Annotated in this window: 52 protein-coding genes and 1 tRNA gene (1 of these 53 running past the window's edge); 9 read left to right on the top strand and 44 right to left on the bottom strand. The window is 38.9% G+C overall.

What is annotated here, in order from left to right:
* From AC5KOD_RS11730 to selD, 9 genes are all read right to left on the bottom strand, one after another.
* Window positions 1-472, bottom strand: partial view of a nicotinate-nucleotide adenylyltransferase gene (locus AC5KOD_RS11730; protein ID WP_496914752.1) — the 5' portion only. Its footprint begins 173 nt before the window's first position; the window shows 472 of its 645 coding nt (coding positions 1-472); the start codon lies at window positions 470-472; its stop codon lies off the left edge, out of view.
* 19 nt (window positions 473-491) lie between these two features.
* Complete coding sequence (yhbY, locus tag AC5KOD_RS11725; protein WP_496914751.1) at window positions 492-803, bottom strand: ribosome assembly RNA-binding protein YhbY; 312 nt, start codon at window positions 801-803, stop codon at window positions 492-494.
* A 49-nt stretch (window positions 804-852) separates the two neighbouring features.
* Entirely contained in the window at window positions 853-1962 is a 1110-nt protein-coding gene (yqeH, locus tag AC5KOD_RS11720; RefSeq protein ID WP_496914750.1) for a ribosome biogenesis GTPase YqeH, read from the bottom strand.
* Window positions 1959-2486 (bottom strand): YqeG family HAD IIIA-type phosphatase, encoded by a 528-nt coding sequence (locus tag AC5KOD_RS11715; RefSeq protein ID WP_496914749.1) that lies wholly within the window; start codon window positions 2484-2486, stop codon window positions 1959-1961. The genes yqeH and AC5KOD_RS11715 overlap by 4 nt, the downstream gene beginning before the upstream one ends.
* 184 nt (window positions 2487-2670) lie before the next feature.
* Window positions 2671-3831 carry a TraB/GumN family protein gene (locus AC5KOD_RS11710; RefSeq protein WP_496914748.1) on the bottom strand — a complete coding sequence of 387 codons (1161 nt, stop codon included), beginning with the start codon at window positions 3829-3831 and terminating at the stop codon, window positions 2671-2673.
* 167 nt (window positions 3832-3998) lie between these two features.
* On the bottom strand, window positions 3999-5384 hold the full coding sequence (selA, locus tag AC5KOD_RS11705) for an L-seryl-tRNA(Sec) selenium transferase (RefSeq protein ID WP_496914747.1): 1386 nt from the start codon (window positions 5382-5384) through the stop codon (window positions 3999-4001).
* The gene (locus tag AC5KOD_RS11700) at window positions 5377-5655 is read right to left on the bottom strand and encodes a putative Se/S carrier protein (protein WP_496914746.1); all 279 of its coding nucleotides are present in this window, start codon (window positions 5653-5655) and stop codon (window positions 5377-5379) included. The genes selA and AC5KOD_RS11700 overlap by 8 nt, the downstream gene beginning before the upstream one ends.
* A gap of 18 nt (window positions 5656-5673) precedes the next feature.
* Complete coding sequence (yedF, locus tag AC5KOD_RS11695; RefSeq protein WP_496914745.1) at window positions 5674-6267, bottom strand: sulfurtransferase-like selenium metabolism protein YedF; 594 nt, start codon at window positions 6265-6267, stop codon at window positions 5674-5676.
* 30 nt (window positions 6268-6297) lie between these two features.
* Entirely contained in the window at window positions 6298-7329 is a 1032-nt protein-coding gene (gene selD / locus AC5KOD_RS11690; RefSeq protein ID WP_496914744.1) for a selenide, water dikinase SelD, read from the bottom strand.
* A gap of 123 nt (window positions 7330-7452) precedes the next feature.
* Between selD and AC5KOD_RS11685 the strand changes: the two genes are divergently transcribed.
* Window positions 7453-7549, top strand: a tRNA-Sec gene (locus AC5KOD_RS11685).
* Between the two features lie 168 nt (window positions 7550-7717).
* Here AC5KOD_RS11685 and selB read toward each other — a convergent pair.
* The 10 genes from selB to prdC form a co-directional block, all read right to left on the bottom strand.
* On the bottom strand, window positions 7718-9616 hold the full coding sequence (selB, locus tag AC5KOD_RS11680) for a selenocysteine-specific translation elongation factor (RefSeq protein ID WP_496914743.1): 1899 nt from the start codon (window positions 9614-9616) through the stop codon (window positions 7718-7720).
* Between the two features lie 102 nt (window positions 9617-9718).
* Window positions 9719-10606 (bottom strand): TSUP family transporter, encoded by an 888-nt coding sequence (locus tag AC5KOD_RS11675; RefSeq protein WP_496914742.1) that lies wholly within the window; start codon window positions 10604-10606, stop codon window positions 9719-9721.
* A 27-nt stretch (window positions 10607-10633) separates the two neighbouring features.
* Complete coding sequence (locus AC5KOD_RS11670; RefSeq protein ID WP_496914741.1) at window positions 10634-11650, bottom strand: proline racemase family protein; 1017 nt, start codon at window positions 11648-11650, stop codon at window positions 10634-10636.
* A gap of 90 nt (window positions 11651-11740) precedes the next feature.
* Window positions 11741-12214: a glycine/sarcosine/betaine reductase component B subunit gene (locus AC5KOD_RS11665; protein WP_496914740.1), complete on the bottom strand. Its 474-nt coding sequence runs from the start codon at window positions 12212-12214 to the stop codon at window positions 11741-11743.
* Window positions 12215-12246: 32 nt separating this feature from the next.
* Window positions 12247-12984: a proline reductase cluster protein PrdD gene (gene prdD, locus AC5KOD_RS11660; RefSeq protein WP_496914739.1), complete on the bottom strand. Its 738-nt coding sequence runs from the start codon at window positions 12982-12984 to the stop codon at window positions 12247-12249.
* 126 nt (window positions 12985-13110) lie between these two features.
* Entirely contained in the window at window positions 13111-13356 is a 246-nt protein-coding gene (locus AC5KOD_RS11655) for a hypothetical protein (RefSeq protein WP_496914738.1), read from the bottom strand.
* A gap of 27 nt (window positions 13357-13383) precedes the next feature.
* A complete protein-coding gene (locus AC5KOD_RS11650) occupies window positions 13384-13836 on the bottom strand; it encodes a glycine/sarcosine/betaine reductase selenoprotein B family protein (RefSeq protein WP_496914737.1) in 453 nt (150 codons plus the stop codon).
* Between the two features lie 23 nt (window positions 13837-13859).
* Window positions 13860-14153: a CBO2463/CBO2479 domain-containing protein gene (locus AC5KOD_RS11645; protein ID WP_496914736.1), complete on the bottom strand. Its 294-nt coding sequence runs from the start codon at window positions 14151-14153 to the stop codon at window positions 13860-13862.
* Window positions 14154-14182: 29 nt separating this feature from the next.
* Entirely contained in the window at window positions 14183-16075 is a 1893-nt protein-coding gene (prdA, locus tag AC5KOD_RS11640; protein WP_496914735.1) for a D-proline reductase (dithiol) proprotein PrdA, read from the bottom strand.
* 27 nt (window positions 16076-16102) lie between these two features.
* Window positions 16103-17392 carry a proline reductase-associated electron transfer protein PrdC gene (gene prdC, locus AC5KOD_RS11635; RefSeq protein WP_496914734.1) on the bottom strand — a complete coding sequence of 430 codons (1290 nt, stop codon included), beginning with the start codon at window positions 17390-17392 and terminating at the stop codon, window positions 16103-16105.
* Window positions 17393-17838: 446 nt separating this feature from the next.
* Between prdC and AC5KOD_RS11630 the strand changes: the two genes are divergently transcribed.
* Window positions 17839-18801 carry a helix-turn-helix domain-containing protein gene (locus AC5KOD_RS11630; protein WP_496914733.1) on the top strand — a complete coding sequence of 321 codons (963 nt, stop codon included), beginning with the start codon at window positions 17839-17841 and terminating at the stop codon, window positions 18799-18801.
* Between the two features lie 349 nt (window positions 18802-19150).
* A complete protein-coding gene (gene proS, locus AC5KOD_RS11625) occupies window positions 19151-20593 on the top strand; it encodes a proline--tRNA ligase (protein ID WP_496914732.1) in 1443 nt (480 codons plus the stop codon).
* Between the two features lie 88 nt (window positions 20594-20681).
* Here proS and AC5KOD_RS11620 read toward each other — a convergent pair whose 3' ends face one another.
* Window positions 20682-21758 carry a M24 family metallopeptidase gene (locus AC5KOD_RS11620; protein WP_496914731.1) on the bottom strand — a complete coding sequence of 359 codons (1077 nt, stop codon included), beginning with the start codon at window positions 21756-21758 and terminating at the stop codon, window positions 20682-20684.
* 458 nt (window positions 21759-22216) lie between these two features.
* On the opposite strand from AC5KOD_RS11620, the gene AC5KOD_RS11615 reads away from it, so the two are divergent.
* From AC5KOD_RS11615 to AC5KOD_RS11605, 3 genes are all read left to right on the top strand, one after another.
* Window positions 22217-23374, top strand: coding sequence for an aminotransferase class V-fold PLP-dependent enzyme (locus tag AC5KOD_RS11615; RefSeq protein WP_496914730.1), 1158 nt, complete (start codon window positions 22217-22219; stop codon window positions 23372-23374).
* 611 nt (window positions 23375-23985) lie between these two features.
* Window positions 23986-25143: a double-cubane-cluster-containing anaerobic reductase gene (locus AC5KOD_RS11610; RefSeq protein WP_496914729.1), complete on the top strand. Its 1158-nt coding sequence runs from the start codon at window positions 23986-23988 to the stop codon at window positions 25141-25143.
* Window positions 25144-25145: 2 nt separating this feature from the next.
* Complete coding sequence (locus tag AC5KOD_RS11605) at window positions 25146-25904, top strand: acyl-CoA dehydratase activase (RefSeq protein WP_496914728.1); 759 nt, start codon at window positions 25146-25148, stop codon at window positions 25902-25904.
* 153 nt (window positions 25905-26057) lie between these two features.
* Here AC5KOD_RS11605 and AC5KOD_RS11600 read toward each other — a convergent pair whose 3' ends face one another.
* The 16 genes from AC5KOD_RS11600 to srlE all read right to left on the bottom strand — a co-directional run bounded on the left by AC5KOD_RS11600 (window position 26058) and on the right by srlE (window position 43042).
* Entirely contained in the window at window positions 26058-27338 is a 1281-nt protein-coding gene (locus AC5KOD_RS11600; RefSeq protein WP_496914727.1) for an ABC transporter permease, read from the bottom strand.
* The gene (locus AC5KOD_RS11595; protein WP_496914726.1) at window positions 27338-28018 is read right to left on the bottom strand and encodes an ABC transporter ATP-binding protein; all 681 of its coding nucleotides are present in this window, start codon (window positions 28016-28018) and stop codon (window positions 27338-27340) included. Before AC5KOD_RS11595 ends, AC5KOD_RS11600 begins: the two co-directional genes overlap by 1 nt.
* Before the next feature lie 220 nt (window positions 28019-28238).
* A complete protein-coding gene (locus AC5KOD_RS11590) occupies window positions 28239-29243 on the bottom strand; it encodes an ABC transporter ATP-binding protein (RefSeq protein WP_496914725.1) in 1005 nt (334 codons plus the stop codon).
* Entirely contained in the window at window positions 29243-30094 is an 852-nt protein-coding gene (locus AC5KOD_RS11585) for an ABC transporter permease (RefSeq protein ID WP_496914724.1), read from the bottom strand. Before AC5KOD_RS11585 ends, AC5KOD_RS11590 begins: the two co-directional genes overlap by 1 nt.
* Window positions 30095-30096: 2 nt before the next feature.
* Window positions 30097-30924, bottom strand: a complete 828-nt coding sequence (locus AC5KOD_RS11580; protein WP_496914723.1) for an ABC transporter permease — start codon at window positions 30922-30924, stop codon at window positions 30097-30099.
* Window positions 30921-31703 (bottom strand): alkaline phosphatase family protein, encoded by a 783-nt coding sequence (locus tag AC5KOD_RS11575; RefSeq protein ID WP_496914722.1) that lies wholly within the window; start codon window positions 31701-31703, stop codon window positions 30921-30923. Before AC5KOD_RS11575 ends, AC5KOD_RS11580 begins: the two co-directional genes overlap by 4 nt.
* Complete coding sequence (locus AC5KOD_RS11570) at window positions 31690-32793, bottom strand: ABC transporter substrate-binding protein (RefSeq protein WP_496914721.1); 1104 nt, start codon at window positions 32791-32793, stop codon at window positions 31690-31692. Before AC5KOD_RS11570 ends, AC5KOD_RS11575 begins: the two co-directional genes overlap by 14 nt.
* Window positions 32794-32944: 151 nt before the next feature.
* Window positions 32945-34096: a mannitol-1-phosphate 5-dehydrogenase gene (locus tag AC5KOD_RS11565; protein WP_496914720.1), complete on the bottom strand. Its 1152-nt coding sequence runs from the start codon at window positions 34094-34096 to the stop codon at window positions 32945-32947.
* Window positions 34089-34526: a PTS mannitol transporter subunit IIA gene (locus tag AC5KOD_RS11560; protein WP_496914719.1), complete on the bottom strand. Its 438-nt coding sequence runs from the start codon at window positions 34524-34526 to the stop codon at window positions 34089-34091. Before AC5KOD_RS11560 ends, AC5KOD_RS11565 begins: the two co-directional genes overlap by 8 nt.
* 93 nt (window positions 34527-34619) lie before the next feature.
* Complete coding sequence (locus AC5KOD_RS11555; protein WP_496914718.1) at window positions 34620-36689, bottom strand: BglG family transcription antiterminator; 2070 nt, start codon at window positions 36687-36689, stop codon at window positions 34620-34622.
* A gap of 30 nt (window positions 36690-36719) precedes the next feature.
* On the bottom strand, window positions 36720-38138 hold the full coding sequence (locus tag AC5KOD_RS11550; protein ID WP_496914717.1) for a PTS mannitol transporter subunit IIBC: 1419 nt from the start codon (window positions 38136-38138) through the stop codon (window positions 36720-36722).
* Window positions 38139-38522: 384 nt separating this feature from the next.
* Window positions 38523-39380 carry a VOC family protein gene (locus AC5KOD_RS11545; protein ID WP_496914716.1) on the bottom strand — a complete coding sequence of 286 codons (858 nt, stop codon included), beginning with the start codon at window positions 39378-39380 and terminating at the stop codon, window positions 38523-38525.
* A 32-nt stretch (window positions 39381-39412) separates the two neighbouring features.
* Complete coding sequence (locus tag AC5KOD_RS11540; protein WP_496914715.1) at window positions 39413-39823, bottom strand: VOC family protein; 411 nt, start codon at window positions 39821-39823, stop codon at window positions 39413-39415.
* A gap of 971 nt (window positions 39824-40794) precedes the next feature.
* A complete protein-coding gene (locus tag AC5KOD_RS11535) occupies window positions 40795-41454 on the bottom strand; it encodes an HAD family hydrolase (protein WP_496914714.1) in 660 nt (219 codons plus the stop codon).
* A 188-nt stretch (window positions 41455-41642) separates the two neighbouring features.
* Window positions 41643-42014 (bottom strand): PTS glucitol/sorbitol transporter subunit IIA, encoded by a 372-nt coding sequence (locus tag AC5KOD_RS11530; RefSeq protein WP_496914713.1) that lies wholly within the window; start codon window positions 42012-42014, stop codon window positions 41643-41645.
* Between the two features lie 29 nt (window positions 42015-42043).
* A complete protein-coding gene (gene srlE / locus AC5KOD_RS11525; RefSeq protein ID WP_496914712.1) occupies window positions 42044-43042 on the bottom strand; it encodes a PTS glucitol/sorbitol transporter subunit IIB in 999 nt (332 codons plus the stop codon).
* Window positions 43043-43361: 319 nt separating this feature from the next.
* Between srlE and AC5KOD_RS11520 the strand changes: the two genes are divergently transcribed.
* Window positions 43362-44546 carry an IS110 family RNA-guided transposase gene (locus AC5KOD_RS11520; RefSeq protein WP_496914711.1) on the top strand — a complete coding sequence of 395 codons (1185 nt, stop codon included), beginning with the start codon at window positions 43362-43364 and terminating at the stop codon, window positions 44544-44546.
* Window positions 44547-44685: 139 nt separating this feature from the next.
* Here AC5KOD_RS11520 and srlA read toward each other — a convergent pair whose 3' ends face one another.
* Genes srlA through AC5KOD_RS11500 form a run of 4 tightly spaced genes read right to left on the bottom strand, consistent with a single transcriptional unit; the run spans window position 44686 to window position 48517 of the window.
* Window positions 44686-45237 (bottom strand): PTS glucitol/sorbitol transporter subunit IIC, encoded by a 552-nt coding sequence (gene srlA / locus AC5KOD_RS11515; RefSeq protein ID WP_496914710.1) that lies wholly within the window; start codon window positions 45235-45237, stop codon window positions 44686-44688.
* Window positions 45238-45289: 52 nt separating this feature from the next.
* Entirely contained in the window at window positions 45290-45802 is a 513-nt protein-coding gene (locus AC5KOD_RS11510; protein ID WP_496914709.1) for a transcriptional regulator GutM, read from the bottom strand.
* Between the two features lie 24 nt (window positions 45803-45826).
* Window positions 45827-47689, bottom strand: a complete 1863-nt coding sequence (locus AC5KOD_RS11505; RefSeq protein WP_496914708.1) for a BglG family transcription antiterminator — start codon at window positions 47687-47689, stop codon at window positions 45827-45829.
* Between the two features lie 24 nt (window positions 47690-47713).
* Entirely contained in the window at window positions 47714-48517 is an 804-nt protein-coding gene (locus AC5KOD_RS11500) for an SDR family oxidoreductase (protein WP_496914707.1), read from the bottom strand.
* Between the two features lie 198 nt (window positions 48518-48715).
* Here AC5KOD_RS11500 and AC5KOD_RS11495 point away from each other — a divergent pair, with 198 nt between their 5' ends.
* Both AC5KOD_RS11495 and AC5KOD_RS11490 read left to right on the top strand, forming a co-directional pair.
* A complete protein-coding gene (locus AC5KOD_RS11495) occupies window positions 48716-49420 on the top strand; it encodes a TetR/AcrR family transcriptional regulator (protein ID WP_496914706.1) in 705 nt (234 codons plus the stop codon).
* Complete coding sequence (locus AC5KOD_RS11490; protein ID WP_496914705.1) at window positions 49417-50493, top strand: alpha/beta fold hydrolase; 1077 nt, start codon at window positions 49417-49419, stop codon at window positions 50491-50493. Before AC5KOD_RS11495 ends, AC5KOD_RS11490 begins: the two co-directional genes overlap by 4 nt.
* A gap of 249 nt (window positions 50494-50742) precedes the next feature.
* Here AC5KOD_RS11490 and AC5KOD_RS11485 read toward each other — a convergent pair whose 3' ends face one another.
* The 4 genes from AC5KOD_RS11485 to AC5KOD_RS11470 form a co-directional block, all read right to left on the bottom strand.
* On the bottom strand, window positions 50743-51144 hold the full coding sequence (locus AC5KOD_RS11485) for a GNAT family N-acetyltransferase (protein WP_496914704.1): 402 nt from the start codon (window positions 51142-51144) through the stop codon (window positions 50743-50745).
* Between the two features lie 10 nt (window positions 51145-51154).
* Window positions 51155-51922 carry an alpha/beta fold hydrolase gene (locus AC5KOD_RS11480; RefSeq protein WP_496914703.1) on the bottom strand — a complete coding sequence of 256 codons (768 nt, stop codon included), beginning with the start codon at window positions 51920-51922 and terminating at the stop codon, window positions 51155-51157.
* A 772-nt stretch (window positions 51923-52694) separates the two neighbouring features.
* The gene (locus AC5KOD_RS11475; protein ID WP_496914702.1) at window positions 52695-54053 is read right to left on the bottom strand and encodes a C40 family peptidase; all 1359 of its coding nucleotides are present in this window, start codon (window positions 54051-54053) and stop codon (window positions 52695-52697) included.
* 673 nt (window positions 54054-54726) lie between these two features.
* Window positions 54727-57195 carry an immunoglobulin-like domain-containing protein gene (locus tag AC5KOD_RS11470; RefSeq protein ID WP_496914701.1) on the bottom strand — a complete coding sequence of 823 codons (2469 nt, stop codon included), beginning with the start codon at window positions 57193-57195 and terminating at the stop codon, window positions 54727-54729.
* Window positions 57196-57671 lie beyond the last annotated feature (476 nt).

Here is a 57671-nt window from a genome sequence, read left to right as displayed (position 1 = left end):
TTGGTCGGCGAACTCCTACTAACTGGACCAAGTCCAACAATTCTTCTAATCGATGCCACTTTGGTAGATAATCCACCATATCACCACCAATAATAAAATAATAATCCGTATCAGGATTTTTATCGGTCAGTTCCTTCATCGTATCATAAGTAAAGCTCTTGCCTGTTCGCTTGATTTCTACTTCCTCAATTTCCAAGTGCTTCGCATCTTCTACCGCCAAAGCCAACATTTCCAAGCGCAAATCTGCCGCAATGGTCTTTTTTTCATCCACATGTGGTGGTTCATACGAGGGCATCAAATAGATTTTATCCAAACCCAGCTGATGATAGACCTGATCCGCGATGATTAAATGCGCGTTATGAACAGGATTAAAATTCCCACCTAGAATCCCCACTTGCCTTCGTTTCGGCAATGTCTCCAGAATCTCTACTTTGGGCTGAGTGACGATGTTAGACTTTCTCTTATGTACCATTGATACTCACCCCACACTCTTATAATTTGCGAACGTCAATTGAGATTTTTTGATTAGCTTCCTTTGATGACGGTTTAAATAGCACTAGTACCCGCCCAATAATTTGTACGACATCACATCTTATTTCTTTTTCAAGGACTGCTCCAACCTCTTCAGCAACCTCATCAGTGTTTTGTAATAAATTAATTTTAATCAACTCTCTTTTATCTAACGCTTCTTCTATTTGAGTAATCATCGCATCATTTAATCCGCCCTTACCAACTTGAAAAAGTGGCGTCAAATGATGTGCCTGACTACGTAAAAATCGTTTCTGCTTACCTCTTAATTCCATATTCTTCCTCTTTTCTCAACAGTCAACCAAAACCACGTTGCTTTACTCGTTATACTAATGCTTTACGGCGAATCACATCAACACCTTTTGGTGCCCAACCAGCTACAACGCAAGGCTCGCTAATAGTAATCCAACCTAACCCCGCGAAGACAATGTCTGTATTTTCTTTAACTGAAAACTCAAAACTCACTAACTCAGGAAACTCTGCTACTTCATCTGGACGAGGCGGCTGTAATAACCCACCCACATGCTTTTTGTAAAACTCATCAGCTTTTTCCAATTTAGTTCGGTGAATCTCAACATCATTAGAGACATATGCCACAAAGGAGCTCCGCTTACCTTGAATAAAGTCAAAACGAGCCAAACCTCCTAAGAATAACGTTTGTTCAGGATTCAATTGATAGACTTTTGGCTTAATTTCTTTTGTTGGCGCGATAATCCGCAAATCCTTCTTACCTAAGTAATGAGCCATTTGGAATTTATGAATAATTCCAGGCGTATCAATTAAAAACTTGCCATCTTCTAAAGGAATTTCAATTTTATCCAACGTCGTTCCCGGAAACTGTGAAGTCGTTATCAATTCTTGTACCCCGGCAGTCGATTTAATAATTGCATTTATTAGCGTTGATTTACCAACATTAGTAACTCCCACCACATAAACATCACGTCCTTGGCGATACTTCTCAATCGTCTCAAGTAGTGATTCCATCTCTAAAGGTTTTTTAGCACTCGTTAACAAGACATCGACAGGGCGTAGGCCAGCTTCATGAGCTCGTTCTTTCATCCATTGAGTCAACTTACCTCGTTTTAATGATTTTGGCAAAATATCAACTTTATTTCCTACTAATAGGACTGGATTACTTCCAATAAAACGATGTAGTCCTGGAATTAAACTTCCATTAAAATCAAAAATATCAACGACATTAACAATCAAAGCCTCTTCTTGACCAATTCCATTTAGCAAGCGCAAAAAGTCATCATCTGTTAATGAAACATCTTGAATGTCATTATAATGACGCAGACGGAAACATCTTTGGCAGTAAACCTCTCCTGTCTCTAAACCTTTTTCAAGTGCTGATTTAGGTGTAAATCCCAAGCCATCTTTATGCTCAGTTTGAATAATTGAGCCACAGCCTATACAACGAATTTCTTCGCTCATTTTAATTCACTTCTCCATTCCATATCTGAATGATTTTTTTTCAAGCTTTTCATGACTACTTTTTCCATCGCTCTATTTGGTTTCGTATTCCACGCATCTGATTGAACGATAGGTTGTACCAAAATCGACCGAATCCCGGCACCGTTTGACGCCCGAATATCAGTCATCACTTGATCTCCCACCATTACAATCTCATTTTTGGGTAAGCCAAGCTTAGCTGTAGCCTCGTTCATCCCTTTAGACAGTGGCTTTAATGCCCGCGCTACATAGTCTAACCCTAAATGGGAAATAGCCCGATCTACTCGTTCAGCTTTATTATTTGAAACCACTATCACTGGAATGTTCGCCTCTTTCATCGTCTCAATCCAATGCAATAATTCTTTTGTCCCATCCGGATTATTCCAAGCAATTAGAGTATTATCCAAGTCCGTCAAGACCGCTTTAATATTGTGTTTCGCCAATTGCTCTGGTGTCAATTGATAAATGGCCTCCAACATCCAGGTCGGTTTAAATTTCGAAAACATACATGCTCCTTTCAAGCGCATCTAATTTTAAGCAAGCAATGTCTCACCTAAAAAAACAGGAGTACTGATTCAGTACCCCTTTCATCAAATTTATTATACATTATTTTCAGCTTATTTTCATCTTATTCCCACTACTTTTTTCGCAATCAGATAATAGAATGAGCTTTAGTTGGAAGCCGACTACTTAAAACAAGTTACGTATCATATCCATTCCGCCAATAAAGTTTCCTAGAACACCACCGACATTAGCCATAATCACCACTAATAAGATGCGTAATACGCGATTTTTAAAAAATCCTTTTAAACTTGCTATATCTTCCTGAACATTTTGTAAATCTTGAACCGTTGGCTTTCGAACTGTCGCCTCAACAATCCCTGCAAAGAAACCAACTGCCACTAGCGGGTTAAGCGTTCCAATTGGCGCAGTCAAAAAAGACGTCAGAATTGTTAGGGGATGACCTAGTGAAAAAAGTGTAAATAAGGCCGCCAAGCCACTATTCCACAGCAGCCATGTTGATAGCTGCTGCCATCCTGTGTCTACACTAACAAAAAAGGAGTAAATCACCAGTGCCACGATTACTGCTGGGAAAAGCCAACCAATGAGTTTGGTCGTTTTTTTTACAGGTGGAACCGTTGAAATAGCCGTTAAATCATGAGACTTATAAATCTCCTTTGTCACTCCCGCAACATGAGCACCACCTAAAACTGCGACAATTTTTTGTCCTGGTGCCTCCTTAATTTTTGTTGCTAAATAAATATCACGTTCATGAACAAGTATCTGACCAATAACAGGAAATTCCTTTTTCAAATCTGCTAAAGCCCCTTCGAGCATGTCACTTTCTAATAACGAGGCCAAATCCTCCTCTGAAAGCTCATCATCCTCATCTTCTTCAAATGATATAAACAGACTAACGATTAATTTGGACTTTTCCCAAAAACTTAATTCCCGCCAAATTCGTAAAAAAGTTGTCTGAATGTCTCGATCCGCCAACACAATCGTTGCGTCCAATTCTTCTGCACTCTTAATTCCTTGAATCATTTCACCGCCCACAGGTGTATCAAGTTGTTTTGCCATCTTTTTCTGATAAGAACTTAAAACTAAATTAACCAATAAATACCCCACTTTTTTAGTTTTAATTACTTGAACAATATCCGTCTCTTCCCATGCTTTCGGATGACGCATCGTATCAAATCTTGCTTGATCTAATTCAATACAAACACTGTCAGGCCTCTCAGCTTCTATCGTTTCCTGCACTAATGCAACACTCTCTTTTGACACATGTGCTGTGGCTATAAGTATAATTTCTTTTCCCTGATAATCTAATCGCGTAATAGGTTGCTCCATTTAATCGTGACTCCTTCAATCAATATATGTCCATTAATAGTACCACTCGTTAAAAAAAAATGATAGTTGGAATCTACCATCTTATCAATCTTTTCTGAAAGCAAAAAAATAAGTCAAGGTCTGATCCCATTTAATAGGGTCTAACTTGGCTTATTTTCCTCAATAGCTCATTCAAAAATTTCGCTAAAAGCTTGGTTGACAATCAAACACTCAGCTTCTGTCATCGTTCTGACATCGAACTGAACCTGCTCTTCTTTAATTCTGACAATAATCGGTCTCCGGTAACCTCTTAAAAGTCTTTCTAGCTTTTCTGCAGATAACCTCTTACATGCACAACTAACTAATTTTGTGGCTAATTTCACACCCGGATAAGAACCACCACCGACTTGCGAATAACCGTCAATAACCGTCACCCTTAGGGCAGTCTGTGTGTTCAACAGTTCTTGCAGATAAACAGCTCTAGCTGCCAGCACTTCTTCTGTTTCGCTTAACGAGCTCAATGTAGGAATCGTTTCTAACAAAGTTTCTGGTGTCAAGTACTCCTTGATCGTGAGCTCCAAAGCGCTCAACGTCATTTTATCTACTCGCAAGGCTCGCGTTAATTGATTCGCCTTCATCTGATTAATATACTCAGCTTTTCCCACTATAATTCCCGCCTGCGGCCCACCTAAAAGTTTATCACCACTAAACGTCACTATGTCACATCCAGCTGACACACATTCCATCACAGTCGGCTCATAAGGAAAACCAAATTGAGTCAAATCAACCAATAAACCACTACCTAAATCATTCATCACTGGGATGTTGTGAGTGGCTCCTAAAGCAGCTAGTTCATTCATTTCAACAGCCTGAGTAAAGCCGATTACTTTGTAATTGCTGGTATGAACTTTTAAAATTGCGCCAGTATTTTCATTAATGGCCTGCTCATAATCTCGTAGATGAGTTTTATTCGTCGTTCCGACCTCACGGATTATCCCACCGCTCAATGAAATAATATCAGGAATCCGAAAGGAACCACCTATTTCAACTAATTCACCACGAGAAATAATGATTTCCTTGCCCTGAATAAAGGTTTGTAGCGCCAACATTACAGCTGCTGCGTTATTATTAACAACTAAAGCTGCCTCCGCTCCTGTCAGCTTCAATAAATCAGCTTCTAAATGCTGATACCGTGATCCTCTAGCACCACTGGCCAAATCATATTCTAAATTAGAATAGCCGAAACTAATTTCATTTAGGGCCTCTTTGATTTTTGGCGCTAATTTCGCACGACCAAGATTAGTATGGAGAACCACACCTGTTCCATTAATAACTCCTTTTAGCTGTGGAGCCTGACTTTGACGACACCCTTCAGCAATACTTGTCACAAAGCTCTCCATTCCTAGTTCAACTTCTGATGTTCCAGTCAAAAGTTCCTGACGCCGTTTAGAGATCTCTGCCTGAGCAACTTTTTTTACTAAGCTTTTACCGTATTGCTTCTCCAAATCAACCAGTGCTGACTCATTTAACAAATTATCTACCTTAGGCAAACAGCTCAACATCTGCTTATTCATCGCCCATTTCCTCCATTCGCAACTCCCGGTACTCCTTACGTCCAGATGTCTCACTTAAAATCTCATAAATAGCAATTGCAGGATCCTGCAATTGAGCGATTAGTTCAGTAATCACTAATAAGTCTCTAACTTGAAATTTCAACGCTAAGCCACAACTAGCAGAAATAGATTCTGGTGTTGGAATTAGACGCGCTTTTATCGCCTTCTCTTTCACCCAGTTCTCCATCTCCATCGCTTGATGGGTTGAATTAAAGGCCGCTATACATTCCATTCTATCTCCCTCGCGTTTCTATGGTTTTACGATTCGAGATGCCTCGCGCATCATTTCAACAATACGGTACATATTGGTAATTTCTCCAACTGCTACTTTTTCTGTAAGACCATAAAAATCTGTACAAGCGCCACAAGAATAAACCTCCACGCCAGCTTTTACCAAAGTTGTCAAATCTTCAAAAGAATCAACCCCTGGAACAGCAAAATGAACCCCACCGTTGTACATAATGACTCGTTCCGGTAATTGATCCTGCTCAGTCAACGCATATATGAATCCTTTTATCAGCGTTGCCCCCAACTTGTCGTCGCCTCTTCCCATCACATTTGTATCAATTACTACTATATAAGAGTCATCCACTTGCTTAGCTTTTTGCGGCTGAGGTTCCACTATTGGCAAATCACCCGTTCTACTAATATGTACCACATATTCCTTATCACTGAGCTGATTACTTGCGTACTGATACCCTTTTTGTTCCGCTAACTTGCGTAAATTTTGAGTAGCAATATCATTATCAACCCTAATTTCAACTGCCTCATGCTCAACCAATGCTTTTTTTGCTTTAATTACTGGTAACGGACACGCTTCACCTAACGCATTTATTTTTTCCATTGTTTTCATATCCTTTCATCAATTTGACTACTACGCTTCCACATAGATTGCTTTCTCCTTGCGAGCAACAACTTCACCAACAATGGTCCCCACAAGCCCCTCTTTAGCCATTTCTTCAACTAATAAAGTAGCTTCCGAAGCAGGCAAGCTAACTAATAAGCCACCTGAAGTTTGCGGATCAAATAAAATTTCCTCCATCCCAAAATCAACTTCCTTAAAGACAACTTGTTCAGTTAAATAATTGCGATTTCGTTGACCGCCTGCTGTAATCAAAAACTCCTTAGCGCAGTCAAAAGCTTCGTCAATATACGGAATCTGAGAAACGTTTAAAACAGCTGAACACTCCTCATTCATCATTTCCACTAAATGTCCTAAAAGACCAAAACCAGTTACATCTGTACAACCATGAACCACTCGCTTACGGATATGCTCTGCCGCAGCTTTATTAAGAGTTGTCATAGACTCGACAGCTTTTTGAAAGGCCGCTTCTGTCGTTTCAGCCACACTGTAAGCTGTTGTAATAATCCCCACACCAAGCGGTTTAGTCAAAACTAATAGATCCCCTACTTCTGACTCATTATTTTTCAATACTTTTTCTGGATGAACCGTTCCTGTCACAGATAAACCATACTTAGGAGTCGAATCATGAATGGAATGTCCTCCAACTAAAATTGCGCCAGCTTCTGCTACTTTTTCAGCACCACCACGGAGAATCTCTCCCAAAATTCCTAAATCAAGCTCCTCAGGAAAACATACAATATTCATCGCTGACAGGACATCTCCCCCCATTGCATAAACATCACTTAACGCATTGGTAGCAGCAATTTGACCAAAAAGATAAGGATCATTCACCATTGTTGGGAAGAAATCTAAGGTCTGTATCAACGCTGTCTCATCATTAAGCTTAATCACTCCCGCATCATCAGTTGAATCAAATCCAACCAATAAACGAGGGTCTTGATTTTTAGGCAATCCCTCAAGTAACTGAGAAAGATTTCCTGGTCCAATTTTCGCATTACATCCGCCGCAAATAAATAGTTTTCCAAAATCCTTATTCGACATCTTTCTTCACCTCTGTTATATGATTTACCAAATACAATTGACTTTTTTAGGCAGCCATAATCCCCGCCACTCAATTAAAATAGACAATTGACTCCTACCTATTTTTTATGCTATTATAAGTGCGGGAGTGGATGGGTTCTGGTGTTCCTTGCGGTCTTCAAAACCGTTTTGAGGGGTTAATAGCTTCTTAGGTGGGTTCGATTCCCACACATTCCCGCCAATTGATTTATACGAATCAATCTCTTTCATAAGATTCTCGATTCGTTTTTATACAGCTGTTGAAGGTGAGACAAATGTCTCACCTTCTTTTGTCTAGTCGATACTTTTCTTTAGCTTCTCATACTATCACTCAAACGTAAATAGCAAATAAAAACTTTTATAAGTTTTTTTATTCGCCGCGTCCTACTTTCCCTAATATTCGCACGCTTTCCACTCGTTTAGTAATCAGCTGTTTATCCAGATATTCTAAAATCAGCATAGAGGCTTTCCGACTTGAAGCAGTTCGATTTCGAAAATCAGCCAAAGTCATCTCACCGTTCTGCTCTATCAACTCTTTCACAATTTTAATCGCTTCATCTAAATAGTCTTTTGTCAAAAGATACTCATGAGTTAAGTAGACTATTTCTTGTCCATCCATAACCTCTATAACTTCTTGAGCATTGGCATTATCTTCGATCAATTCATCCGCCTTAATAGGTAAGAATTGACTGTCAAGTAAACGATTAAGCATTCGGTCTTTTTCTGCCTGATGATACGCATTTAAAACAAGTTCAAAAGCTGTATCACTAATTCCTTGATCGGTCAATTCGATTACTTGACGCTGCTTAAGCTCTTTTAAGAAAAGCTCGAGCTCTCGGTTATTTAAAGGCGAATTTACTTTAGAACGACATTCTTCTAATGGCATCCACTTGCGCAGTCGATGTTCTTTATGGTAACGACTAATCACTACTAACACACTTTCCTCGAGTTTGGCAAAAGCCGATGCGGCAATCACAAAATCTCCCAGCCTTATTAACTGTTGCTCCGTCACCAATTCAGATAATATCGATTCGAGCTCTGACTCTTCTACGGTCAAATAATCAGCAATTTCTTGAAGAAGTGTCAGCGGATTTTGTTTGTTTTGAAGAAAATCAAGAATCAATTCCTGTAGACTTCCTTGATCCTTAATAACTAGACTTTCGACTACCTCATCCTTAAATCGTTTATGCTTATGCGGATTACTATCTAAAATAACTCCGCCGCCAATTGTCACAACCGGTGAATACGCTCTGACAATGAAACGATCCCCTTGCTTAACAGCTAATTGTTCTTCCAAACGAAATTGAACAAAGCCTTCCGTTCCAGGTTTGAGTTCCTCTGCTCCAATAGGCACACTTCGTGCCATAACCTCTTGGGTTCCTATTAATAGACGGACACGCTCCCACAGGCCAATCCCTTGCTCATAGCGAGCTAAACAAGTCACCTTGGCATCTACCATCCACGACAAGTGTAAATTATCTGCAACCGTCAAAACATCCCCACGACTGATGTCATCTACTTTAATATTTGCCAGATTTAAAGCTGTCCGCTGACCTGCTACAGCCGTTTTAACATCTTGTTCATGGACTTGAATCGTTCTAATTTTAGTTTTCTGATAACTCGGTAAGCAAACCAGTTCATCCCCTACAGACAGAATCCCCTCAATTAAAGTCCCTGTTACAACTGTTCCAAAACCTTTCACTGAAAAAACTCGGTCAACATTTAAACGAGCTGGTGCAGATTGCTTATTAGGTCGTCCGTTCTGCGCTTTCTCTTGAATCGCAAGCGTCAAATCCTTTATCCCTACATTAGTCAGAGCATCCGTCTCAATAATTGGTGCATCAGCTAACGGTGTCTCCACCAATTGCTCTCTAATATCCGAGATAACTAATTCTTTCATATCAGAATCAACCGTCGTCACTTTTGTTAACACAATAATAAAATCAGTAATCCCCAATAACGTTAGGATGTCTACATGTTCTTTTGTTTGCGGCATAATCCCCTCATTTGCATCAATAACTAGCAACACTAAATTAAGACCAGGTAAACCAGCAATCATGTTTTTGATAAACTTTTCATGTCCAGGCACATCAACAATTCCCACACGCTGTTTGTTTGGTAAATCTAAATAAGCAAACCCTAAATTGATTGAAAGACCTCTATTTTTCTCTTCTTTTGTCGTATCAGTTTCAATACCGGTCAACGCCTTAATCAAGGTTGTTTTACCATGATCAATATGACCAGCGGTTCCAACTACCATATTTGTCATTCTATTCACCTATCTTCTTTTCACCAATAATATAAAAACTCCGCAAGTATGTCTAGCCTCTCAAAGGTTCTGACTTACTCACGAAGCTCTAGTTTAACCTAATTAACTTTCTACGACAACTGCTTTGGTTTTTAATGCTTTCATCAACATTGATGCCCCCGTATAAAGTACAACAGCGACAATAATCCATGTTAAAATATCTAAGTTTAAGCCTGTGACAAATTTCGCTGCCACAATAACCCCAAGCGTACCACCCACAATAATACCAAGTGAAACCTTACGTGAATACTTACCAGCTTTCACAAACTCTGCGCCTGCAACTGGCATTAAGCCCGCACAAGAACCCATCATAATTGGTAAAGCAACAATTGGACTCATTCCTAGCATGTAAACCATCGCCATACAAGGCGCATATAATCCAACACCAACGGTCATTAATGCCCCAAAAATGAAATTACCAACGATCCCGATAATCAACGCGCCACCTGTTAATCCTAGTGCTGTATTTCCCTCTCCTAGCATCTCCAGCATCCCAAGTTGTTTTAATGCCATCAAAGCAGAGGTAATAATAAGAGCCACCCCCATCACCAATTGAATATTACGTTCTGGTAATTTAGTTACTGTCTTAGAGCCAACCCATGATCCTACAATAGCTGCAACAATCAATGAAAATAGTGTCAATGGCTCAACTTTTACCACCGTAATAAAAATAAACGCTTCGATAATAACTGGAACAGTATGCGAAACATTTAAAGTTCCAGGCAATAAATCATCTGATTTTAATGATTTAAACATCTTGAAAAGCAAGGTGGTTGGCGCAAAACTCCCAATCCCTAATGTATCTAAAAAGTCTGTTACAAAACCGATTCCACCGGCAATAAGAAAATTACCTTCACCTAAATCAGCACGATGTTCATAGACATCTTTACCTAAAATAATCAAAAAATACACCAATAAGAGACCCAGACCCGTTAATAAAATAGTTACCATACTTTTTCTCCTCTTTCTTTCCTGTGGCTATTGCAGAACAAATCCGTATTTTAACGGATCTTCTGGGTCAATTAAGAAACTGTTAAAGCCAGTAATGTAAGCAGATCCACTAACATTAGGTATCACTGCATCAAAATCAGCTACTTTCGCTTCTTTCACAACTTTTCCTTTAAACAATGTGCCAAGAATACTCTCATAAACAAAGGGTTCACCAATCTTCAGTTCACCTTTTGCATATAAAGTAGCTAGCTTGGCACTCGTTCCAGTTCCACAAGGAGAACGATCTACTTGACCATCGCCAAAAACTACCACATTCTTGTAAGTCGCTTCTGGATGGCTCGGTGCATCATAAAATTCAACTAAATCAACGGTTTTAATATGCTCTAAAGTTGGGTGTTGAATCTCAATTTGATCATTAATAGCGTCACGTAAACGAATGCCAATGTCAGAAAACTTAGACGCATTTTGAGGTTCAATTGTTAAGCCAACCTCACTTGAACGGATAATCGCAAAGAAACTACCGCCGAATGAGATGTCAAAGGTAACTTTTCCAACACCGTCTAGCTCAACAGTTTGATTCTCCTTATAAAGAAAGGCTTCAACATTGTCAAACGAAACCTCTTTTACTGAACCACTAGTTCCATGATGAGCAACAGCTCTGACAATCCCAGCCGGTGTTTCTAACACGACTTTTGTTTCAGATGCGTTCTCATCTACCTGGACCATTCCTGTCTCAACTGCTGCGGTAACGGCCGCAATAGTATTATGCCCACACATATTCAAATAACCACCGGCATCCATAAAGATAATCCCAAAATCAGCTTCTTCAACAGTTGGTTCTAAAATAAAGGCCCCAAACATTTCGTTATGGCCACGAGGTTCATGCATTAAAGCAGTTCTTAAATGATCAGAATGATCAATTAAATATTGTTTTTTTTCAGCCATCGTTTTACCAGGAAACTTCGGTATTCCACCTGTTATCAAGCGGGCAGCTTCACCGGCTGTATGAGTATCAATCGCTGAAATCATTTTAGATACTTTCATTAATATTGCCTCCTAATTATTGGTTTCATGTTAATAAATGAGCAATCGATCATACTGCAGATTGTCAAACTAAGAAAGAACTAAACTAGCTTAGGCTTTACCATCCTTACGCATCTTTAACTTCAAAAAAGCCAAAGCTTTTTTAGCATCGTTCTCATCTACTGTGTTCTCGCCTACTACTTCGGTCTCAATTCCATCAGCGGATTTATTAAAATCAACCACTAGATTTGTGTAATCGTTCTCGACCACAAACTTCGCTTGTTTACCAATGAACTTTAACCCTACGACACTTATCCCTTTTTCTCCGATACACTCCATCGTATTCGCAAAATCAACATCCGAATTTCCCCAGCCGTCTGATGATAAAATAGCACCATCACAGCGCATCCCTGCTAGCCAATGAGCTGTTCTTTCACCGACAAGATACTTCATTTTATTATCTTGTGGTGTCCCAACAACCACGACTCCTTGAAAATCAATATCAGGATCACCTGCAAAAACGGCTAATAATGGATCTCGAAAGTGATGCAACGATGTTTCTTTAGTCGAAGGTCCAATTCCCATTACACTCACTCACTCTCTGAATGACCTGTTCACTACACCATGGCACGAATTGCGCCATCACGATATTCATTTGCACTAAGAAGTATTGGCATATTTGCCATATCGATAATTGACAAACCACCCGTAAACCCACTAGGTTCATTAGGAAATAATAGATTATCGTACATCGCTCCTTGTCCAGCTACCTGCTTAACAATCGCAACTTTAGGTTTATTATCTTGCCTTTTCTCTTGATACTCATGAACTTCAGTCGCAAAACGACCATCTAACATCTTTAATAACTCGCGAATTGGTTGAATTAACTGGTCAACATAAGCAAACATCTCCAAACACACCGTTCGTTCAAGAATAGCGCCTTCCTTAGCAATCAAATCAATATGAATTAAGCAATCGCTCTTCTTTGGCGTTCCATTTTTTCCAAAAGTCAGTTGTTGACTAAGACGACCATCTGAAGAACCAAATTCATGCATTTGTTCCCCATTTTTAATTTTACCGGTCATCAAGACATACACACCTGTTAGAGTGTGAGTAATCCCTTGTCCCGGAATACCTAAAACTTTAGTCGAAATGGGTAAAATATCCATGATAGTATTGATTTCAATGTCATGCTGAAATGGCTCAATAATGCTAACCGTTACAGTGTCAAACTCATGAGATAGGGTGGTTTCTAACGGCAGTGATAAGTGTGTCCCTTTTAAGCTATAGTCGCTTGCTAAAGAGACATTCTCTACATGAAACGCTTTAATTTTTAAGGTTGAATGCTTACTCATATTTTCACCTCTTCTCAGATGTGACAGAAGCTTCCGAGAGTGAGACTCATCTCACCCTCTACTTCCGAAAAGCAACTATCACTAGTTAATTAACAAACAATCAGTGTCACGTTAATCTTCACTTAATTAAACATGCGCGATGTATTCATAAGGAAGAGGCACGATTTTACCTGGTGTTTGAATCGCAACTAACTCAGTTAATGTGTCTTTTAAAATATGTGTTTGCATCTCAATATTATGAGGTTCTCCAGCGTTAGCTCCCATTGGAACAAGAGGTGCTACGGCTCTAGGTGAACCATTTTGTCTTACGACAGGTGGTAATGCTGCAATTAAAATTGTAGGAATTCCCGCTTCCTCAATAGCTCTCTGCACGATCACGGCAGTTCTATGACAGGTCCCTCAACCAGCGGTTAAGACGACGGCATCGACATCTTCTTCCACCAATTTTTGTGCAATTTCCGGACCAGTTTGGTTAATAAACGCATCCTGGTCACCACCGCCACCCATGAAACCAAAATGGATCGGCGCACATTCTTTAATAAAGCCTTCATCAGCTAGCTCTCTCAAACGCTCAATTGGGAACATACAGTTAACGTCTTTATTTACGTCTGCATTATCGTACCCACCATGGGATACCATCAAATCATTGACATCAGCATCACTTGGAATTTCACGGTAACTAGTATCCCCCGCTAAATTAAATCGTTTATCGCTTTTCAGATGAACACCTGCAGCAGTCGCCATCGCAACGCGCATTTCTTTTAACTCTTTTGTGACAGGGGTAAAAATTGATTTCGGCGTAATTGGCACGAAAATCTCAGATTGTAACCCATCAAATACTGTTAATGACATTCTAATTGACTCCCTTCAACTTATTAGTTTTCAGTTTTTTCGTCGTATCGACTCTTAATTTCTTCCATACGCTTCTTGTTTTGTTCGATGGCATATACGTACTTTTCGTCTGGTTCTGGATCCAGAACCTCGGGATAAGACATCATAAACCCAACAACTTGTCCGACTTGAAGCTCATTTTGAGAAATCAACATCCGCTTAGGTATCTTGATCTGACCTAACCGACCTTTTAAATCTATTGTGACACCGGCATCGGTGAGTTCTACCAAAATGCCTTCATACATTCGTTCAGTTGAAATATATTTTAATCTATCCATACATACACCTTCAAATAAAGTTTTTTTGATTACTCTTGCTCGTAAATTTCGAGACGTTTCTTACTCTTAGGTAAGACTTGTTCATTGTCTACTAGGTCAATTTTTGTGCCTAATTTAGCTTCAATTGCTTCAACGTTATTTTGTTTGACAGACGGGTTCCACTTACGCTCGGCTTTTTCAATTGTGCCACCGCCCATAAGTGTTTTAACCATTGCAAGTGCTCTAGCAGCATCTTCTGGACAAAGAGTATTATTAGATAATACTTCATTTTCAATCCCTTGCATTGATTTATTATTGTCAACCATTGCGTTCATGTATTTGTTACCAACAACTAATGCGCCTTGAACCGCACTATAAGTTTCTCCAACAACATGAACACCACGCTTACCAATTTCTTCAATATGTGACGCAAAATCAATGTGATTGTTACCAAATCCTTCAGTCGTTACAATCGCGCCATCAATTCCCATAGCTTCAATTGCCATTCCTAATCGTTTTGAGACATAGAATTTTTCTGAGTTAGCTTGAGGTGACCCAACAAACATAACACCAACTAAGTCAATTTCCTCATCTTCCATCGCCGCTTTAACAAGTGGCTCTCTGAAGTAATGACGAGACGTTTCTTTAGACGCAGGTCCAATACAAGTTAACGCATGAATCCCACCATCTAGCACTTCTGTCGGCGCTAGAATAACTGGTAAGTTTCCTAAGTCAACGTTTGGTTTTGCGCCTAAAACTCCGACTGGCTCAACTGGCATAATTAGATTATCATGCATTGCGCCTTGACCCATAATCTCTTTCACGATTAGAACACGTTTTTTACCTGGGCGACGATATTGAACAATCTCTTCTGATTCAACAACAAGTGAGTCGTCAGCTTCTTTCATGGCTTTACGAATTTCTTCGGTAATGTGATCAGCAGATTTATGTGCTGCTAAAGGACCACTACGCTCCATGTTAGTTCCAGCTTTAACAGTTACTTCAACCTTGATGAAGATGTCGCCTTTATCTGGAGCACCTGGACGTCCCCACATAATATTACGATCAAGTTCACCTTCAGATGAACCAAATTCACCAATTTGCACGCCGTTAGCGTCTGTCCCTGTTAAAACAATGACAACTCCGTCTAAAATACGAGTGATGCCATGACCGATATCGCCTTCTTCTTTTGTTGCGATCGGCTGAACATCCATAATCGTTTCGCTGTAAACTCCATATTTATCCGGTGTGATAATTTCCACATTCATATCTTCTACCAATTCTTGCAACTCAACTGATTCTTGACAGATTTCAGCCGCATTACGAATGGTTAACGTTGTACCTTCAAGTTTTGTTTCTTCGCCAAACTCTACTTTATCAATCTTGAAGTGCTTGCGAACAAATGACCGAACTTCTTTAGACTCAGCAACTTCCACTGGCGCTTCAGCTACTGCTGGCGCTGGAGATGCATTAACGACGGGCGCTGCTTCAACTGGTGAAGCTCCCATTGCACCTGCTAAAGTCAAAGGAATTTCTAATTCGATTCCTTTACCTTCTGCTATGTGAATTTTAACTGTTTGTCCAGCGGCACTAATCGGAGCTGGTACCGAAGCTTGAGGAGCAGCTGGTGCAACCTCTGGTACTGCTTGAATTTCTGGTACTTCTGTAGAAGGGGTTTCTTTCTCAACTTTGGTAATTCCTTCAAGTAATTCAGCGGTTAAAGGAACTAACGCATCCGTTGTTTTTAATAAAGTTGCGCCTAATACTTCGCCGATTGTTAACGTATCTTCACCGAGCGTTAATAATCCTGAATCTTCTAAATCCGGGAAAATAACTGGATCCTCTAAATCACCAGGTCCGATTGTTTTTCCTGATTCTGTCCGACAACAAAGTACGGCAGGATCTTTTGCGTGCTCTTGTGCAGTTTCTACAGTAATTGACATTTTGTCAAAACCTCCCATTATCTATTTTTAGTGATCTGTGGGTAACCTTCTGTATAGTTTGTGACCTGCTGCACGTAACACATGATCCGTATGATGATAAACTGGAACTCCTAACCTAGGAGCAACACCCATGACGGTGTTTGTTCAATCTTGACACGTGCCAGTTAAGATAACCTCAGCACCTGCTTTTTTCATTTTTAAGACTTTTTCAGCTTGTCCTGGACATATGCCCGGCAAGTCACATCTATATCTTCCATTAACTTCCACCATGCGTTTACAGCGTTCTGCTGCGACGACTTTTGCACCCATATTAGTTGCGATTTCAGTTAAGCGTTCTTCGCCGCCACCACATTCGCAAATCAAAATACCAACATTACGTTCTTCTTGTGGATAAGGCATCGCTACGATAAATCCACCAGTTGTTTTCATGACAGGACTCATTTCAGTCCCACTTGAACCAGTAAAAGGTCCACCAAGGACAATCTCACCATGTGGTTCAACGTAACCACCAGTTGCTTCAATTAGAGTCATTGCTGGTGTGCCAATTGGGATATCTTTAAAGACTTGTGTCCCATTGACGACTCTACCAGATACAGTTAAGTCTTTGTCAATAAACGGTTTTCTTAAGATGACAGCTTCAGCGACATGCTTGACTGTTTCAATATTAGACACAATTGTATTTGCTTCAATCGGTAATTGACCTGGTTCTAGCGTCACACCAACTAACTCTCGTACAACCACCCGTTCGTCTCCTGCTGGATACATATCAGATAAAAACTTAACGTGGATACTAGGCTCATTAGCAACAGCTTTCTCTAAACATTTAACAGCTTTCACATACTTCTGCTTAATTGCAATATACACTTCTGCTGCTTCCGTAATCTCCTGCATAATTTTTAATCCTTCTATTAAACGATCTGTTTCATCTTCAATAGAACGAATATTATGCGCGAGCAACGGTTCACACTCAGCCGCATTAGCAATTAAGTAGCCACCTTTAATCTTTGAAGCTAATTTCACATGAGTAGGGAAACCTGCGCCACCTGCGCCGACTACTCCAGCAGCTTCAATTAATTCTAAAGGATTTGTTGATTCTTTTAATGGAATAAACTCGTGACTCTGTTCACTTGACAAACTGATAACAATTCCCGTCATGTTGATATTGACCACTTCCCCATCAACACTTGCATGGATATTTGCGCCTAAGCCCGTTGGTGTTGCAATTAGCTGACCGCGTTTAACTCGATCCCCAACCGAAACAATGGCCTGACAAGGTGCGCCGACATGTTGTTTTAATGGAATTTGAATATTCACCATGTTATTTTCACCTCCTTTTATAAAATTGTTTAAACCAGACAATAAAACGTGTCTAATTCCCCTATATAATATCATATCAAAAATAATATTGCACCCTTTTATCGACTATTTTATAACTTTTTCACAATATTTTAATTTTAGACATCAAACGGTTACATCTCGCTCAACATTTTCACTATCTACAATTGACTTTTGTTCAATCACATGTTAACCTTAACTTGAAAAACGGATATAAGACCGTTATATCAACGAATTCAAAATAATATCTTTAGTAAAAAACAGAAAATAAAGATATCAAAAGTGACGTTATCAAATCAAAACGTGTTGTTATCAAATCACTATTTTCCGTCAAAAAAGACAAAAATAGTGTGTGTTTTCACAATTCCTAAAAAGTGTCTTTTTCCAATCGATAAGTGACTAATAATAACTAAAAAATGGAGGCGATTATGGTGAACTTTAAAAACACTCATTATTTAAACGGTTTTTTTACTAATCTGAAAGAAAAATCTTTTTATATAAAAAAGGAAACTAGCATTGAAACTTATATTGAATCATTCGATAGCAATCCTCAAGTAGCTTCAACAGCTTTCATCTCAGACAATCCAATCAAATTAACTTATCGTGTCCCCTATTTTCGGCTACTTTATGTTTTGAAAGGGTCAATTGGGATTACTATCGATCAAAAAGAGTTAGATTTTTTTGAGGGAGGCGTTATTCTTGCAAATCCCAACACTCATATTGTCTACCGTGGGACTAGTACAAATACCGAGGTTGCTAGTATTATTTTTAAACCTGACTTTTTCAGTAATTTATTTTTAAGTGATTTAGTTGACTTGCCGTTATTTTATGATTTTGTGATGCAAGGATTGGAAGATGACTACCAAAAGAGTAATTATTTTTTCTTTCAACAGTCCGTTGAAGATTTTAGCCACTATTTACTCCTCTTTCTATTTAAAGAGGCAATAGCCAATAACCCTAAAAAAGCAGTTCAGTATCCCGCTCTTTTTCTATTATTGTCTGAATTAGATGATAATAAAGATAGGACGCTCGTGTTAGAAAAGTCCACGTTGCCGTCAAATCTATTTATTGGCGAAATTCTCAAGTATATCAATCATCATTTTGATGAAGTTTCTCTTAATGAACTCGCGGCTAAATACAATTTACATCCAAACTCTCTTTCTTCGATGATAAAAAAACAAACAGGTAAAAATTTTTCAGAGCACTTAACAGAAGCCCGACTAAACCGCGCCTCTTACTATTTAAAAAATTCTAACGTCTCTGTCCAAGAAATTAGTGAAAAGATGGGTTATCAAGATAAAAGTTATTTTTTCCGACTATTTAAAAAACATTTTGGCCTCTCACCAAACCAGTATAGAAAGAAGAATCAGCGCTTCACTGACCTCTCTTAAAACATGATAAAAAAATAAAACTTTGTCATTTAATTTCTTTTTTTTGAAATTAAATTTGACAAAGTTTTGTTTTCAGTTATAATTGGCATTACCAAATCGAATATTTTATTAAGTATTGGACTAGTAAAGGCTTTGCAGACACTTACAGAAAGAAAATCATTGCTGAGAGATTTTCGTCACTGGCACCCTTGAACCTACCAAGATATAGATCGGTGAGATACCGTTATCAACTATTAGAGTCGTAAAGTTAGCATTACTTTAAAACAAGGTGGTACCGCCAATTAATTGGTCCTTGTATTTAAGTAGTGCTTTTTTATTTTATTTTTATAACTGAAAGGTGGATTTTTACATGACAGAAAAAGAATTTGTAAAAGAGATTACCAAACGAGATGTCGACTTTGCTAAATGGTATACCGATATCGTCCTAAAAAGTGAATTATGTGATTACTCAAGCGTCAAAGGCTGTATGATTTTACGTCCTGCTGGTTTCGGCTTATGGGAAAATATTCAAGCAGTTGTTGACAAACGATTAAAAGCAATGAAACATGAAAACGTCATGATGCCTATGCTGATCCCTGAGCACATGTTACTTAAAGAAGCTGAACACGTTGAAGGATTTGCTCCAGAAGTTGCTTGGGTAACTCACGGCGGCGACAACGAGTTAGCTGAACGCTTAGCGATTCGTCCAACATCAGAGGTTCACTTCGCTGAGCATTTCAAAAAAATAGTTCGCTCACACAGAGACTTACCTAAACTATACAACCAATGGGTTAGTGTTGTTCGCTGGGAAAAAACAACTCGTCCATTTTTAAGAACAACTGAGTTTTTCTGGCAAGAAGGACACACCTGTCATGTCGACTTTGAAGATGCTGACGTTGAAGCTCTGCAAATCTTAGACCTGTACAAGGATGTTTGTGAGAACATGCTCGCTATCCCTGTTGTTGGTGGTGCTAAAACTGAAAGTGAAAAATTTGCTGGAGCTGATATCACGTACACAAATGAAACATTGATGTACGACGGTAAAGCTTTACAAATCACGACTTCTCATCATCTTGGCGATAACTTTGGTCGTGCCTTTGATATTACTTATGCTGATAAAGAAGGCAAAGAGCAATTTGTTCACCAAACTTCTTGGGCAATTACTACTCGCTCTATCGGTGGTATTATCATGGTTCATGGCGATGATCGCGGATTGGTTCTACCTCCACGTATCGCTCATGTACAAATTATGATTATCCCAATCGCTCAACATAAAGATGGCGTTTTAGACAAAGCCTATGACCTTGAAAAACAATTTGGCGAACAGTTTACTGTCCGCGTCGATGATTCTGATAAGCAAGCTGGTTGGAAATTCAACGATGCTGAAATGAAAGGAATCCCTGTTCGTGTTGAGTTTGGTCCTAAAGACCTTGAAAAAAATCAAGTGGTTGTCGTACGTCGTGATACACTTGAAAAACAAACGATGGCACTTGATGAGCATCTGAATGACAACATTGCTGCTTTGATGGACGACATTCACGACAACATGCTTGCAACTGCGCGCAAACGTCAAGAAGAAAAAACACACCGTACAACTGACAAAGCAGAATTCATCGAGCTAGTAAAAGCAGGTGGCTTTGTCATTGCCCCTTGGAATGGCGATGAAGCCGTTGAAGAGCAAATCAAAGAAGAAACTGGCGCCACTGCCCGTGTAATTGCTTTTGAAGACGCCAAGGCTGATTTAACCGATGTTAAGTGTGTTTGGACAGGTGAACCTGCGAAATTTATCGTTCACTGGGCAAAAGCGTATTAAAATTGATAGTATATCATTTGTAATGATATTTTAACAAGTAAAAAAATAGAGTGATGCTTAGTTCTTTCCAAGCACCACTCTATTCTTTTTATTCAATAATCGTTAACTCTTTCGGATAACTATTCAGGTTTTCATAACCATCTTCAGTCGCAACAATTAGATCTTCAATTCTGACGCCAACTTCACCTAAAATATAAATACCTGGTTCGATTGAAAAAATCATGCCTGGTTCAACCACGTTATGATTAGCGGCAGACACATCTCCCGCTTCATGACATTCGATACCGATAAAATGTCCAGTCCGATGTGTAAAATACTCGCCATAACCTTTTTCTGTAATATAATCACGAGCAGCAGCATCTATTTCACTGAATTTAACTCCTGGTTTAACCATCGCAATCGCCCGTTTATTGGCCTCTAACACGGTTTCGTAAACGTCACGGCTCTTGTCAGGAACTGACTTATAGAAAAATGTCCGAGTCATATCTGAGTTATAGCCATTTTTAACACCACCGATATCCAAGATGATGCTATCCCCTTCTTTAACAATTGATTCATCATTCATATGATGAGGGTCCGCTCCATTCGCTCCATACGCAACAATCGGATCAAATGAAAACCCTGAATTACCAAGATCGGCGTAAATTTCTGCTAAGCGAGTCGTCATTTCAAGTTCAGTTAACTTTTCAGGAATTAATTGTTTCAACCGATCAATTGCGACATCATTATCCTTCGAAACCTCACGCATCAACTGAATTTCTTCCGCACTCTTTCGTGACCTGACTAAGTCCGTAATATCTGAACCAACCATAAAGTTAGTTGATTTAGTCAACTCCATTAAATGAAGTAAGAAATGCGCAGGCCAATTTTTATCGATACCAATCAACTTGTCTTGGTCAATATAATCAAGCATGATTTTCACGCCATCATCTGTATCATCCACATAAACCAACTTTACGCCAAGATCCTCAGTAATTGGGAACAACTTATTCAACACCAAGGTATGATCACCAGATTCTTTTATCACAAGTACAAGTATCCGCTCACCGGGATGTATCCAACGACCTGTCAAATAGAAAATTGTCGTAGGATCAGAAACAAGTAATTGTGGAACCTCTTTCTTTTTCATTTCCGTTAACACACTGTTTAATCGTTCTTGAATCATCATAAATTCCTCCTTGATTATAATAAAAGAGCCTAATCACTCTTTTTTTCTCAGAGTCACGTCAAAGTGAAGAGAATTTTTTCAGCTCTTAGCATCTTAATCATATCATGCTCATACTTTAGCCAATTCCCTATACCTATTTGCCTCACTCTATTATATCTCACAATGCCATTCAGTAATAGTGGCATCATTAATTGTACAGTTCTATTTAAATTGCTAAAATTATTTAACAACTGATAGTTGAAACAAATTTACAATATCACAAGATAGTCGGAGTTTCAATATTTTTCAGGATTTCTCATGTCTATATCATTTACTAGTATTCTTTCCTCTGTTTTTGTTAAACTCATCACTATCGCTCTTTCTTCCTCTTTTAAATCACTTAAAAATGAGGTATGCTAAATTAAGAGCCTTTATTCGCGGAATAAGAGGACAATTTTTTTAATGGAGGAGAACCGATGATCTATTTCGATAACGCTGCTACAACTCTTAGAAAACCGCCAGAGGTTGCCGAAGCGATGATCGCTTCACTAAGCACATTAGGAAATTCTGGTAGAGGCGTTCATGAGAGCTCACTAGATTCCGCACGCGTCATTTTCAATACTCGCAATCAATTGGCACGTTTATTCAATGTGAACAATTCTCAGCAGATTGCATTTACTTGCAACGCGACCGAAAGCTTAAATATTGCCATTAAAGGTCTAATTACCCCAGAAGATCGGGTTGTGACAACTGTTTTAGAGCATAACTCTGTCCTTCGCCCCCTTTATGAGCAGGAAGAAAAAGGAACCATTCTAACAATTATTTCTGCTGATAATCAAGGACTTATCAACTATCAGTTACTAGAAAATGAGCTTCGCTCCAACAAAACAACAGCGTTAGTAATCACCCACGCTTCCAATTTAACTGGGAACGTTATCGACTTAAAACGAGTCGGGCAATTAACTCGAAGCACCAATACGCTCCTCATCGTTGATGCCTCTCAAACTGCTGGTGTAATGCCAATTGATGTCGTTGAGATGAATATAGATGTTTTGTGTTTTACTGGTCACAAGGGACTCCTTGGCCCACAAGGAACAGGCGGGATTTATGTAAGAGAAGGACTTGATATTCGTCCTTTTAAATCCGGTGGAACTGGAATTGAAACCTACAATAAGAAGCAGCCAACTCGGATGCCAACTCTTCTTGAAGCGGGAACTTTAAATGGTCACGGTATTGCTGGACTTAGCGCTGCATTAGAGCATATTCAAACTGTTGGAACTTCTTATATTTATGACAAAGAACAACAACTTATGAGTCATTTTTATAAAGAAATAAACCTGATTGAAGGTCTCACCATTTATGGCGATTTCAGCAATTTAGACCGTAGCCCTATTGTAAGCCTCAATATCGGGACACTAGACTCTTCAGAGGTTAGTGACCAGCTTTACACCGATTATGACATTGCAACACGATCTGGCGGGCATTGTGCGCCATTGATGCATCAAACACTTGGAACAGTAGAACAAGGTGCCGTTAGATTTAGTTTTTCTCATTACAACACCATCTCAGAAGTGAATCGAGCTGTTTTTGCGATTAAACAAATCAGCAAAGAGGCTCAAACTAAAACACACTAAGTTTATGAGAGATCCAATACACACTCTCCAATCGCCGAACACTCGAAAGAATCGATTGTTCGGCAATCCTTTTTGCGACTATGTTTTCTTAATCGGCCACTACTTAGAACTAGAAACGTCGAGATTCAGGTCGTACTTTCCCCACTATTCCCCTATCTCATTTCTATTTTAATCAAAATATAATATTTTTTCTAAACCTCCTCCTCTTTGTCAGTTGATTGAGAATAGTCAACTATCAGAAAAACTCTCCCTTCTGAATTTCATCGGCTACCCCACAACATAACTTAGAAAATTTCACTAATTCTCCCCCCTTTCATTTAAGTTTAAACCACTTTTCTGCCAAAACAACTGATACTTTTCTGCTTTTTTACATCCTATCCTTGGCCAATTTTTATTAAATGCCACCTGCTATTCTCAATTAGAGTCTTTTTCTTTTTCATTAAACTCTCATCTTACTAAAAAAAGAGAGAGACTTTCTAAATTAGCACTTGTTAAACAAATCACATAAATGCTATACTCACTTTGTAACGCTATCAATTTAATTCGACCAATAGAATTAAAGCGCATTCGAAACTTGAAAATAGCTCGATAACAACCAAGGAGGAAAAAGAATGGACATTATTACCGATTTACCCCTGATTTTTGATAGCTTTGCGGATGCTCGGCAACAAGGTTTTTTAGCTGTCAAAGAATTAAAAGAACAAGGTACCCCCATTATTGGCGGTTACTGCACTTTTTTGCCTGAAGAACTTGCGATGGCAGCTGGCGCACTACAAATCAGCCTTTGTTCCACCTCGGATGAAACTATCAGTGCTGCCGAAGAGGATCTCCCCCGCAATCTCTGCCCTTTGATTAAATCAAGCTATGGCTTTGGGAAGACTGATAAATGTCCCTATTTCTATTTCTCTGATTTAGTTGTTGGCGAAACAACTTGTGACGGTAAGAAAAAAATGTATGAATACATGCAAGATTTTAAACCGACATATGTTATGCAGCTGCCAAATAAAAAAGATTCCGCAGCAAGTTTAGCTTTATGGAAAGATGAAATTATTCAATATAAAGATAAACTGGAAGAATTTTTGGAAGTCACTATTACTGAAGAACAGATTCAAGAAGCAATTTTTTTGAAAAATCGCGAGCGAACTGCACGTAAAAATTTTTACGGTTTAGGGAAACTCAACCCATCTGCATTGTCTGGCACCGATATTTTTAAAGTCATGTATGGAGCAAATTATACCCTAGACAAAGAAAAATTAATCCATTCTCTCGAAGAAATGACCGCTCAAGTAACCGCTGATTACGAAAATGGCAAACGACTTGATGCTAAGCCTCGGATTTTAATTACTGGTTGCCCTATTGGCGGTGTCACAGAAAAAGTGATTCGAGCAGTCGAAGACAATGGTGCAGTCGCTGTGGCTTTTGAAAACTGTACTGTCGCTAAAGCCGTGGAACGACTTGTGGATGAAGAGATGAATGTCTATGACGCCTTAACAGAAAAATACATCAACATCGGCTGTGCGTGTATCAGCAACAATAACAATCGGATCGAGCTATTGGATCAAATGATTGATGATTATCAAGTAGATGGTGTTCTCGATATGGTACTACAAGCTTGTATCCCATTTGCTGTTGAATCAAATAAAATCAGAGAATTTTGTCAGGATAAAAAAGAAATTCCTTACATTTATTTAGAAACCGACTACTCAACCTCAGACATCGAACAAATCAACACCAGAGTAACCGCGTTTATTGAAATGATTGGTGATTAAAAATGATTATCGGAATTGATAGTGGCTCAACGACTACTAAGGGAGTTCTGATTAAGGATCAGGTAATTGTCGCTAAAAAACTAATTAAAACAAAAGGCGATCCAAAAACAGCTATGAACGAGATTCTCGCTGATTTGACTTATAAGCCAGATGAGATGTTATTGACATCAACTGGTTACGGACGCAATTTAATCGAAGCAGACTATGTCATCACAGAGATTACCTGTCATGCAGAAGGTGTTAGACGTCTCGATCCGACTATTGAGCAAATGGTTGATATTGGTGGTCAGGATTGCAAAGCGATTAAAATGAGTACTAAAGGCAAGGTGCTTGATTTCAATATGAATGATAAGTGCGCAGCGGGTACTGGTCGCTTTGTAGACGTTATGATGGGTATTTTAGGTGAAGACATCGGCGAGATGGATGCCTTTGTCGCTAATGCGACAGCTGTTAAAATTAACAGCATGTGTACTGTTTTTGCCGAGTCTGAAGTTATTGGCTTAATTGCTCAAGGTGTTCCCCGTCAAGACATTGCTCTCGGAGTTCTTCATTCTATTATGAGCCGAGTCAGTAATCAATTTGCTAAAGTTCGTCCAAAAGCTGAACAGCCACTTTTCTTATCAGGTGGTTTATCACAGAGCACTATTATCCAACAGTTATTAAGCCAATATACCAATACACCTGTTCGTAGCCATCCTGACGCCCAATTTGCTGGCGCTATCGGTGCTGCCTACCTAGGGCAGACTAAACATACAAGCTAATAATAAAATGAGGAGGGAGGACAAAAGTCCCACCTCCTCATTTTGGTTCACGACTATTATGTGATAAACGAGTTCCGATCATCTTAACTTCTAAGTACTAAGGCATCAACGTTTACGTAGCTCTCAGAGCAGTGACCATTTACGTCACGCAAGTTATTCATAGCGTAACGCTTCAATTGGATCTTGTTTTGCAGCTCGACTAGCAGGCAAAGTTCCAGATAGAAAGGCTATACCACTGATAATTAACATAATGACTCCAGAAGTCGGCAGTGAAAATTGAATCAAGGTAAAGCCTGATAGACTGCTTAGAAAAGTATCTGTCGCAAGTTGATTGATAAAGCTACCTGCTAAAACGGCTAAGCCGATTCCAAAAAGCGAGCCTAACAAACCGATTAAAGTAGCCTCAAAACTAAACATACTAAATATTTTGAAGCCGCTCATTCCCATCGCTTTCATCAATCCAATCTCACGAGTTCGCTCTTGTACTGACATATAAAGTGTATTGATTATACCAAAGCTCGCTGCCAGTAGTGCAATGGCCCCAAACATTGTCAAAACACCAGTTATTGCATTGACAACATTTCGAATCATTCCTATCTCATCGTCAACTGTCTGCCCCTCGAAGCCCTTATCTCCTAAGCGCTCCTTTAACTTATCGATTGATTGTTTGTCTAGCCCACCAGTCATCTCTGCAACAACCGCCATATATTCTGATTTTATTGTATCAGGCATGCCCTCTTGATTAATTGAAGCAAACTTTTCAGCAAGGGCTGTGTTAACCAATGATTTCCCCCCTTGTATCAGGCTTTCATTAGCAACCCCAACGACTTTCGCTTTAACTATCTCTTGGGCTTGAATCGCTGGTGATGACACTGCAATTTCAACTGTTTGTCCGACTGCTTCTTTGCTTGATTTGTATCCCAATGCTTTAACATATTCAGGTGCTAGTGTTACCTCAAATTCAGTTGACTTATCTGAAGCTTGCCGCCCTTGATCAATGTCTATCTTCATTTGATCCATATTAGGAGCACTACTAAAAATATACTTCTCCTTTGATTTACCTTTAATGTAATCCGTAGATGCATAAATCATTGGCTTAACATTGGTCAGTCCCTTTGTATTTTTGAGGGTTTCGATATCTTGACTGGTCACCATATCTTGCTCAGCAGCGCCACTTTCTTTTCCCTCTTCATAAACCATTGGCCCATCACCACTACCAAATTGTTGCTCTTGCTTTGGATAAATAATCAGTTGCTTTTCACCACCAACACCATTAATCTGCTTATCAATATAGTCATTAACCCCTATATTAATCCCTGTTGTTAGTGCAATGGTAAAGGCTCCTATCACAATCGCAATAATGGTCAAACTCGTTCGCCCCTTACTACGACTTAAATTACTGCAAGCTGAAAGTATCAAATCCTTTAGTTTCATTATGCCACCTCTTCTATCAGTAAGCCGTCTTTGATTCGGATTTGTCGTTGGCAGCGCGAAGCCAACTCATCGTCATGCGTGACAATAATCAATGTAATCCCTTTTTCTCGATTAAGGTCAAATAATAACTTTTCTATTTTTTCGCCTGTTGCCGAATCAAGATTCCCTGTAGGCTCGTCAGCAAAAATAATCTGTGGATTATTAACAAGCGCTCGAGCGATACAAACCCGCTGCTTTTGACCACCCGATAAATCACTAGCCTTATTATCTAATTTGTCATCTAACTCAACAGCCTTTAAAGCCTCTAGGGCCATTTTCCGGCGTTCTTTGCTTGAAATCCCGGCAATCTTCAAAGGCAATAAAACATTAGTCATAACTGTGTCTTTTGCGTTCATAAAAAATTGTTGAAACACAAAACCAAATGTTTTATTTCTGATTTGATCGAGCTTACGCCCTTTAATCCCATTGGCATTTTCACCATTTAAAATAATATCGCCAGATGTCGGTTGATCTAACAAGGCCAAAATATGCATCAATGTTGACTTACCCGATCCACTTTTCCCAATGATTGCGACCGATTCCCCTTCTTCAATCTGAAAACTAACGCCTTTAAGTGCCTCAAAGCGAGTAGCTTGTTTCCCGTAACTACGTTTTAAATCCCTTACTTCAATAATTGACATCCTATTCCTCCACCTTCAGTTTATTACTCGGCTTGTTTGCCTTACTCTTAATATACTATCGGTTTTATCACCATTTTTTATTAGACCAGAGACCTATTTTAACATGATGCTTTTTACTGATTGCTATTTTTTTATAGTCTGTTTAGTGATCGAAAATACCAAAAATAATAGCACGAAAAGAGCCACCACTCTCTTCGGGCTATTAGCTTAATTGATTTATTTAGGCACTGGCTACAACCACAATGATATCTTCTGGTTCAATATAAACAGTGACCATCTTGGGCAAGACTCTTACATGACCATCATTTAAGACATCCACATAAATTAGCTGCTGATTTTTCGTTCGCAAGTGATAGCGAACTGTATTGCCTAAAATTTGTTTAGTTTCATAGGTCGTCAGTAAAGCTAAACTATGAGCAGATGGGCTAAATTTAATGACTTCCGGTCGGACAAAATAACGTTGATTTTCTTGAAGTGGGACATCACCATCTAGTTCTAAAATGTCTAGTTGATTGTAGTCTCCAATAAATTCGGCAACAAATTGATTTGTGGGTTGCGTATATAGCTCATGAGGTGTGGACACTTGAGCTAATTCTCCTGCCGATAAAACATGAATCCGATCACTAATCCGCATAGCCTCTTCTTGATCATGAGTTACAAAAATCATTGTGATGCCCAATTCTTGTTGAATCCGCCGAACCTCTTGCTGTAATTGTTTACGAATTCGGGCATCAAGGGCACTCAAAGGTTCATCTAATAAAAGAAGTTTAGGTTCAATTATAAGCGCCCGTGCTAAAGCAACTCGCTGTTGTTGTCCACCTGATAAACTAGTAACCTGTCTTTGACTAAATTCAGTAAGCTCGACTAACTCTAACATTCGATTAACTCGGTCAACAATCTCTTTTTTTGACACTTTTTTAACTCGCAAACCGAACGCAACATTTTCAAACGTCGTCATATTCGGGAACAAAGCGTATGATTGAAAAACCATACCAATTTGACGTTCCTTACTTAGACTATCTTGAATTTCTTGGCCATCTAGTACAATTATTCCGCCGCTTGCTTGTTCCAATCCCGCAATCGTTCGTAGTAAAGTTGATTTACCACAGCCACTCGGACCTAACAATGTAACCAATTCTCCCTTTTCTATAGATAAAGACACCCCTTTGAGTACCTCTTTTTCAGCAAATGCAACTTTCAACTTATCAATAGCTAAATAGGTCATTAAATCCCTTCCTTTAATTCATTTCTAGTGACTAAAATAACTGATGATTGAACGTATTTTTTTTGAGGAAGCGGCTGTACGCGTTGACGATGGGAGAGATAATTTATCGCTAAGCCGATCAACATTATACAGATAAAATAGAAAACCATCACCGCACTGGCTAAATGGCCATTTTCATTCATCCGTCTCAGCATGTAAATTCTAAGAGTTTCAAAACGCCCCCCTATCAATAAATTAGTTAAGACGTATTCACCAAACAAGCTAGAAAAAATCATCACACTCGACAAAACAACTCCAATTCGACTATTCGGCAAAATCACCCGTCTCACCAGAGTAAAATCACTTGCACCTAGGGTCTTACCTGCCTCCATCAATTCTTTTGTATTAATCGCTAATAAACTATTTCTAATCCCTAGATAAATGATTGGCAGTGAGCTAATAAATAACGCTCCACCTAGAACTAACAGCATAGACACCCCTAATTTCGCATAGGTCTTTAGCAAAGCTGTGACTAAAATTACCCCCGGAATAGCATAGGGCATTAAAGCCATTCCTTGCATATAACTATCTACTTTCGGAAAATATAAAACAATCGCAATCACACTTGGCACCATAATCACTAAAACCGCCAAAAGAACCATGCCCGCCAAAAATAGTGACCGAAGAACTGCCAGTCCAAAAGCACCATCTTGTGCAAGTATTTGAAACCACTCTAACGTCCAACCCTTTGGCAAGATTGTTTTCCCCCACTCCTTACTGAGTGAGTAAACTGCTGTCATAAGAAACGGAGACAAATAAAAAAGCCCAAATAAACTCAAAATTCCTTTATCGAGATAATGTTTTTTCTTCATCCTTAGCCAACCTCCTTCCGAATCTGCTTCATCACCTTTTGAGACAAGCCAATAACCACTATCATACTTATAGCAAATAGAACCGCCAACGCACTTCCAACATTAGGCTTCGCGTACACATCACCAGCCACTAACGCTGAAATACGGGTAGTGACCAAATTAATATTACTTCCAACCAATGCATAGGCTGTTTCATAGGTTCCCATTCCGTTAGCAAAAAGTATCACAAATGTCCCTGTTAAACTAGGTGTAATAAAAGGAAGCACCACTCGACGCCAGTAATAGAAAGAACTTGCACCAAACAATTCCGCACTTTCTCGCCACTCTCGCTTCACCTTTTTAATCACTGGATAAAGAAAAAGTGTTGCCAGTGGAATTTGAAAATACGTATAGGTTAAGACTAACCCCTTCCAAGAATACAAATCGAACTCAGCAAAAATCGGAAACATCAATTTCAATAGGCCTGCATTTCCCAGCATAATAATAAAACCAAATGCCAAGGGCACTCCCGCAAAATTAGCTGCTAAATTTGAAAATAGGGTCATACGTTCTTGCAGTCGTTTAGGCAATACCAACAATGCTTGGCAAAAAATTAGCGAACCAATAATCCCTATGATGCTTGAAGCGAAGGCAATTAAACTACTATTAGCAAAAGACTGATAATAATATGGATTTGTCAAACTTTGAGTATAGTTCTTCAACGTCCAGTCACTACTTCCATCTAATTGAAAACTAGAAATAGTCATATAACCTAAGGGAATTACTAAAAACAAAGCAAGCATGATTGCGAGTGGTATCAGCACCCAAAAAACTTTAGACGATCGTTTCATTCTATCACCTTTTCTAATCCCAAAATACTCGCAATTAAAGGCATCACGTCTAATTGTGAGAGTTCCTTAGCAGCCAAATTCCCCTCACTTCCTAATAAAAACAGCGGAACCTCCCGATGGGCTTTTAAACTACCGCCATGTAAGCCATACTGATCCATACCATGATCCGCCGTAACAATAATTTGATACCCCAGTGCTTGCCATGTAGGTAAAAAATACCCTAAAACACTATCTGCCATGTTAACCTTAGCCATATATTCACTTGAATTAGCCGTAAATCGATGACCAATATCATCAATATTCATCGAGTGAACGACCATAAAATCTGGCTGATACTGGAGTAAAGCATTGGCATCAGCAAACACATGACTATCAGGGTAATGATCCTCGCTATAAAAAATACCATGTTGAATAAGAGCCTCTTCTTTATGCTGAATCCGATCCGTCTTTATGTTATAAGGCGCTTGATTATACAACTCACTAAACCAATAATAACCCGCCATAGCCGTTGTACCCCCAGCTGCCTTAACTCCATCAAAAAGTGAAGGCTTTTCGGAACGTCGGATTGTTAGATTAGTATAAATCCGATTATCTACCATCGGCGTTCCCGTCATCAAGACCTCATAAAGAGGTCTTGAATTACTCGGCATTTCTGCTATCACTTTAACCAGTTGAGCCTTTTGATGTGTCACCAAGCTCATCAAAAACCCCATCTGTTCTGTCGCAGTATCATAACGACATCCATCTAATATTACTAAAATAACCTTATTTTTTAACATTAACCAGTACCTCACTCTGCCATTTTTCCGGTAATTCAATCGCTGTTTGGTCCCAAGCTTCATTTGATTTCACTGGCTGAGCTGACTTGTACTGCGTTTCATCTAATAGTTTTGCCGCAACCTCTGCGGGTAATTCAAGCTTATCACGGATTGGACGTGCGTAACCTTTTGCTAAGTTAATTTGTCCCTCATCGGATAAAATATACTCGCGCGTTAGCTTAGCCGCATTGGGATGAGGCGCATTTTTATTGATTAGCGTTGTATAGCCGCTGACGACTGACCCATCGGACGGTATTGTCACTGTGAAGCGGTCTGGATCAATTTGATCGCGATAATTTAAAGCATTGAAATCCCATAAGATCACGACATCAACTTCTCCTTTTTCCAAATTGGCTAATGACGCATCTACGGAAGATATCCGCCCATCCGTGGCTAGCTCTTTAAAATAAGTCAAACCAGGTTGGATATTTGTCTCATCCCCGCCGTTAGCAATCGCTGCAGCTAAAACTGCAAATTGGGCTTGATTTGCTTTCGTCACATCGCCAACTGCCACTTGGTACTTACCTTTTGCTAACTCCTTCCAACTAGTAGGAGCTTCTTTAACATTGTCATTATCTGTCATAAACGCAATCGTTCCCGTGTAACTTAACAACCAATGCCCCTCTTTATCCTTTGCCCACTCCGGAATCTCGTCCCAATAACTCGTTTTATACGGCAAAGTTAGTTCCTTACTTGCAGCAAGTGGTCCAAAACTAATCCCAACATCTCCTATATCTGCTGTTCCATTTTTTCCTTCAGACTCAAATTTTGCCAACTCCTCGGCACTCGACATATCTGTATCCTGATGCTTTAATCCATATTTAGTCGCTAAATCGTCCCACGTACCAACCCAGTTTGCCCAAGTATCTGGCATTCCAACACTTGCTACTTCCCCTTCTTTTTTAGCCTTTTCCGTCAGTGATTCTAAGGTTTCTTCACCTGTTGACTGCTTCTCTGCTTCGACTGCTTGTTCACTTGAACACCCTGCTAGCAACGTTAATGCCATCAAACTAATTAAACTTCCCACAACTATCTTTTTACCCCGTTTCATCTCTTCACCTCATCAGTTAGTTTGTTACCTCTTGATTGTAAAAGATGAATGTAAATAAGTCGTAAATTCTCAGTAAAAAATTCGTCATTTTTGAGTAAAGTTACCCGCAAAAAAACGCCTGATAAAATCATCAGAACGTCTCCTTAACAACTTAAACTAAACTATAATACGACGTCTTAATCCGTTCAAATAACTTCGTATAAGGTTTAATCCCTGTATAATCCTCAATCGCTTGATCTAGCCCATCTCGTATGATAGCCTCTTGTAACTGACGGGCCTCTTCATCCTCAGGATCATTGAATTTCATCGCCGCAGCAATCGCATTAGATAACGCTTTAGGGGTTTCATTGAAGGCTTCAACAAATTGTCGAGCTGGCTGAACAAAGCGATCATGCTCCCCAATTTTACGAATCGGCGAGCGCCCAACCCGTGTCACATAATCCGAGATATAGGGATTTTTAAAGCGCTCAATAATTTTATCAATATAAGCCTGATGCTCCTCGTGAGAGAATTCAAATTTTTTCTCTAAAAGAGCCCCAGTTTCCTCAAGCGCACTCCTTACAGCAAATAAAATTCGCTCGTTATGAATGGCATCTTCAATGGAAGCAATCTCCTTCATATAGCCTAAATAAGCAGTCACTGCATGTCCAGTATTAACTGTAAAGAGCTTTCGCTCAATGTATGGAGTCAAATCAGAAACTGTCAGCATCCCACTAATTTCAGGTAGCTCATGACCTTTAGGAAGCTCCACCACCCATTCACAGAAAGGCTCGACCATCACAGTCAATAAATCATCATGAGACTGATTTGGTACAATTCGGTCTACTGCCGCATTTGGAAATGTCACATAAGCTTCGACATAGTACTTAGCTTCCACTGACAAAAGTGGTAAAACAGCTTCTTTAAGAATCTGCGAGCCACCAATCATGTTTTCACAGGCAATCACCGTCAGCTCTTTATCAGATGAAATACGCTTCTCAATTCCCGCAGCAATCACTTTCGCTAGCAGTGGTAAAATAGACGGACCAACCGCCGTCGTTATGATACTCGCCTGAGCAATCGTTGAACTTAACGCCTCGTGATCGTTAACGTTATGTAGCGCAGTAACGCCTTCAATCCAAGCTGTTTCCTGTGTCTCATTTGCTAAGATCACTTGATAACGACCTTTTTCATTGATTTCTGCTACTAGCTTTTCATTGACATCAGCAAACACCACCTGATACCCAGACTGCGCCAATAACCAGCCAATAAAACCGCGCCCAATATTTCCGGCACCAAAATGAACCGCAATCTCTTTAGACATTCTCTTCCACCCCTTCAAATAACGCCAAAATTTCAGAAGCAGAGGTAGCTTGTACCATTTTTTCAACATTCTCAATCTCTGAACAGACAATCGCAATCTTGGATAATAACTCCAAATGCTGACCATCGACACCCGCAATTCCGATTAGCAATTTAACCTCATTCCCATCAAAATCAACACCTTCTGGCACTTGCAACACTACCAAGCCTGACTCGTTGATAAACTGTTTAGAACCATCCGTCCCATGAGGAATTGCCACAAAATTACCAATGAACGTCGACGTCAATTGATCACGCTCATGCATCGCATCAATATAGGACGATTCAACCAGCCCCCGCTCACAAAGAGCCAGTCCAGTCGCCTCAATCGCCTCACGCTTTGTGGCAAACTCTCGATTTAATAAAATAGCATCCGCTTGTAAATGATTCATAATAATTCCTCCTAATTGTAAGAGCTTTTTGAGCTGAAAGCAGTGACTAGCATTTAGCTCCCCACTTCAAGTCACTCAATAGCTCTTTTTTCTTTAAGTATAGTCATTCGCTAAGGTCAATAACCGTTCCACAATAAACTGGGTGATTTGTCGACTATCTCCTGATCGCAGTAAGGCTGTTATCAACTCACTTTCGATTAACAACGAACTAATCTGGCTCATCAGCTCTAGTCCCTGTTGCTCTAATTTTTCAGGTGCTAGTAATAATACAATTGTCGAAACAGTCACTTCACCCCCACCCATTGCTGGCATAGCAATAGGATTAGACAACGGAAAAATTTGGAAAATTGGTTGATTTACACTAGAATTTCGAGCATGAAATAAAGCCAATTCTGTATCCATAATACCAAAACCACTCCATTTTTCACGGACTAATAAACTTTGTAATAATGTCTCTATATCAAAGCTTGGGTCCTGTTTCAATAAAGTTGTGCAGATAGCACGTAACGTATCTTCGATTGTGGTTAACGCGTTATCAATGGGAACAACTTGAAAATTAGTCAATAAAGTAATCACTGTCGCCGTATACAGCTGACGTTTTTCTAAAAGATGAACAGCTTCCAATTTGGTCAATTGCTGTTCTTTCTCCTCACGATTTTGTTTTCGTCGATAGTAAGAGCGCTTATTTTGTAAATAAACATCAATCTGAGAGATTTCTCGTTCACTTAATATCGGGGAGACATGAAAATAATCATAAGCAACCTCTCCTAAATCAATTGTCGAAACAATCAAATCATACGAAGTTCTATCTAACTCTCTTGTCAACTCAAATAATGAAATCGTCTTTAAGGTCTTTAATTGGGGAATCGCTTGCTTCAAGCGTGTTACAAGCATTCGCGAAGTCCCAATTCCACTTGCACATACCACTAGAGCCGACAAAGAAACCTGTTCCTCCTGTTGCAAAAGTGCTGCGCCAAAATGTAGCACCAAATAACCGATTTCCTCTTCTGGAACAGACTGGTGAAGATAGAGCTCTCCCATGCTTTCCTGAACAATTACAAATAATTCCTCATAATCTCGTTTAATGGATTGAATTAGCGGATTTGTGATACTCATTTCAGCATTTAACCGACGTAAAGCTGGGCGTAAATGAGCGGTTAAACTTTTTAATAAAGAATCTGATGATAGATTGTGCCCCGTTTTTTCAGACACTTTCGCGATTAATTGAGTTGCAAGAGTGACCGCTTGAACTTGCTCATTACTGTTAAATTCGCCAACATAATTTTGAGCCTTAGCCCCACGCAAGTGCATCGTCACAAATTCCAATTCTCCTAATGGCAATTCTTCGACAGGCTGTTCTAAGCTAGTAGCCAACAATTCCTCCGCGAATTGAAACTCTGGATAACTAATCACATCTGGATTAATCAATGTTTCTTTAATAGAATTCCCTTCATTAATCCGCTGAACAGAAATCGCAACATGAATAACCAAATTGATGTAAGACTCATCTGTAATGTCGTATGAGAGACTATCTCTAATGTTTCTGAGGCTTTTTTCAACCGATTCAATGTGCACCTGTTGTGTCACATACGCAAGACGATCCTCCGTATAGTCGTCTACAAATTGATTAAAAAGAACTCGCATAAATTGTTGCTTAGGATACTTTTTCCAGAAAAGATCACTCAGCATAGCCCGCTTTTCTGTTTCACTAGCAGATAATTTAATCCCCATTCCCTTTTTCCGACTGATTAAGGACGGATTTAAATACCCCTCCTCAATCTTAGTCAAATCATTACTAATCGTGGAAACAGTCACATTCAAATCATTAGCCAAACCAATTAATTTAATTGTCTCATCAGTCTTCAATAACTCCTTCAAAATATACTGCTGACGTTCTTCTGGTGAAAAATCATTGTATGTCAAATCTAATAACTGCCATTTAAACCGCTGTTTGGCTTCCTCGGAGCCCCGAACAGATAAATACTGTTTCTCTTTTTCCACTCTTAACTCAAACAAACTCAAAGTAGCCTTGACTTCTTTCAAATCACGACGAATCGTTCGCTCACTAACCTCAAATTCCTGAGCCAAATCGGCTATATGAAGAGACTGTGGCGCCATCATGAGCTGTTCTAAAATTAATCTGGGACGAGCATTTAAATACATATCTAATTCAGACCTCCTTTTTCGACTTTTTTAACTATTTACACCTACTAATTGTTCGACTAAATCGTCATATTTATTACTATTCAAGAAATTCTCTACTGAAACATGATAGGCATTTGGTAATTTTTCTTGTGCCCGTTCTGTCAAATCCTTATGAGTCACAACAATATCTGCATCATTTGGTAATTGAGAAATCGCCGTATTAACAACCGTCAATCCTAGGCCAGCATTCTTCACTTTGTTTCTTAACACCGAAGCTCCCATCGCACTTGACCCCATCCCTGCATCACATGCAAAGACGATTTTTTTTGCCAATGATAAATCAGCTGCACTTAATGTAGAACTAGCTGAACCAGTCGGTGCCATTGTTTTACGACCTTTCAAAGAAGAGGCCTGTTCTGATGCTTCTTCAAGTGAACTAGCTGATTCTTTTGATGTCCGTAAGATTAAAACAGAAACTACAAAGGAAACAGCTGTTGCAGCAACGATTCCTGCTAATAGGCCTAAATAATTTCCCCGTGGCGCCATCGCTAAGATAGCAAAAATACTACCAGGTGAAGCTGGTGCTACTAATCCGACATTAAACAGTGAGAAAGTAAAAATCCCTGTCATACCTCCAGCTATTGCAGATAATAATAACGCTGGCTTCATTAAAATATAAGGGAAATAAATCTCATGAATCCCTCCTAAGAAATGAATGATAATCGCTCCTGGAGCTGTTTGCTTAGATGAGCCTTTGCCAAATAATGAATAAGCCAATAAAATCCCAAGTCCTGGTCCAGGGTTCGCTTCAACTAGGAAAAGAATTGATTTTCCAACTTGTGTTGCTTGCTCAATCGCAATTGGCCCAATCACACCGTGATTAATCGCATTGTTAAGGAATAATACTTTAGCCGGTTCAACAAAAACACTGACTAATGGCAACAGTGAATGATCTACTAAAAATCCAACACCTGCTGCTAAGAAAAGGTTTAGCATTTCAACTGCCGGTCCAATCGCCCCAAATGATAAAATCGCTAGAATAGCACTGAGGATTCCTGCTGAAAAATTATTGACCAACATCTCAAACCCTGCTGGAATTTTTCCTTCCACTGCTTTATCAAATTTTTTCATTAGCCACGCACCTAAAGGCCCTACTATCATGGCACCTAAAAACATTGGAATTTCAGTCCCAACAATCACTCCCATGGTAACCATCGCGCCAACGACACCACCACGCTTATCATAAATTAAACTACCACCAGTAAAACCAATTAAAATCGGCAATAAATATTTAATCGTCGGATCAACCATCGAGCCTAAAGCCTCATTAGGCGCCCATCCAGTAGGAATAAAGAGAGCTGTAATAATCCCCCATGCAATAAATGCCCCAATGTTCGGCATAATCATGCCACTTAAAAAACTACCAAATTGCTGAATCTTTACTTTAGCTCCAGACTTCTTTTCCATTATCTTTCCTCCTGATTGAAAAGTTTATTAAACGTTGTGACGGTTGATTTGCGCAAATCAAGTTATCAGGACAACCATTTGTTGTCACCCTTATTGTAAGCTGTTTGTAAGCGTAAACTCAAGCATTTGAAAAGCTAACTTTGTCCAGACTCCTTGGACAACTATTTTTACTATCTGATTATGCCTTATTTTAAACAATACCTGGCAAAAAGGAGAGTGAGACAAAAGTCTCACTCTCCTTTTTCATGTATGTTATGTGACAAATATGCTCCAAAAATCTACGCACTGCATTCCAGCCACAGTAACTTCCAAGCAGTTTACTTTCTAGAAATAAGGGATATCGAAGAAAGTTAAGCCCCTGTTAGTTAGGTATCTACTTCCTTATTAGCTGGTTGATACTTCGCGCAAATAGTTAATATCTATTTTTTTCATTCCATAAACGGCTTCTGTAACAGCAACCACTTTCGGATTATCTGAACTGAATAGCTGATCCATGTCGTCTGTGACTGTTTGCCACGCAATCCCAAATTTATCTATCATCCAGCCACACTGACTTTCTTGTCCCTCCCTTGTGACCGCCTGCCAAACTCGATCAATTTCTGCCTGATCCTCACAATAAACATAAAAAGAATTACCCATTGTAACATCAAATTGATGAGGATAATCGTTATCCATCACGATAAATGGCTGATTATGAAGTAAAATATTAGCAAATTGAACCGTTCCATCTGGATTTTTAAGAAGACTTTCTTGTTGCAACTCACCAAAGTACTCTCCCCACGCTTCAATTGCCTCCTTCGCCTGACCAAATCGTTGATTGATAAACATGATAGCTGGCGTGATTGATTCTTGACCAGCTCCTACGGTAATCTGCCACGATACGCCAAACTCATCATTGAGCCAACCAAACAATTTTCCCATCGTCTCTGCTTCCATCTCCATTAAAACAGTTCCTTTAGGCGCTAAATGATCCCAAATAGCTTGGGCTGACTCTGGTGTACTCGCTTCTACTACATACGAAATAGCCGGCGTCATGATAAATTCTGGTCCACCATTTAACAGGATAAATTCCTGATCATCAATATCGAGAGTAACTGTCAAAATGTCACCAACCTTGCCATATTCGCCTGTTTGAAAATAATTAGTCGCTTTCCGTTTAACGCTAGAAAATGTGGCCGTATAGTGCTCTATCATCTCTTCAACACGACCATCCACCCATAAACAGGGAGAAAATTTACTCATTTCTAACACTCCTTTTTTGTTCAGACTCGACACTATTGAGGCAAATTGAGCATCCAATTGACACCAAACTTATCAACTAAAATAGCATATTTCTTGGCCCAGAAGGTTGGCGCCAGCGGCAACTTAATGTCAGCATCAGGTGTTAATGCCGCATACCATTTATCAATCTCAGCCTCATTATTAGCTTGCAGAACCAACGAGACATTATCACCAAACGTCACAGTAGGCCCCATTTCTTCTGGCGCATCTGAAAACATCACTCTTGTCCCATTAATTTCTAAACTTGCATTCATAATCAGATTCGCCACTTGAGCAGGCAACTCTTGCTCACCAGCTGGCGCCTGACCAAATGTCATTTTATCCTCACAAGTAACACCAAACACATCCTCGTAAAAAGTAATTGCCTCTCCTGCTTCGCGTTTGAAAATTAAATAAACATCCATCATGTCAACCTCCATTTTTTATTTTTAGAATAACAGTTTTTCTAATTTCACACAATTATAATGTTTGTACATTAATTAGCATGATTCGGATTATCTTAATCCGCCAAACTATTCTCCTTATCAAAAAATAACCACATCCCATTATTGCTGATTTGACCTCTGTAAAACTCCTCCCATAAGAAATAGCCAAAGCTAGCTAGCATTGGCTATTTCTCTCTATTTATTCAGTGATCTAACTATGAGTGATGAAAAATGACAGTCTCTTATTATTTCAAACATGATCGATTCGTTCGTGTATGCTTTTAGCAGACATTCATCTTTCATCTGACGTTATCTAGATCGGTCATATTAGCTCAAACGACCTCTCTACCATCTGTTATTATAATAAAAATTCTCGATGCGTTCATGTACGCTTTCAACGTACATCCTTTTTTCCATCTATGTTACCTAAGTCGCTTTACCCCTCTTATATTAACAGCTTAACTTCTTAAACCGTCACTATTTTTGTTATTAATATAATAATTCTCGATGTGTTCATGTATGCTTTTAGCGTACATCCCTCTTTTCATTTTTGTTATTCAACATACTTATACGCGGCTCAAAAATCATATCAATCTCTGTTATTATTTCAAAAATTCTCGAATCATTCTTGTACGCTTTTGACGGACATCCGGTTTCATCTTATGCTGATTCAAGACAGAGGTATCAGCCAGGTTCTTTTAGTTTAGTTATATCACACTTACATGAAACTTGTCTAATTCGTAGAAAACCCAATATGAAGATAACCTCCCCCTTTTACCTGCCAATGACTGTTACAATTTAGTAGAAACAGCCATTACTCGCTGTTTCTAAATCACTAGCTCCCCTCTAAAAGGTAAGAACAAGGAAAAAATGGTAAGTTAGGGTGGTCATACTTACCTAAAAAAAGACCATCTCATCAGCTCTTAACTGATAATGACGGTCATATTGGTCTATCGAGAAAAATAACTGTAACACTGATTAACGGTCAGTTGTGAAAAGTCGCAAACAATTCCATCAGCCTCACTTAAATCCTGCTTAGTAAACGCTGGGTTTTCAAATCCTAAACACACCATCTCAGCAGCCTTAGCCGCTTTAATTCCGTTAACAGAATCCTCGATAACTAAACAATGACTAGGTCTACTAATCCCTAGTGCCGAAGCTGCTTTAAGAAAGACCTCTGGAAACGGCTTCGACCGCTCGCATTCTTCACCTGAAACTAACGCATGAAAATGCTGCTTAATCCCCAATGCACTAACTGCTTTTTCAATGTCAACTTTTGAAGAAGAGGACGCGATAGCCAAAGGAATATTAGCTTCACTTAAGCGTTCAATCAAGTTTATCACTCCGGGAATCGCCTTAATAGGCTCACTAGCCAGCATCTCGTTTCGAATCGTTTCCCCGCGAGCAATGCATGCCTCAACACTGAGCGGTAAAACGAACTCCTCTTTCATTCGACTCCACATGAAATTTAGCGTTGTACCAAATAGCTGATGATGGTACGTATCAGGCACATTAACGCCCAGCTCTCGCAACATCTGTTGTTTTGACGCAATCCAAATCGGTTCTGAATCCACAATTACCCCATCCATATCAAAGATTAATGCTTCCATACGCCACACTCCTCAAATTTGTTCTACGCCACTTTTTTGATTGCCTACCGTAGTTTGCCTAAAATTTTAAGCAACTATCGGATAAATAAGCTATCACCTCTCTTTAAGTCTAACTCAGAATTCTCTACTTTCATAGTCGTCCTTGCTAATACATGTCAAAAAATTGCCTCAACCACTACGGTTACTTATTACATGTCATCTAATCTCTCAATCCAAATTCGACTCCCAATCACGATTTCTGGATATACGCCTTTGGCTACGTGCAAAGTGCCTGGTAGTTCTGGTCGTTGAGCCCCATCAAATTTAATCGTAATATGACCTAGCTCCTGCAAATTCTTCCCCACAACAGCACCAATGGCTGTCAATTGATACTGACAGTCTCCTATGTGTAAAATCATTTCAGTATTCAGTACTTTTTCTACAGGCTCTAGCTCGATGATATAACAATAATTCTTCAAACTATCAGGCGCATGTTCACCGAATAAAATCAACATCTGCTCCTCACTAAACATCTTAGATTCAGAGCCTATTTCTTTAACTACAGTTTCATATATTTTCATTAATCCTCTCAACTTTCCACTTTTTATATCTAACTATATAAACCAAAACTAGCAATCCATGCAACAATAACACGAGGTACCCCATTTAAAAAGCGTGAATACAACACTGAAGGAACCCCGACCTCAACTGTTTCCGCCTCAGCTTCCTCTAACCCTAAACCAACTGGAATAAAGTCGCAGGCATTTTGCGTATTAATTGCAAACAGAGCAGGCAATGCTAATTGCGGCGGAATATTCCCTTTGCCAATCTCAACACCAATTAATGTGCCAATTACTTGACCAATTACAGCTCCAGGTCCCAATAATGGTGACAAAAATGGTAACGAACAGATAAAACCAATAATGATTAATCCCCAGATGTTACCAGCTAAGGGGGCCATGATTTTGGCAAACACATCGCCAATTCCAGAGCCTTGAATAATCCCGATCAACAAGGCCACAAAAGCCATGAAAGGTAAAATAGTCGTAATAACCGTTTGAACCGCTTCGCGAGCAGCTTGGTTAAAGGTCGCCACTACTTTTCCGGCCCCCATTCCAATTCGTGCGATGATACTTTGCTTGACAATGGTTTCAGTGATCTTTTTATCAGTACTGTATTTAAACTCTCGCTCTTCAGAAGGCGCTTTTTGAGGATCTTGACTTGCTGTAGCCTCAGTCGCCAAGGAAATTTGATCAGGTCCAACTGCCGAAACATAGATCTCTTCATTAATATATTTTGCTAATGGACCGCTTTTGCCAGTAGGAACGATATTGACTGTAAAAATACCTTTTTGCGGGTAAATTCCACAGCGCAACGTGCCGCCACAGTCAATAATAGCAAGGGCAATCTCATCATCTGGAATAGAGGTTTTAAAGCCATTAACTGACTCCATCCCTGTCAATTGCTCAATTTTATCAACAATTTCTGGGCGTTCTCCTCCTCCTGTAACATAGATAAACTTATGCTTCTCAGCTGTCGGAGTGATAGTCAAGGGACCACCGTAGCCACCTGAGCCTCTTTTTATGGTAATACTTCTATAATTTGTCATATTATTTTTTTCCTTGTATATTATATTTAGAGGTTTTATTCTTCCGAAATTAAAGGAAACCTCCATGAACCTGTGTTATATAAATTGATATTAACTCAAGGTATTTGAGATAATATAGCTAATGGATTGAGAGGTCTGACCGTTTCTTCCTTGAGTCGTTGAACTCGTTATCGAAAGACTGGTCCCTCTCTTCTAATCTGCTGATTGCGAATGAGTTAGATGTTGAAAGCGACGTGCTTTACTCCGTATCTAGAACAAGGTAGTGACGCGATTAGTTGAGTGGCAATCAATCCAAAATCTTATGTAGAAGGTGACTGATATGCTTTATCTTGGCATCGATATTAGTAAACGAACCCACATAGCATCTATCATGGACAGTCAAGGCCAGGTCAAATTGAAAGGTTTTTCATTTCCTAACACGACTGAGGGAGGGGCTTCGCTTTTAAAACAAGTACAGGCTTTATCTGAGTCAGCCACTGACGTGACCGTTGGTATGGAAGCGACAGGACACTATTGGTTAGCCTTGTTTTCTTTCCTATCAGAACATCACTTTATTATTCACGTCATCAATCCGATTCAGACCGATGGTTGGCGCAAAGGGACAGAAATTCGCAAACGCAAGAACGATATCATTGATTCTGTTCTCATTGCCGATTTAATTCGTTACGGTCAATTTGTTGAAACCTCACTGTCAGATGAAACACTCTTTTCCCTGAAGCAACTGACACGTTACCGCACTTACTTGGTAGGAACAGCCAGTTATTTCAAGCGAAAAATCATCGCAGTGCTTGATCAGGTCTTTCCTGAATATAATACCGTTTTCAATAAAGTCGGCATCTTTGGCAAAGCGTCTAAAGAAGTCTTACTGGAGTTCAGTCCCCCGGATGAGCTTCAAGCAGTGTCAGCTGAAACGTTAGCCAGCCTGTTAGCTGAGGCCAGCCGTCACCGCCTAGGGATTGAGAAAGCGGAACAACTCAAAAAAGTTGCGGCACACTCCTTTGGGGTGACCTTTGCCCAAGAAGCCTTTACGTTTCAACTCCGTTCAATGATTGAACAACTCAAATTTCTTGAAAAACAGATAAAAGAAGTTGAAGAAGAAATTAAAGACATTATGACCAGTCTCGATTCAGTCATTGAAACAATTCCAGGAATCGGGGCCATCAATGGGGTAACCATTTTGGGTGAGATTGGAGATATCCATAAATTTTCAAACCCGAAAAAGTTAGTAGCTTATGCGGGCATCGATGCTTCTGTCAGCCAGTCAGGACAGTTTGAAGCCACCCATAATGTCATGAGTAAGCGTGGCTCTCCTTATTTGCGCAAAGCCCTATTTTCGGCAGCACTCGCTGCTTCGCAACATGATCCCGTTCTTAAAGCTTTTTATGACAAGAAACGAGGGGAAGGAAAACATCATTTAACGGCCATTGGAGCTGTCTCAAGAAAGTTGTGTTACATCATTCATGCGCTACTCACAAAGAATGAGCCTTACGAAATTCGACTGTAATTTTTTTTTAAAAGTCATTTACGTCAGGTCTATTTAGTCTACGGTTCTTCTTTTGAACAACGTTATTAAATCTTTTTACTATTGATTGATTTTACGCTTGACATTATATAGTTAGTCTTTCTACTAAAGTTACCACTAGTTACCCAATCATTTTAGCTTCTTTACTTAGAATAATTCCTTGCTGCTTACACACAAATTTGGTCGTATAATCTGTGACAACTCCGCCGATGAAATTCATGACCAGACCGACTAATAAATAGCGAATAGCTAAATCCATTTGATTCAATCCTAAACTAGTAATCCCTTGAGCTACACCCAAATAAATAAATAATTCTCCAGGATTTATATGGGGAAATAAGCCATTACTTGTATGACAAGCTTGCGCTGTTACAGCATAATAACTTGGCTTATAATACTCAGGTAAAAAACGACCTAAAGTAAAGGACATCGGATTCCCTAGCATAAAGGTTGCCACAAAAGGTAAAATTAAATAACGTGTAAAAATATTTTTTGATGACGCGCGAGCAATTTTATTCACTCGATCCTCACCTAACATCGCAATCAAGGTATTCATTAAAACGAGTAACATCAATACCACTGGAACAATGCCTGTTACCCAACCAATAAAGGTATCCGCTCCAGTTTGAAATAAATTCATAAATCCTTCAGCAAACTTAGTAATAATTGTCATTTCTTAACACTCCTTCTTTCAATTCGTAGTAACTAGCCAGCATGCTGACCTGTCACTTGCTCATTTTCCCATCAGTCTGAGCCTTGCGTGGCGCGCGTCTTACTTTCAGCATAACCAGCTGTTTGGCTAAATTTAATTGCTCCTTTAAGGCCATAACCGGCGCTTGTTTTTGCTCAATGACCTCACCATTCATTACACGACTGTAAACCGAAACCGCATCCATAATAGTTTGTTGTGTTAACCGATTCTCTTTTGCCACACAGGGTAAATCAGGAGTTACTTCCTCTAGCATTAACCCCTCAACACCCGTCAATGGTTTAAATTTTGCTAAAACACTTATTCCCTGCATTTTGCATCCGTCAATAATCCTCCCCTGAGAATCAATTACCAGCATGACGATCGTCCCCGCTCTAAGTTTTCCAGCTTTACGACCAATTGCAACACGACCACGGCGCTTCATCTGACTATAGACAGTTGTAAAATGTTTAATCTGAATAAATCCAACAATTCCTTGAACGACATAGGCAACAACTGCAAAAATTCCGAGTAAATAAATAACAGGCATTAGTCTCTCACTCCTCTCTCATTTTTAATCCCGCAACATCTCGCTAAAAAAATCCAGTACCTCTTGTCGATTATTTAACTGACTAACAGTTGCTTTGGCTAACTCATTTTGACCTAAAGAAAAGATCAGATCATAGACTCTCATCAATAGCTTTTCTACCGTATCCGTGACATGCTCAGGTATGCCAACTAAAAAAACTAACTGAACTGTTTGACTCTCTTCTTGACGTACCTGTTTAAAAACGCCTAGATTTAAGACAATCTTTGTTCCGCCTTGATTGATGGTGTGAGGAAAGCCAATACCTTGATCAAAAATAGTGGTTTGCCTTTTTTCACGCTCTTCCCATAAAGGTAAAAAAGTCGACGATAACTTGCCCTCTTCTATCAATCCCTTTACCATCTCTTTCACATTGACTAAATAACTTTTTTTCTCATCTAAAATCGAAAAAGAAAACTCAATCAACCCATGATTCAACAGCACTTGCTCATCAATTTGCTGCCATTCTTTTAATAGCAATTTATTATCAAATAAATTCGTAATTTGAATCACCGGTATATTATCCTTCGGCTCTAAAGGCAAGGTACTAAAAATTGCCATGTAGTGACGCATGTCTTTGTCTAGATAATCTGTCTCAGAATACTGAATTAGGTCAATATCAGGTCCTAATACTTCTCTTAACTGCCGCTTTATTAAGGCAGCCGTCCCCCGACCTGAGCTACAAACAATCGCAACTTGTCGATTACCTACCAATTCCTTTTTTTTCGTCAGCGCCATTTCAAAGTAAATGGTCAAATAACTGATTTCAACCGGATTAATTGGCAGTAATAAGGTCGTCTCTAAAACACTCATTGCTACTTTAGCTAATTCGTATGAGAACGGGTATTTCACTTGAATATCATCCATAAACAAGTCGACTAACTCGACATGAAAAATCACCCGATTAAGCATAAACATCAAATGATAATTCAATAAATCAAACAGCTCATCCTTATCTAAATCCGTGATGAAATTATTTTGAACTTCCTCCATCATGCTATCAAAAATATCTCGCACACCCTGTTCATACTGGCTCATCCCTTCAGAAACCATCGCAGTTGTGCGCGTGTTGATTGGAAACGAAATAAAATCTTGATCGTATTTCCCTAAGGTTAATTGATACTCCTTTTCTAAATGCAACATGAATTCTTCCATCAAAGGCGATTGAAACTCAAAATTATTATAATACGAGATACCTTGTCTCATGGCTTGGTTTGCCAATATTCGCCTGATACTAACAGCGATAACTTTTTTAAACAACACAACTGCCGACTGATCTAACTTATAATAATTTGCTAATTTGTCAGCTAATTGGAGTGTCTCTGGTTGTAACGGAAAATCCTCACTATAATAGTCAAAGACATACTTCAACATAATCAGCCGCAAATTAAACTCAGTTCCGACAATTTTTATCCCCTTATTCGGCACCCCTTGCAAGCTGACGCCGTAATCTAACAAGTGCTCCTTAATCAGTTTAATATCTTTATTAACCGTGCCGCGACTTACCTGTAAAGCATCAGCCATATCATCAATTAATAAGAAATCAGCCTTCGTCATTAATTGCTTCAAGATGAATGCTATGCGTTTCCCTGACGAATTAAAATCAGTTTCCTGCTTCAATTTTCCACTCATAATATCCTGAAAACCCGGTACATCACTGATGATTAACTCAATGTCTTTCTTTTCTTGATTAATCACAGCAATTTCAACTAACTGTTCATTCAATAACTCACTATTCTTTTTAATTGTTTGCGTCGACATACCTGTTAACTTACTTAATTCTTCTAGTGATATACGGCGTTTTAATAATAAAATAGTTAAGATCTGATACCACTTATTCGCTAATGACAACCTGACTTCCCCCTTAGGTCTATCCTAGCCGCGAGTTTTACCCCCTGCCACATTACAAGTTACACCAGTTATATAGCTCGCTCGTTCTGATAATAAATAACAAACGAAATCAGACACCTCTATTAATTTGCCACTCCTTCCTAGAGGAGTTGTTGACGTACTACTATACCCCGCGCGTAACGCATCAACGCTGATGCCACGTGTATAAGCTAATGCGGTTTCATATGCCTCTGTCCTTAAACCAGTTTCTTCCATAATGCCCGGGGCAATTCCCACAACTCGAACATTGTATTTTCCTAGCTCTTTCGCCCAAGAGCGTGTAAAACTATTGAGTGCAGCTTTCGTTGCTGCATAACAACTTTGTCCAACAGAACCTTCCAAACCACTTTCTGAAGACATATTAATAATAACACCGGATTTTTTTTCCGCCAAGACACGTCCGACAGCTTGGGACATTAAATAAACGCCTTTTTGATTAATCGCAACCATTTGATCAAAGACCTCACCTGATAATTCATACTGACTACCAGCTACTTCTCCATCTACTAATAATCTAGGCAGATTAATTCCCGCATTATTCACGAGACCATCAATTGTTCCAAAGTGCTTAATCGTCTCATCTACCACCCATTCAACGGCTGATTGCGATGAAATGTCCGTTTCCACAAATAATAACTTTTCAGCCTGCTTGCCATTATCTTTTAAGTCAGCATTAACAACCTTCGCCCCTTGTCCTAACAAACTATCAACAATCGTCGCTCCAATACCAGATGACCCTCCTGTCACAATCACCACTTTATTATTAAGATCTAACCAGTCACTTGTCATTATTATCTTCCTCTCTACCTGTGATACTCTCAGTATAGGAAAGATGTTCCACTAAATTAATACAGTCATTTATTCACAAAAAAATATTTTAATGTATTATCTCTTTTTTTTTTATCTAAAATATCATTGACAGTTTTATAAACAGATGATAAAGTTAATAAACCGACTAAGGTCTATTAACTAAAAAGGAGAACATCTATGCGACCAAATACTAATTTCCCCATAAAACGCTTAGAAATCATCAAAATCGCTCTTGATCTATTTTTAGAAAAAGGCTATGACCAAACAAAAATTAACCACATCATGAAAGCAGCTGATCTTTCTAAAGGAGGGATGTATCATTATTTCGACTCAAAAGAAAGTATTTTAGATGCGGTTATTGAATATGCCTTAGCAGAAGAAATGTCTGATTTTGATAATCAGCTAATCGCGGCAACTACTACTTTTGATAAAATGAAAATCTTTTTGGGCAAGGCCAATTTAGATTATTCTGACTATCTAAAAAAATTCACACAATTTAAACGAACACCAGAAAGCTCAATTGTCACTTACCGAATTAAAGAAATTACAGCAAATACTGCCATTCCATATCTTCAAGTTATTCTGGAATTTGGTATTAAGGAAAACGTATTTCAGACTGATTTCCCCGACGAATTAGCTCGTGTCCTTTATCAAGCAGGTGAAGATTTATTTTACGACGTTGCTAGACTTAACGAACATGAGATTGCAGAGAGTAACTCGCGGATTCAGCGAAAAATTGAGGCCTTTAGCCAATTGCTAACCCGTAGTCTTGTTCTCACACCAGAAAATGCAACATATTTCCGGCAACTACTAGGGGAATTATTAATACCCGACAATTCAAAAAATAAGACTATCACACAAAAATCAGGAGGATCACAATGATCATTTTTATCATTAGCTTACTGCTATTACTCATACTTTTTCTATGGCTCAACAGTCCAGGAAAGCTTCCCCCTTTAAGGTCAGAAAATGGACAGGCTTATGTCAACGGTCTGGCTGACAAAGTCAAGCTAACTATTGGTGGCGTCGAACAAGGGCTCTTCATTTTAAGTGAGGACAAACGAAATCCTGTGCTCCTTTTTTTACACGGCGGACCAGGCAGTCCAGAACTGCCAATCATTTACTCAAAGGATGCAACTAATCGACTTGAAAAAGACTTTACTGTTTGCTACTGGGATCAACGAGGAGCTGGCATGTCATTGAAAAACGTATCTGAATCCTCCATGACCTTAGAACAGTTAATCGCCGATACCTTAGAGGTCACCACTTATCTAAAAGAACGCTTTAAACAAAACAAAATCTTTCTAATGGGACATTCTTGGGGGAGCTATTTAGGGGTTAAAACTATTGGCCAAAAACCGACAGATTTCTATGCTTACATCGGCATGGGGCAGCTTAGTAATCAACGCTTATCAGAAAAATTGGCTCATAATTACCTTGTCAGCCATGCCAAACAGCTGAATGATACACGCACTTTTACACGTTTGACTGCCGTTGATCCTAACGAACTGTACTTCCCTTCACTCAACTATATTATGGGAATCCGTACCTCTGCCATGAATAAGTATGGGGTCGGCATTACTCATGATAAATACTCGATGATGACCATTTTTAGACAGCTTATTTGTTTCAAAGGATATACATTGGCTGAAAAACTTAATTACTTACGTGGATCCTTGTTTTCTCTCAAACATCTTTTCCACTACACAACTGCTGATGATTTAAACGAAAGTACGAATCAGTTTGAGATTCCCTGTTATATCGTCCAAGGAAAATACGATTATCAAGTCTCCTATGAGCTAGCCAAGCAATATAGCGAAAAAATTCAAGCCCCTAAAAAAGCTTTTTTTACTTTTGACAATTCTGCCCATTCACCCATCATCGAAGAGCGTGAGAAATTTTGTCAGGTGTTACGAGAGATAAAAAAAGATACATTTAACTCAACGAATGATTAAAAAATCGACTTATACCTGCCTTAGATAGACATGTATAAGTCGATTTTTTGATTATCATACTCATTTGTTTGATGTGCTTACTCAGTTTCATCTCTCAATTGAATCGAGATTCCCGTCTCATTATCGTAAATTAATTGCTCAATCGCCTCATTCAATGTTTCCGTTTTAAAATAACCAGATTTATAAAGGCTCTCTAACAGACTTCCAATTTCATTAAGTGATATATTTACGCACAGTCCCCCTTCCCTATTATAGTTTTTTACTTAACAATAGCTCATAAGGATCTCCTATTGGAAAAAAACCACCAATAGATTCATATCCTAATTTATAATAAAGGTGTTGTGCCTTCTCACTAGCCACTGTTGAGGTCATAACCGATGAAGCATCCTCCTTTTTAGCTAGCTCCTCAAACGAGTTAATCAACGCTGTTCCATGGCCTTTATTCCGTTCCTCCTCGATAATATAAAGCATATCCATAAACGGAATTGATTCCCAAAAGTAACTAAAACGTAACCAACCGACAATTCTATCAGTTTCTACGATCAATACCCTGTTTTGAGAAATCGCCACCTCCAAGACGTTTCGCTTAATTAAATGATCTAACTTTGATAGTTCGTTCAAATGTCTCGTTGATGCAAGTTCTACCACCATCTATCACCTCTTACTCTTTAATCCCACTCAAGATAGCCTTAGCTAAACCACGAGGATTTTCCCAAGCCATCGAATGCCCTGCTTCGTCCACAATAGCCACTTCAATCCCTGTATTTGCCAATATGTTAATATCTGGATCGGCCAAGTTTTCTGCACCAAAAATGAATGTTTTAGGATCGGATAAAGCAAATAAGCTTTCTCTCCATGAAAGGGTTTGTCCGTCAATAAGCTCTTTAGATGCCACATAAGCTGCTTTCGGTAACCACTGAGAAAAACATGAGGCCCAAAGACTATTGCCAGATTGTCTGTTCGCTTCAATCATCTCATGAAAGCCTGTCTCTTCAAATTCAGCTAAGCTCATAGAGGCGATCTGTTTACTTGTAAAACCGCCGCCACTATCTAAATTAGCCTCACTTAAAATAAGAGCTTCAAGCTTGTCTTGAACTAGCCCGGCCAACGCTATCGCAACTGAGCCTCCAAAACTATGACCAAAAATAATCAGGTTCTCAAGTCCTAAATCACTAATAAAAGCCAAAAGATAACGGATATGGGACTCAATCGTATAATCAAACTCAAGTGGCTTATCACTAAATCCAGCTCCTAATAAATCGATTAAAATTCGACGATGACCTCTTAATTCCAATTGAGACGCCACCTCTGGATAATCAAATGAGCCAGCACATCCCAAGCCATGAATAAAAATAATCGGAGTTTTTTCTCCCGGAAAATCATGATATCTTAGACAGCAATCAGTCTCTTCTATTCGATACTCTTTCATTTAATAATTCCTCCCAACTCTTAATTAAATCATAACATATTGATTCACTAATAAGGAGGAGTTTTATGCTAAAACGTTCCAACTTATTTTGACATAGATACTGATCGGCTCCTCTTAAATAAGAGTCGCAGACTGCTACTTGAGAGAGCAGCAAGAAACATTACCACCACTCCCTCTCCAATAAATAGACCAGAGTGAGTCATGCTAGGGAATAAACTTTGAACGATAGCAATCGAGCCTGACGCAAATACTCCACCAGAAATAACTAATTAAAAAAAAGCTAAAAGGGCCGGCTTTGTTCACTTAGTCATTCTTAAATAGCTCCATATTTTTTTCATTCTTTTTTGTCACGATCAATTCCTCCATCCAATTTCTTTATAATAAATTAATAGCCCATTAACAGTTCTTAGTTTCATGCAAAAAAGCTATATGACGACTTATATTGTCATCATACAGCTTTTTTCACTAGCGAGCTAATGCTTAATTGATTATAGTCCTATCCCTCAAAAGCCTCCCTAATTCACTTGATTAATTCCTTTACAACAGGCGTTTGAAGTCTCTTTTGCTCATACCGGCACACAATTAGTTTTAACTTCAGGTTTTAAAAGATAAACCGTAACGAATCAGACACTCTACTAATAACAGCTCCAACATGATTGTCAACTAAAGAAAAAACATTCAATTAGTAATTAAATTATACCAAGTTATTGCCGTCATTCCAAACTTCAAAAAAAAAGCCATGACATAAGTCACAGCTTCTTTACTTATTAAATTACATTCTTACTGCAAAATCTGGTGCAAAGTAAGCTGATGAACCGTAAGTAACGTTTTGACCTGAGGTCGGTGCGTGAATGTAGTTACCGCCTCCTGTAGAAATCGCTACGTGATAAGTATTACCTCTGCTACCCCAGAATAGTAAGTCGCCTGCTACTGCTTGAGAAACAGAGATTTGTGTGCCCGCACTTTCTTGAGGAACTGTCCATCCACCAATTTCTCTTCCAGCTGCTACACGGTAAACATATGAAGTAAAACCAGAACAGTCAAACGAATCTGGGCCTTTTGCTCCCCATACATATGGTTTACCAATATGCTTAGCTGCCTCAGCAAGAATTGCTGCTCCAGTACCACTTGATGCTGGCGGTGTAGGAGTTGGTGTCGTCACCGGAGGAGTCACAGGATCTGGTGTCGGAGTTGCCGGTGTCTCTGGAGTTGGTGCCACTGGCGTATCCGGTGTTGTTGGCGTTTCTGGTGTCGTAGGTGCGACTGGTGTAGCGGGAGCTTCTGGCGTTACCGGTGTTTCTGGTGTCGCAGGAGCCTCTGGTGTTGCTGGTGTTTCTACAGCTGGCGCTTTAGCCGCTTGTTCCTGTTCCTTAGCTTGACGAGCTTCTTCAGCCTTTGCTGCAGCGGCTTGTTCTTCAGCCAACTTAGCCAAACGAGCTTGTTCAGCACGAGCAGCTTCAGCTTCAGCTTTTTCTTGTAAGAAACCAGCTTTTTTATCTTCTTCAGTTGAACGCTCAGCAGAAATTTCACTTACTAAAGCTTGTTGTTGTAATTCTTGATCGACTAACTGCCCTTTTTGACCTTCTAATTCAGCAGCTGTTTCATTCAACTCTTTAACTTTAGCTTCAGTTTCAGCTTTTTTAGTTTCAACAGCTTTCTTATCACTTTCTTGTTGTTTCATCATGTCATTGCTTGCCTTAACTAGCTTTGTGGCAGAGACAACACGCGTAACAGCATCAGAAATTGAATCTGCTGATAAAACAGCATCAATATAATTATTAGCTTTTCCGTCTACTTGAACAGAACGAGCTTGTTCTTTAATACTAGCATCGCGCTTTTCGATTTTTTCCGTTAAGCCTTCAATGTCAGTTCCTAACTTAGAAATATCTTCGTTTAGCGCTACTTGCTGTTCTTGTAAACTAGCAGCTTGCGTCTTAATCTCTTCAATAGATGTTCTTACTGTTTCTAATTGTGCACTTGCAGTTGCTTCTTGACTGTTTAGCTCACTTATTTTATTTTCAGATTGTTGAATTTTAGTATCGAACTCATCTGCTACTGCTGCAGCCGGTAAAGCGACTGGGCCTAACAAAATCGAACTTACCATTAATGTTGCTATGATGCGTTTTTTCACTGGTCATTCCCCCGACTTTTTTTAATTGCTTTATTTCTTTTCTTAAGCACTGAATGAATTGTAACATATTTACATGTCAACGAGATGAAAGCTACATTACAAAAATAATTCATGCTCATTAGATGACTTTTTTTATGTGACAGATTGTTATTTATTCGATCTGTTTCTAGAGCGAGAAGAGTATCCGACTAGTCTCTTACAAAAAAAGATCATCTTTATTTCTGCTATAAGTTACCTGATTGTTACATAAGATCATAACGAGAAAAATGAAGCCACTAAATTTCGTTAATCCCCCACCTCCTTAATCCTATATAAAAAAATAAAAAACACAAACTGATGTTATCTTAGCGGCGAATCAAAGTCAAGAAATTGCATCGACAGCTCCTATGATTTACTCTACTGCTAGATAACTATCTTTTACCGTAGTAACCGTTTTGGTTAACTTAATTTTCATATATGAAAATTTTTTCTGCAATTAACCTCTCTATGTTATAGTGAAGTTGCTATCAACGTCACCTCTTAAGGAGACCCTTTACCCTGTATTCCCCAATATATAAGTGATAGCAAGTAACCAGACAACCTTTCTTGTCTGGTTTTTTACTTTAAGTAAGAACAAAAAAAGCGACACAATCATCAATTTGTAGTTGATGACTGTGTCGCTTTTAACATTTTTCTATAACTCTGAATCTAAACCATCTTGTTTCTTTTTAAAGATGTAGTATACAAGAACCATCATCAAACCAGACAATGACGCCATAAAGCTGTTCTCAGCTTGACCTGTTTTAGGTAATTGAGCTTTAGCTGTCTTGATTGTTTTAGTTTTTGTAGTTGCCTTTTTAGTACTTAGATTAGTTAACGGTTGATCTTTTGCTGGTTTATCCGTTGAACCAATCGGTGCTTTAGGGTCATCAGCTTTTTTCGCTTTAACTGTTAACGTAATTGTTTCTTCATCAGTTTCAGGTGTTAGAGCACGTTGCATTAAAATAGACTCATTAGTAGCAGTAAATTTAATTTGGTGAACACCCTCTTCAACTAATTTACTACCTAAAGTTGTCACTTGAATTCCTTCGCCTAAGATTTCAAAACTAATCTTAGTAGCATTTTCTGCTGTTGCCCATGCTAAAATCATTTCTTTTGTTAGTTTATCGCCAACATACATTGTTTGATTTTTAACAGTAAGTTTTGGAAGTGCTAATTTGGGCTCTTGAACTGTCAACGTAATTGATTTAGTTGTCGTATTCCCCGCACTATTAGTGTATGAATACTCGATTGTGTAAACACCCGCTTTTGTCGTATCAATCGAACCTTCGATAACTTTATAAGATGTTACAGCTAGATTATCGCCATCTACAGGGTCACTTGCTGTTGCCCAACCTAAAATAGTCTCTTTTGTTACAACATCACCAACTGTAACAGTTTGATTTTCAGCATTAATCGTTGCTTTTCTTTCCTTAACAGTAAGAGTAATACTTGTAGTAGCAGTATTATTAGCAGAGTTAGTCACAGTATAATTAATCGTATATACCTTTGGAAGAGCCGTATCAATTGAACTTACACCACCATCAATAGTGTATGTAACAGTTAAATCAGTAGCACTGTCAACAGTATCTGAAGCTGTCGCCCATGATTTAATCATTGCATCTGTAACTGCTTCTCCTTGGAATACTTCTTGATTAGTTGCAACAATTGTTGGTTTTCTCTCAATTACTGTCACAGTAATTGACACAGTTTTAATGTCACCAAGTGAGTTAGTCACAGTATATTCAACTGTATAAATACCACCAGCATTAGTTGTATCAATTGAACTTCCAGCACCACTAACTGTATAAGTAATAGTCAAATCTTCTGGTTTATCAACTGAATCAGACGCTGTTGCCCATGATTTAATCATTGCATCTGTAACCACTTGCCCTTGATCAACTGTTTGATCTTCTGCTGTAATAGTCAATTCTCTTGCTTTCACTGTCACATTAACTGTTACAGAATCAACAACGCCACTTGCAGTTTTTGCTGAATAAGTGATTGGGTACACACCTGGAGTTGTAGTATCTACAGTCCCACTATATGAAATCCCCATATCATAGCCTTCTTCACCATACTTCTTCAAGGCCTTAGTTGAACCATCAGCCATAACTTCAGAAGCTGTTACGTGAGCATATGGATCAAAGGTTTCACCAACAAATAGCTCAGTGCCTGAAGCCGATAAGTTTAATCCTTTAAGAACTGTAATAGTAACTGTTGTTTCAGTTGTTGTATTATATTCGTGTGAATAAACGACGATAGAAATTTTGTATTTCCCTGTCTCTCCACCACCAGTAGTCCCATTTGTTATAATATCATACTCTGAAGGAGAAGCTGTGCTACCATCTGGATTTTTTACAGATAAACGTTTGTTAATTTCAGCAACAATATCACCATTTTGAGCAATCGTAAAATCTGGAATAGACACACTTAAGGTGCCGATATTATCTTCTACTACAATAACATCAATTGTTCTTGTCGTCTTAGGACCATTAGCTACTGAGTCAACCTCATAAGTCACTTTATAAGGAGTGGTCGTCGTTGCAACAGCCGTATTAACATTATTACTAGTTACTTTAATTCTACTAGAAACATCAACTCCTTTATCATCATAAGCAAAAACGCCCTCTAATGGTTGAAAAGTTGAACCTTTTTTTATCATTTTTTGCGGCGCAACTGAAAGTGTTGGTGCTCCTACACCACTACTCTCACCTGGAATATGACCTACTTCTCCATCCTTCATAGGCACAGCAGAATCATCTGTTGGCGCTACTTCTGGCGTTGCCGGTTTTACTTCTGGTGTCGGTACTACTTCTGGTGTTACTGGTTTTACTTCTGGTGTTGGCGCCACTTCGGGCGTTGTTGGTTTTACTTCCGGTGTCGGTACTACCTCTGGTGTTGTTGGTTTTACCTCAGGTGCGACTGGTGCTGCTTCTGGTGTTGTTGGTACTACTTCTGGCGCAACAGGAGCTTCTTCTGCATTAGTATTATCAGCTTTTGTCCCTTCTGCAACTGCTGCTTTTTCAGCTGGCACTTCTGCAGCAACAGCTAAGTGAGCATTTAAAAAGGTTGGTGCAAGTAACGTGACCAACGTTAATTTGATAAGTGTCTTATTTTTCATTACAACTCTCCTCAGATTTTAATAGAACCTTATTTGAAAGGTATGCTCTATATTATAATGTATTACGCCCCATTTTTAAACCATTTTATGTCATAAATCGATCATTTTTTCATTAATATAGATAGATATTAGAATGTTTAAGGTATTACATATACGTTCATTTATAATCACTAAACGAATTATAAAGATTTTAATTATAAAGATAATTTCCGAAAAACCTGTTCGATAATCTGTGCGTTTATTGTGGATAAAAAAACTTATTAGAAATTAATTTATTTTTTAATATCTCATAAAGCTATTGCGAACTTTTCTTTAGTTCTGCCTTCAAATTAATTTCTCCTATTCAACAAAAAAATCGAGCTTGGGACATAAGTCTAAACGAAAAATCCAGATACCAGTCAAATTGATTGGCATCTGGATTATTTTGTTGTACAAAAATAAGAACACTTTTGCTAAAATAAAAGTAACCAAACAAA

The sequence above is a fragment of the Vagococcus sp. WN80Y genome (genome assembly GCF_059621045.1).
Note: the sequence above shows the minus strand (reverse complement) of the source record. Positions and strands in the feature narration are given on the sequence as shown.

Bases quoted from the DNA above. Each gene is read 5' to 3' on its own strand.
- AC5KOD_RS11710 (WP_496914748.1), bottom strand. From the start codon at position 3,831: ATGGAGCAACCTATTACGCGATTAGATTATCAGGGAAAAGAAATTATA.
- AC5KOD_RS11520 (WP_496914711.1), top strand. From the start codon at position 43,362: ATGCTTTATCTTGGCATCGATATTAGTAAACGAACCCACATAGCATCT.
- AC5KOD_RS11630 (WP_496914733.1), top strand. From the start codon at position 17,839: ATGGTGAACTTTAAAAACACTCATTATTTAAACGGTTTTTTTACTAAT.
- AC5KOD_RS11605 (WP_496914728.1), top strand. From the start codon at position 25,146: ATGATTATCGGAATTGATAGTGGCTCAACGACTACTAAGGGAGTTCTG.
- AC5KOD_RS11700 (WP_496914746.1), bottom strand. From the start codon at position 5,655: ATGGAATGTATAGCGGCCTTTAATTCAACCCATCAAGCGATGGAGATG.
- AC5KOD_RS11715 (WP_496914749.1), bottom strand. From the start codon at position 2,486: ATGTTTTCGAAATTTAAACCGACCTGGATGTTGGAGGCCATTTATCAA.
- yhbY (WP_496914751.1), bottom strand. From the start codon at position 803: ATGGAATTAAGAGGTAAGCAGAAACGATTTTTACGTAGTCAGGCACAT.
- AC5KOD_RS11485 (WP_496914704.1), bottom strand. From the start codon at position 51,144: ATGGTGGTAGAACTTGCATCAACGAGACATTTGAACGAACTATCAAAG.
- AC5KOD_RS11650 (WP_496914737.1), bottom strand. From the start codon at position 13,836: ATGTCATTAACAGTATTTGATGGGTTACAATCTGAGATTTTCGTGCCA.
- selB (WP_496914743.1), bottom strand. From the start codon at position 9,616: ATGACAAATATGGTAGTTGGAACCGCTGGTCATATTGATCATGGTAAA.
- AC5KOD_RS11620 (WP_496914731.1), bottom strand. From the start codon at position 21,758: ATGATTCAAGAACGATTAAACAGTGTGTTAACGGAAATGAAAAAGAAA.
- AC5KOD_RS11565 (WP_496914720.1), bottom strand. From the start codon at position 34,096: ATGTCTAAAGAGATTGCGGTTCATTTTGGTGCCGGAAATATTGGGCGC.
- AC5KOD_RS11665 (WP_496914740.1), bottom strand. From the start codon at position 12,214: ATGGGAATTGGACCTTCGACTAAAGAAACATCGTTGCATCACTTTCGA.
- AC5KOD_RS11600 (WP_496914727.1), bottom strand. From the start codon at position 27,338: ATGAAACTAAAGGATTTGATACTTTCAGCTTGCAGTAATTTAAGTCGT.
- prdD (WP_496914739.1), bottom strand. From the start codon at position 12,984: ATGAGTAAGCATTCAACCTTAAAAATTAAAGCGTTTCATGTAGAGAAT.
- AC5KOD_RS11500 (WP_496914707.1), bottom strand. From the start codon at position 48,517: ATGACAAGTGACTGGTTAGATCTTAATAATAAAGTGGTGATTGTGACA.
- prdA (WP_496914735.1), bottom strand. From the start codon at position 16,075: ATGTCAATTACTGTAGAAACTGCACAAGAGCACGCAAAAGATCCTGCC.
- AC5KOD_RS11540 (WP_496914715.1), bottom strand. From the start codon at position 39,823: ATGGATGTTTATTTAATTTTCAAACGCGAAGCAGGAGAGGCAATTACT.
- AC5KOD_RS11675 (WP_496914742.1), bottom strand. From the start codon at position 10,606: ATGGTAACTATTTTATTAACGGGTCTGGGTCTCTTATTGGTGTATTTT.
- yqeH (WP_496914750.1), bottom strand. From the start codon at position 1,962: ATGAGCGAAGAAATTCGTTGTATAGGCTGTGGCTCAATTATTCAAACT.
- AC5KOD_RS11585 (WP_496914724.1), bottom strand. From the start codon at position 30,094: ATGAAGAAAAAACATTATCTCGATAAAGGAATTTTGAGTTTATTTGGG.
- AC5KOD_RS11550 (WP_496914717.1), bottom strand. From the start codon at position 38,138: ATGGAAAAGAAGTCTGGAGCTAAAGTAAAGATTCAGCAATTTGGTAGT.
- AC5KOD_RS11610 (WP_496914729.1), top strand. From the start codon at position 23,986: ATGGACATTATTACCGATTTACCCCTGATTTTTGATAGCTTTGCGGAT.
- AC5KOD_RS11480 (WP_496914703.1), bottom strand. From the start codon at position 51,922: ATGAAAGAGTATCGAATAGAAGAGACTGATTGCTGTCTAAGATATCAT.
- selD (WP_496914744.1), bottom strand. From the start codon at position 7,329: ATGTCGAATAAGGATTTTGGAAAACTATTTATTTGCGGCGGATGTAAT.
- AC5KOD_RS11560 (WP_496914719.1), bottom strand. From the start codon at position 34,526: ATGAATCATTTACAAGCGGATGCTATTTTATTAAATCGAGAGTTTGCC.
- AC5KOD_RS11645 (WP_496914736.1), bottom strand. From the start codon at position 14,153: ATGGATAGATTAAAATATATTTCAACTGAACGAATGTATGAAGGCATT.
- yedF (WP_496914745.1), bottom strand. From the start codon at position 6,267: ATGGAAAAAATAAATGCGTTAGGTGAAGCGTGTCCGTTACCAGTAATT.
- AC5KOD_RS11555 (WP_496914718.1), bottom strand. From the start codon at position 36,689: ATGTATTTAAATGCTCGTCCCAGATTAATTTTAGAACAGCTCATGATG.
- AC5KOD_RS11590 (WP_496914725.1), bottom strand. From the start codon at position 29,243: ATGACCTATTTAGCTATTGATAAGTTGAAAGTTGCATTTGCTGAAAAA.
- AC5KOD_RS11595 (WP_496914726.1), bottom strand. From the start codon at position 28,018: ATGTCAATTATTGAAGTAAGGGATTTAAAACGTAGTTACGGGAAACAA.
- AC5KOD_RS11530 (WP_496914713.1), bottom strand. From the start codon at position 42,014: ATGAAAATATATGAAACTGTAGTTAAAGAAATAGGCTCTGAATCTAAG.
- AC5KOD_RS11510 (WP_496914709.1), bottom strand. From the start codon at position 45,802: ATGCCTGTTATTTATTTACTCGGAATTTTTGCAGTTGTTGCCTATGTC.
- AC5KOD_RS11470 (WP_496914701.1), bottom strand. From the start codon at position 57,195: ATGAAAAATAAGACACTTATCAAATTAACGTTGGTCACGTTACTTGCA.
- AC5KOD_RS11615 (WP_496914730.1), top strand. From the start codon at position 22,217: ATGATCTATTTCGATAACGCTGCTACAACTCTTAGAAAACCGCCAGAG.
- AC5KOD_RS11570 (WP_496914721.1), bottom strand. From the start codon at position 32,793: ATGAAACGGGGTAAAAAGATAGTTGTGGGAAGTTTAATTAGTTTGATG.
- AC5KOD_RS11545 (WP_496914716.1), bottom strand. From the start codon at position 39,380: ATGAGTAAATTTTCTCCCTGTTTATGGGTGGATGGTCGTGTTGAAGAG.
- srlA (WP_496914710.1), bottom strand. From the start codon at position 45,237: ATGACAATTATTACTAAGTTTGCTGAAGGATTTATGAATTTATTTCAA.
- AC5KOD_RS11670 (WP_496914741.1), bottom strand. From the start codon at position 11,650: ATGAAAGTATCTAAAATGATTTCAGCGATTGATACTCATACAGCCGGT.
- srlE (WP_496914712.1), bottom strand. From the start codon at position 43,042: ATGACAAATTATAGAAGTATTACCATAAAAAGAGGCTCAGGTGGCTAC.
- AC5KOD_RS11580 (WP_496914723.1), bottom strand. From the start codon at position 30,924: ATGAAACGATCGTCTAAAGTTTTTTGGGTGCTGATACCACTCGCAATC.
- proS (WP_496914732.1), top strand. From the start codon at position 19,151: ATGACAGAAAAAGAATTTGTAAAAGAGATTACCAAACGAGATGTCGAC.
- selA (WP_496914747.1), bottom strand. From the start codon at position 5,384: ATGAATAAGCAGATGTTGAGCTGTTTGCCTAAGGTAGATAATTTGTTA.
- AC5KOD_RS11495 (WP_496914706.1), top strand. From the start codon at position 48,716: ATGCGACCAAATACTAATTTCCCCATAAAACGCTTAGAAATCATCAAA.
- AC5KOD_RS11535 (WP_496914714.1), bottom strand. From the start codon at position 41,454: ATGGAAGCATTAATCTTTGATATGGATGGGGTAATTGTGGATTCAGAA.
- AC5KOD_RS11490 (WP_496914705.1), top strand. From the start codon at position 49,417: ATGATCATTTTTATCATTAGCTTACTGCTATTACTCATACTTTTTCTA.
- AC5KOD_RS11575 (WP_496914722.1), bottom strand. From the start codon at position 31,703: ATGTTAAAAAATAAGGTTATTTTAGTAATATTAGATGGATGTCGTTAT.